The organism is Bombilactobacillus apium (assembly GCF_013385145.1).
Lineage (GTDB): Bacteria > Bacillota > Bacilli > Lactobacillales > Lactobacillaceae > Bombilactobacillus > Bombilactobacillus apium.
Genome location: NZ_JABZEC010000002.1, coordinates 1 through 56,023, shown reverse-complemented (window position 1 = coordinate 56,023; position 56,023 = coordinate 1). Strand labels below are relative to the sequence as shown.

The 56,023-nt window shown below is 40.8% G+C and carries 64 protein-coding genes, 1 other RNA gene, 4 pseudogenes, 1 riboswitch and 1 other annotated feature (1 of these 71 cut by a window edge); of the genes and pseudogenes, 60 read left to right on the top strand and 9 right to left on the bottom strand.

Features of this window, described 5'->3' with window-relative positions; genetic code table 11:
• Both treC and treR read right to left on the bottom strand, forming a co-directional pair.
• A pseudogene (gene treC, locus HU830_RS02205) lies at positions 1 to 768 on the bottom strand (alpha,alpha-phosphotrehalase); it reaches 903 nt to the left of the window's first position.
• A gap of 18 nt (positions 769 to 786) precedes the next feature.
• On the bottom strand, positions 787 to 1,485 hold the full coding sequence (gene treR, locus HU830_RS02200) for a trehalose operon repressor (protein WP_194946708.1): 699 nt from the start codon (positions 1,483 to 1,485) through the stop codon (positions 787 to 789).
• Positions 1,486 to 1,714: 229 nt separating this feature from the next.
• Between treR and HU830_RS02195 the strand changes: the two genes are divergently transcribed.
• The 3 genes from HU830_RS02195 (at position 1,715) to HU830_RS02185 (ending at position 4,406) form a co-directional block, all read left to right on the top strand.
• Positions 1,715 to 3,190, top strand: coding sequence for a PTS transporter subunit EIIC (locus HU830_RS02195; protein WP_176942170.1), 1,476 nt, complete (start codon positions 1,715 to 1,717; stop codon positions 3,188 to 3,190).
• Positions 3,191 to 3,360: 170 nt separating this feature from the next.
• Positions 3,361 to 3,993, top strand: coding sequence for a flavodoxin family protein (locus tag HU830_RS02190; protein WP_176942169.1), 633 nt, complete (start codon positions 3,361 to 3,363; stop codon positions 3,991 to 3,993).
• Positions 3,994 to 4,013: 20 nt separating this feature from the next.
• On the top strand, positions 4,014 to 4,406 hold the full coding sequence (locus tag HU830_RS02185; RefSeq protein ID WP_176942168.1) for a MerR family transcriptional regulator: 393 nt from the start codon (positions 4,014 to 4,016) through the stop codon (positions 4,404 to 4,406).
• Positions 4,407 to 4,665: 259 nt separating this feature from the next.
• Here the strand turns inward: HU830_RS02185 and HU830_RS02180 are convergent, their stop codons facing one another.
• From HU830_RS02180 to HU830_RS02170, 3 genes are all read right to left on the bottom strand, one after another.
• The gene (locus tag HU830_RS02180; protein ID WP_176942167.1) at positions 4,666 to 6,009 is read right to left on the bottom strand and encodes a C1 family peptidase; all 1,344 of its coding nucleotides are present in this window, start codon (positions 6,007 to 6,009) and stop codon (positions 4,666 to 4,668) included.
• A 69-nt stretch (positions 6,010 to 6,078) separates the two neighbouring features.
• Entirely contained in the window at positions 6,079 to 6,765 is a 687-nt protein-coding gene (rpiA, locus tag HU830_RS02175; protein ID WP_176942166.1) for a ribose-5-phosphate isomerase RpiA, read from the bottom strand.
• On the bottom strand, positions 6,752 to 7,057 hold the full coding sequence (locus HU830_RS02170; RefSeq protein WP_176942165.1) for a GNAT family N-acetyltransferase: 306 nt from the start codon (positions 7,055 to 7,057) through the stop codon (positions 6,752 to 6,754). The genes rpiA and HU830_RS02170 overlap by 14 nt, the downstream gene beginning before the upstream one ends.
• A 61-nt stretch (positions 7,058 to 7,118) precedes the next feature.
• Between HU830_RS02170 and HU830_RS02165 the strand changes: the two genes are divergently transcribed.
• The 31 genes and pseudogenes from HU830_RS02165 (at position 7,119) to HU830_RS02025 (ending at position 29,137) form a co-directional block, all read left to right on the top strand.
• Positions 7,119 to 7,658: a dCTP deaminase/dUTPase family protein gene (locus HU830_RS02165; protein ID WP_176942164.1), complete on the top strand. Its 540-nt coding sequence runs from the start codon at positions 7,119 to 7,121 to the stop codon at positions 7,656 to 7,658.
• 10 nt (positions 7,659 to 7,668) lie between these two features.
• Positions 7,669 to 9,039, top strand: coding sequence for a DNA repair protein RadA (gene radA / locus HU830_RS02160; RefSeq protein WP_176942163.1), 1,371 nt, complete (start codon positions 7,669 to 7,671; stop codon positions 9,037 to 9,039).
• Positions 9,040 to 9,110: 71 nt separating this feature from the next.
• Complete coding sequence (gltX, locus tag HU830_RS02155) at positions 9,111 to 10,601, top strand: glutamate--tRNA ligase (protein WP_176942162.1); 1,491 nt, start codon at positions 9,111 to 9,113, stop codon at positions 10,599 to 10,601.
• A 69-nt stretch (positions 10,602 to 10,670) separates the two neighbouring features.
• A complete protein-coding gene (cysS, locus tag HU830_RS02150; RefSeq protein ID WP_176942161.1) occupies positions 10,671 to 12,080 on the top strand; it encodes a cysteine--tRNA ligase in 1,410 nt (469 codons plus the stop codon).
• Positions 12,077 to 12,490: a Mini-ribonuclease 3 gene (locus HU830_RS02145; protein WP_176942160.1), complete on the top strand. Its 414-nt coding sequence runs from the start codon at positions 12,077 to 12,079 to the stop codon at positions 12,488 to 12,490. The genes cysS and HU830_RS02145 overlap by 4 nt, the downstream gene beginning before the upstream one ends.
• Positions 12,471 to 13,244 carry a 23S rRNA (guanosine(2251)-2'-O)-methyltransferase RlmB gene (rlmB, locus tag HU830_RS02140; RefSeq protein WP_176942159.1) on the top strand — a complete coding sequence of 258 codons (774 nt, stop codon included), beginning with the start codon at positions 12,471 to 12,473 and terminating at the stop codon, positions 13,242 to 13,244. Before HU830_RS02145 ends, rlmB begins: the two co-directional genes overlap by 20 nt.
• A gap of 2 nt (positions 13,245 to 13,246) precedes the next feature.
• Positions 13,247 to 13,768, top strand: coding sequence for an NYN domain-containing protein (locus HU830_RS02135; RefSeq protein ID WP_176942158.1), 522 nt, complete (start codon positions 13,247 to 13,249; stop codon positions 13,766 to 13,768).
• A gap of 114 nt (positions 13,769 to 13,882) precedes the next feature.
• Entirely contained in the window at positions 13,883 to 14,482 is a 600-nt protein-coding gene (locus tag HU830_RS02130) for a sigma-70 family RNA polymerase sigma factor (RefSeq protein ID WP_176942157.1), read from the top strand.
• A 38-nt stretch (positions 14,483 to 14,520) separates the two neighbouring features.
• Positions 14,521 to 14,670, top strand: coding sequence for a 50S ribosomal protein L33 (rpmG, locus tag HU830_RS02125; RefSeq protein WP_176942156.1), 150 nt, complete (start codon positions 14,521 to 14,523; stop codon positions 14,668 to 14,670).
• 6 nt (positions 14,671 to 14,676) lie between these two features.
• Entirely contained in the window at positions 14,677 to 14,853 is a 177-nt protein-coding gene (secE, locus tag HU830_RS02120) for a preprotein translocase subunit SecE (RefSeq protein WP_176942155.1), read from the top strand.
• 97 nt (positions 14,854 to 14,950) lie between these two features.
• Positions 14,951 to 15,502 carry a transcription termination/antitermination protein NusG gene (gene nusG, locus HU830_RS02115; RefSeq protein ID WP_176942154.1) on the top strand — a complete coding sequence of 184 codons (552 nt, stop codon included), beginning with the start codon at positions 14,951 to 14,953 and terminating at the stop codon, positions 15,500 to 15,502.
• A gap of 116 nt (positions 15,503 to 15,618) precedes the next feature.
• Positions 15,619 to 16,044 carry a 50S ribosomal protein L11 gene (gene rplK / locus HU830_RS02110; RefSeq protein ID WP_176942153.1) on the top strand — a complete coding sequence of 142 codons (426 nt, stop codon included), beginning with the start codon at positions 15,619 to 15,621 and terminating at the stop codon, positions 16,042 to 16,044.
• Positions 16,045 to 16,134: 90 nt separating this feature from the next.
• Positions 16,135 to 16,818, top strand: coding sequence for a 50S ribosomal protein L1 (rplA, locus tag HU830_RS02105; protein ID WP_176942152.1), 684 nt, complete (start codon positions 16,135 to 16,137; stop codon positions 16,816 to 16,818).
• 20 nt (positions 16,819 to 16,838) lie between these two features.
• Positions 16,839 to 16,957, top strand: a sequence feature (ribosomal protein L10 leader region).
• Positions 16,958 to 16,982: 25 nt separating this feature from the next.
• Positions 16,983 to 17,492 (top strand): 50S ribosomal protein L10, encoded by a 510-nt coding sequence (rplJ, locus tag HU830_RS02100; protein WP_176942151.1) that lies wholly within the window; start codon positions 16,983 to 16,985, stop codon positions 17,490 to 17,492.
• A gap of 40 nt (positions 17,493 to 17,532) precedes the next feature.
• Positions 17,533 to 17,901: a 50S ribosomal protein L7/L12 gene (gene rplL, locus HU830_RS02095; RefSeq protein WP_176942150.1), complete on the top strand. Its 369-nt coding sequence runs from the start codon at positions 17,533 to 17,535 to the stop codon at positions 17,899 to 17,901.
• A 304-nt stretch (positions 17,902 to 18,205) separates the two neighbouring features.
• Positions 18,206 to 18,817 (top strand): class I SAM-dependent methyltransferase, encoded by a 612-nt coding sequence (locus tag HU830_RS02090; RefSeq protein WP_176942149.1) that lies wholly within the window; start codon positions 18,206 to 18,208, stop codon positions 18,815 to 18,817.
• Positions 18,798 to 19,295, top strand: coding sequence for a tRNA adenosine(34) deaminase TadA (gene tadA / locus HU830_RS02085; RefSeq protein ID WP_324196254.1), 498 nt, complete (start codon positions 18,798 to 18,800; stop codon positions 19,293 to 19,295). The genes HU830_RS02090 and tadA overlap by 20 nt, the downstream gene beginning before the upstream one ends.
• A gap of 48 nt (positions 19,296 to 19,343) precedes the next feature.
• Positions 19,344 to 19,430: signal recognition particle sRNA small type (gene ffs / locus HU830_RS02080), an RNA gene on the top strand.
• 80 nt (positions 19,431 to 19,510) lie between these two features.
• Positions 19,511 to 21,268 carry a DNA polymerase III subunit gamma/tau gene (dnaX, locus tag HU830_RS02075; RefSeq protein WP_176942148.1) on the top strand — a complete coding sequence of 586 codons (1,758 nt, stop codon included), beginning with the start codon at positions 19,511 to 19,513 and terminating at the stop codon, positions 21,266 to 21,268.
• An 11-nt stretch (positions 21,269 to 21,279) separates the two neighbouring features.
• The gene (locus HU830_RS02070) at positions 21,280 to 21,588 is read left to right on the top strand and encodes a YbaB/EbfC family nucleoid-associated protein (RefSeq protein WP_176942147.1); all 309 of its coding nucleotides are present in this window, start codon (positions 21,280 to 21,282) and stop codon (positions 21,586 to 21,588) included.
• A gap of 272 nt (positions 21,589 to 21,860) precedes the next feature.
• The gene (locus HU830_RS09260) at positions 21,861 to 22,055 is read left to right on the top strand and encodes a recombinase family protein (protein WP_176942146.1); all 195 of its coding nucleotides are present in this window, start codon (positions 21,861 to 21,863) and stop codon (positions 22,053 to 22,055) included.
• Positions 22,056 to 22,252: 197 nt separating this feature from the next.
• Positions 22,253 to 22,561 (top strand): annotated as a pseudogene (locus HU830_RS09255) (zinc ribbon domain-containing protein); the annotation flags it as partial.
• Between the two features lie 193 nt (positions 22,562 to 22,754).
• On the top strand, positions 22,755 to 23,354 hold the full coding sequence (gene recR, locus HU830_RS02060) for a recombination mediator RecR (RefSeq protein ID WP_176942145.1): 600 nt from the start codon (positions 22,755 to 22,757) through the stop codon (positions 23,352 to 23,354).
• Positions 23,355 to 23,534: 180 nt separating this feature from the next.
• Positions 23,535 to 24,182, top strand: coding sequence for a dTMP kinase (gene tmk, locus HU830_RS02055; protein ID WP_176942144.1), 648 nt, complete (start codon positions 23,535 to 23,537; stop codon positions 24,180 to 24,182).
• Between the two features lie 37 nt (positions 24,183 to 24,219).
• Positions 24,220 to 25,161, top strand: coding sequence for a hypothetical protein (locus HU830_RS02050; protein ID WP_176942143.1), 942 nt, complete (start codon positions 24,220 to 24,222; stop codon positions 25,159 to 25,161).
• Positions 25,158 to 25,487: a DNA replication initiation control protein YabA gene (locus tag HU830_RS02045; protein ID WP_176942142.1), complete on the top strand. Its 330-nt coding sequence runs from the start codon at positions 25,158 to 25,160 to the stop codon at positions 25,485 to 25,487. Before HU830_RS02050 ends, HU830_RS02045 begins: the two co-directional genes overlap by 4 nt.
• On the top strand, positions 25,484 to 26,350 hold the full coding sequence (rsmI, locus tag HU830_RS02040) for a 16S rRNA (cytidine(1402)-2'-O)-methyltransferase (protein ID WP_176942141.1): 867 nt from the start codon (positions 25,484 to 25,486) through the stop codon (positions 26,348 to 26,350). The genes HU830_RS02045 and rsmI overlap by 4 nt, the downstream gene beginning before the upstream one ends.
• A 5-nt stretch (positions 26,351 to 26,355) precedes the next feature.
• The gene (locus HU830_RS02035; protein WP_176942140.1) at positions 26,356 to 27,087 is read left to right on the top strand and encodes an acyl-[acyl-carrier-protein] thioesterase; all 732 of its coding nucleotides are present in this window, start codon (positions 26,356 to 26,358) and stop codon (positions 27,085 to 27,087) included.
• 26 nt (positions 27,088 to 27,113) lie between these two features.
• Positions 27,114 to 27,599, top strand: a complete 486-nt coding sequence (locus tag HU830_RS02030) for a response regulator transcription factor (RefSeq protein WP_228765736.1) — start codon at positions 27,114 to 27,116, stop codon at positions 27,597 to 27,599.
• 12 nt (positions 27,600 to 27,611) lie between these two features.
• Positions 27,612 to 27,782, top strand: coding sequence for a winged helix-turn-helix domain-containing protein (locus HU830_RS08755; protein ID WP_324196284.1), 171 nt, complete (start codon positions 27,612 to 27,614; stop codon positions 27,780 to 27,782).
• Complete coding sequence (locus HU830_RS02025) at positions 27,761 to 29,137, top strand: sensor histidine kinase (RefSeq protein WP_176942139.1); 1,377 nt, start codon at positions 27,761 to 27,763, stop codon at positions 29,135 to 29,137. The genes HU830_RS08755 and HU830_RS02025 overlap by 22 nt, the downstream gene beginning before the upstream one ends.
• Positions 29,138 to 29,278: 141 nt before the next feature.
• Here the strand turns inward: HU830_RS02025 and HU830_RS02020 are convergent, their stop codons facing one another.
• Positions 29,279 to 30,169 carry a hypothetical protein gene (locus HU830_RS02020; protein WP_176942138.1) on the bottom strand — a complete coding sequence of 297 codons (891 nt, stop codon included), beginning with the start codon at positions 30,167 to 30,169 and terminating at the stop codon, positions 29,279 to 29,281.
• A gap of 323 nt (positions 30,170 to 30,492) precedes the next feature.
• Between HU830_RS02020 and HU830_RS02015 the strand changes: the two genes are divergently transcribed.
• The 9 genes from HU830_RS02015 (at position 30,493) to HU830_RS01975 (ending at position 36,768) form a co-directional block, all read left to right on the top strand.
• Positions 30,493 to 30,876 (top strand): choline-binding protein, encoded by a 384-nt coding sequence (locus HU830_RS02015; protein WP_228765734.1) that lies wholly within the window; start codon positions 30,493 to 30,495, stop codon positions 30,874 to 30,876.
• Between the two features lie 143 nt (positions 30,877 to 31,019).
• Positions 31,020 to 31,814 (top strand): hypothetical protein, encoded by a 795-nt coding sequence (locus HU830_RS02010; protein ID WP_228765732.1) that lies wholly within the window; start codon positions 31,020 to 31,022, stop codon positions 31,812 to 31,814.
• Position 31,815: 1 nt separating this feature from the next.
• Complete coding sequence (locus tag HU830_RS02005; protein WP_176942137.1) at positions 31,816 to 32,397, top strand: hypothetical protein; 582 nt, start codon at positions 31,816 to 31,818, stop codon at positions 32,395 to 32,397.
• Between the two features lie 11 nt (positions 32,398 to 32,408).
• A complete protein-coding gene (locus tag HU830_RS02000) occupies positions 32,409 to 33,008 on the top strand; it encodes an ATP-binding cassette domain-containing protein (protein ID WP_176942136.1) in 600 nt (199 codons plus the stop codon).
• An 888-nt stretch (positions 33,009 to 33,896) separates the two neighbouring features.
• Positions 33,897 to 34,301 (top strand): DUF1093 domain-containing protein, encoded by a 405-nt coding sequence (locus HU830_RS01995; RefSeq protein ID WP_176942135.1) that lies wholly within the window; start codon positions 33,897 to 33,899, stop codon positions 34,299 to 34,301.
• Between the two features lie 5 nt (positions 34,302 to 34,306).
• The gene (locus tag HU830_RS01990; RefSeq protein ID WP_176942134.1) at positions 34,307 to 35,014 is read left to right on the top strand and encodes an ABC transporter ATP-binding protein; all 708 of its coding nucleotides are present in this window, start codon (positions 34,307 to 34,309) and stop codon (positions 35,012 to 35,014) included.
• A gap of 48 nt (positions 35,015 to 35,062) precedes the next feature.
• Entirely contained in the window at positions 35,063 to 35,605 is a 543-nt protein-coding gene (locus HU830_RS01985; protein WP_176942133.1) for an FtsX-like permease family protein, read from the top strand.
• Entirely contained in the window at positions 35,599 to 36,060 is a 462-nt protein-coding gene (locus HU830_RS01980; RefSeq protein ID WP_176942132.1) for a hypothetical protein, read from the top strand. Before HU830_RS01985 ends, HU830_RS01980 begins: the two co-directional genes overlap by 7 nt.
• Positions 36,061 to 36,126: 66 nt before the next feature.
• Entirely contained in the window at positions 36,127 to 36,768 is a 642-nt protein-coding gene (locus HU830_RS01975) for a hypothetical protein (RefSeq protein WP_176942131.1), read from the top strand.
• A 61-nt stretch (positions 36,769 to 36,829) separates the two neighbouring features.
• On the opposite strand, the gene HU830_RS01970 is transcribed toward HU830_RS01975, so the two are convergent.
• Entirely contained in the window at positions 36,830 to 37,480 is a 651-nt protein-coding gene (locus HU830_RS01970) for an HD domain-containing protein (protein WP_176942130.1), read from the bottom strand.
• Positions 37,481 to 37,583: 103 nt separating this feature from the next.
• Between HU830_RS01970 and HU830_RS01965 the strand changes: the two genes are divergently transcribed.
• The 8 genes from HU830_RS01965 to HU830_RS01930 all read left to right on the top strand — a co-directional run bounded on the left by HU830_RS01965 (position 37,584) and on the right by HU830_RS01930 (position 44,977).
• A complete protein-coding gene (locus HU830_RS01965; RefSeq protein WP_228765730.1) occupies positions 37,584 to 38,933 on the top strand; it encodes a threonine/serine exporter family protein in 1,350 nt (449 codons plus the stop codon).
• 152 nt (positions 38,934 to 39,085) lie between these two features.
• A riboswitch (THF riboswitch) is annotated at positions 39,086 to 39,184 on the top strand.
• 36 nt (positions 39,185 to 39,220) lie between these two features.
• Positions 39,221 to 39,739 carry a folate family ECF transporter S component gene (locus tag HU830_RS01960; RefSeq protein WP_176942129.1) on the top strand — a complete coding sequence of 173 codons (519 nt, stop codon included), beginning with the start codon at positions 39,221 to 39,223 and terminating at the stop codon, positions 39,737 to 39,739.
• Positions 39,740 to 39,825: 86 nt separating this feature from the next.
• Positions 39,826 to 40,548, top strand: a complete 723-nt coding sequence (gene tsaB / locus HU830_RS01955) for a tRNA (adenosine(37)-N6)-threonylcarbamoyltransferase complex dimerization subunit type 1 TsaB (protein ID WP_176942128.1) — start codon at positions 39,826 to 39,828, stop codon at positions 40,546 to 40,548.
• A gap of 35 nt (positions 40,549 to 40,583) precedes the next feature.
• The gene (tsaD, locus tag HU830_RS01950) at positions 40,584 to 41,594 is read left to right on the top strand and encodes a tRNA (adenosine(37)-N6)-threonylcarbamoyltransferase complex transferase subunit TsaD (RefSeq protein ID WP_176942127.1); all 1,011 of its coding nucleotides are present in this window, start codon (positions 40,584 to 40,586) and stop codon (positions 41,592 to 41,594) included.
• Between the two features lie 124 nt (positions 41,595 to 41,718).
• Complete coding sequence (locus tag HU830_RS01945) at positions 41,719 to 42,696, top strand: mannose/fructose/sorbose PTS transporter subunit IIA (RefSeq protein ID WP_176942126.1); 978 nt, start codon at positions 41,719 to 41,721, stop codon at positions 42,694 to 42,696.
• A gap of 36 nt (positions 42,697 to 42,732) precedes the next feature.
• Positions 42,733 to 43,548 (top strand): PTS mannose/fructose/sorbose transporter subunit IIC, encoded by an 816-nt coding sequence (locus HU830_RS01940; RefSeq protein WP_176942125.1) that lies wholly within the window; start codon positions 42,733 to 42,735, stop codon positions 43,546 to 43,548.
• 17 nt (positions 43,549 to 43,565) lie between these two features.
• Entirely contained in the window at positions 43,566 to 44,477 is a 912-nt protein-coding gene (locus tag HU830_RS01935) for a PTS system mannose/fructose/sorbose family transporter subunit IID (RefSeq protein ID WP_176942124.1), read from the top strand.
• Positions 44,478 to 44,611: 134 nt separating this feature from the next.
• Entirely contained in the window at positions 44,612 to 44,977 is a 366-nt protein-coding gene (locus HU830_RS01930) for a DUF956 family protein (RefSeq protein ID WP_176942123.1), read from the top strand.
• Positions 44,978 to 45,041: 64 nt separating this feature from the next.
• On the opposite strand, the gene HU830_RS01925 is transcribed toward HU830_RS01930, so the two are convergent.
• Positions 45,042 to 45,473, bottom strand: coding sequence for a MerR family transcriptional regulator (locus tag HU830_RS01925; protein WP_176942122.1), 432 nt, complete (start codon positions 45,471 to 45,473; stop codon positions 45,042 to 45,044).
• An 83-nt stretch (positions 45,474 to 45,556) separates the two neighbouring features.
• Between HU830_RS01925 and HU830_RS01920 the strand changes: the two are divergent.
• Together HU830_RS01920 and HU830_RS01915 are read left to right on the top strand one after the other, a co-directional pair.
• Positions 45,557 to 46,308, top strand: a pseudogene (locus HU830_RS01920) (SDR family oxidoreductase).
• Between the two features lie 36 nt (positions 46,309 to 46,344).
• Positions 46,345 to 47,229, top strand: coding sequence for an alpha/beta hydrolase (locus HU830_RS01915; RefSeq protein WP_176942121.1), 885 nt, complete (start codon positions 46,345 to 46,347; stop codon positions 47,227 to 47,229).
• Positions 47,230 to 47,302: 73 nt separating this feature from the next.
• Here HU830_RS01915 and HU830_RS01910 read toward each other — a convergent pair whose 3' ends face one another.
• A complete protein-coding gene (locus HU830_RS01910) occupies positions 47,303 to 49,216 on the bottom strand; it encodes an ABC-F family ATP-binding cassette domain-containing protein (protein ID WP_176942120.1) in 1,914 nt (637 codons plus the stop codon).
• Positions 49,217 to 49,337: 121 nt separating this feature from the next.
• Here HU830_RS01910 and HU830_RS01905 point away from each other — a divergent pair, with 121 nt between their 5' ends.
• From HU830_RS01905 to HU830_RS08750, 7 genes and pseudogenes are all read left to right on the top strand, one after another.
• Complete coding sequence (locus tag HU830_RS01905; RefSeq protein ID WP_176942119.1) at positions 49,338 to 49,964, top strand: redox-sensing transcriptional repressor Rex; 627 nt, start codon at positions 49,338 to 49,340, stop codon at positions 49,962 to 49,964.
• A gap of 22 nt (positions 49,965 to 49,986) precedes the next feature.
• Complete coding sequence (locus HU830_RS01900; RefSeq protein WP_176942118.1) at positions 49,987 to 50,961, top strand: type I phosphomannose isomerase catalytic subunit; 975 nt, start codon at positions 49,987 to 49,989, stop codon at positions 50,959 to 50,961.
• 69 nt (positions 50,962 to 51,030) lie between these two features.
• The gene (locus HU830_RS01895; protein ID WP_176942117.1) at positions 51,031 to 52,923 is read left to right on the top strand and encodes an LTA synthase family protein; all 1,893 of its coding nucleotides are present in this window, start codon (positions 51,031 to 51,033) and stop codon (positions 52,921 to 52,923) included.
• A gap of 161 nt (positions 52,924 to 53,084) precedes the next feature.
• Entirely contained in the window at positions 53,085 to 53,468 is a 384-nt protein-coding gene (locus HU830_RS01890) for a hypothetical protein (RefSeq protein WP_176942116.1), read from the top strand.
• A 302-nt stretch (positions 53,469 to 53,770) separates the two neighbouring features.
• On the top strand, positions 53,771 to 54,055 hold the full coding sequence (gene groES, locus HU830_RS01885) for a co-chaperone GroES (protein ID WP_176942115.1): 285 nt from the start codon (positions 53,771 to 53,773) through the stop codon (positions 54,053 to 54,055).
• A gap of 33 nt (positions 54,056 to 54,088) precedes the next feature.
• Positions 54,089 to 55,729 carry a chaperonin GroEL gene (gene groL / locus HU830_RS01880; RefSeq protein ID WP_176942114.1) on the top strand — a complete coding sequence of 547 codons (1,641 nt, stop codon included), beginning with the start codon at positions 54,089 to 54,091 and terminating at the stop codon, positions 55,727 to 55,729.
• Between the two features lie 226 nt (positions 55,730 to 55,955).
• Positions 55,956 to 56,023 (top strand): annotated as a pseudogene (locus HU830_RS08750) (IS200/IS605 family transposase); the annotation flags it as partial.

Here is a 56,023-nt window from a genome sequence, read left to right as displayed (position 1 = left end):
TAAGCGAGCAGAGGACATTTCCCCAACGGTAATGGTTTGGTCGTCTTGACCAAAACTAGTGCGATTAAGTTCCTGAAGGTATTGGTGCACAATCGGGGTATCAGTGTATAAATATTTTTCTGTGGCTGGATCGGTTGAGTCGCGGAGTTCTTCATCTTTCCCGGTCACATTGATGACGTCAAAACGAAATCCTTGCACTCCTTTTTGGCGCCAAAAATTGACAACCTGACTAGCTTCTTGGCGAACTTGAGGATTATGCCAATCTAAGTCAGCTTGAGTCGGATCGAAGAGGTGGAGATAGTAGAGTCCGGTATCGCCGAAGGGTGCCCAAGCAGAGCCGCCAAATTTAGATTGCCAATTGGTGGGAAGATCGCCGTTCTCTTTGACTGGGCGTAAATAGAAATATTTTTGATACTTAGGATCTCCCGCTAAGGCTTTTTTAAACCAAGGATGAGCGGTTGAACAATGATTTAAAACCATATCCAACATGACGCCAATTTTTCGTTTTTTTAATTGGGTAACTAATTCTTCGAAGTCTGCCATGTTTCCAAAACGAGGATCAATTTGATAGTAATCGGCAATATCGTAACCGTTATCGTTTTGGGGAGAAACGAAGAAGGGATTAAACCAGATTAAATCGATATTTAATTTTTCTAGATAATCCATTTTGGCTAAAATTCCGCGAAGATCACCAAGGCCATCGCCATCACTGTCATAGAAAGATTTGGGATAAATCTGATAAATTACTTTTTGACCTAAATTATTCATAATTTCCTCCTCAAGAAATTAAATCTTTGTCCGCCGAGCAAAATCGACAAACTTGAAGGTTTGGGGACGATGATAAGATTCTGTTAATTGAATCAAGGTCGCGTCGGCTAAATAAGTTAGACTACGAACTACGACAACGGTATCTTGGACCGCCAACTGGAGCAACTCGCGTTGACGATCCGTTGGAGTTTCGACGGTGACTTCCTTAGTCGCGTAGGCAATTTCGTAGCCCAATTGACCTTCTAAGTATTCATAAAGCGAATTTTGCGCTGCCCGTTCGGGAACTTGGGGAACTAAAGAAGTCAGAAGATAGTCCTGATCTAAGACAATTGCTTGTCCATTGATCCGCCGCAGCCGCTGGAGAACGATGACTTCTTCTTGGGGATTGACTCCGTGTTGGGCGAAATAAGTTGGGATTTGACCAGGATGATTTTCTAAAACCCGCGTTTGGGCGTGCATATCTTGAATCTGGTTCAGTTCCTGAAAGCTAGTAATTCCCGAAAGCGGCAAATTATAGCGAGTGTAATCGAGAATTAAAGAACCTTTGCCCTTAATCGGCTGAATAATTCCGAGATTAGCTAATTGTTGGAGGGCCTTGCGAATAGTTTCGCGAGCAACACCATAGAGTTGAGTCAGTTGACTTTCGCTAGGTAAATAAGTCCCGACAGGATATTGCTGAGATTTGATCTTGGCTAAAATATCGTGAGCGATGAGCAATTGCTTGCTAGTGCGAACAGAAATGATAATCTCCTCCTTTAATTTTTATTATATCTAAACGTGTCTAGACAGACAAGAAGAGTTACTGATATTTCGAATTTTTAGATAACTTTAAGTTGTTGACACTTGTCTATACAAGCTATAAAATAATTTTTGTTAACGCTATCTTTACGTTAGAAAGAAATTTAATTTGTTAATTATTTATTAGTGCTTGAAGGGGAGAAATTTAATGGCACAAAAAGATTATTCACAGTTAGCTCAAATAATTGTTCAAAATGTTGGGGGTTCGGCCAATATCAAGAGCTTGATTCACTGTATTTCCCGCTTGCGTTTTACTTTAGTTGATGAAAGTAAGGCTCAAGATGATGTCTTACGACAAACAGCTGGGGTAATTGATGTTTTGCATGCTTCGGGCCAGTATCAGGTAGTGATTGGGTCGGCCGTGACGCAAGTATATGACGCAGTTATGGCAATTATCGGACCAGATTTAATGGCAAAAGATCAGTCTGCAACAATAAAAGAAGAAACCCCAGAAACACCAACCGCGGCTAAGGCTAGCCAGCAATCAGCTTTTAGTCGCGCTTGGGGAAACTTGATTGGTTTTATTACGGGCTCCATGAGCCCAATTGTAGGAGTAATCGCGGCCGCTGGAATTATTAAAGGAATTTTGGCTTTGTTGGCGATGCCGCAGTTAGGGGCGATTTTAAAGCCGACTAGTGTTTTGTATCTAACAGTTAGTGCGATGGCTGACTCAGCTTTTTATTTTCTGCCTGTTCTAGTTGGCTTTGCCGCGGCCAAGAAACTCAATAGTGATCCAATCGTGGCCGCGGTAATTGGGGGCTTCTTAGTTTATCCGCAATTAGTAACTTGGGGGACGAATTTTAAAACTATGTTTGCGGTTGGCGGTTTCCCCTTCCAATTCTTGAATTATACCTATTCAATTTTTCCCATGATTCTGGCAGCTTGGTTAGCGAAGCTTGTTGAAAACTGGCTGGCAGATCACTTACCCAGTTATTTACAAATGATTTTTAAACCACTAATTACGATTTTAGTTGTGGGCACAATTACCTTAATTATTACCGGTCCAATTATTCAAGGCGCGGCAAACGGAATTGCGGACTTGATTAACTGGTTAGTGCAAGCTTCTGGTTGGCTTGGCGGTTTGATTATTGGGGGCTTCTACCAAGTTCTGGTGATTTTTGGATTGCACTGGGGGGTTGTCCCGCTGATTACCCAACAAATTTCAGGAAGTGGCCAAAGTGCTCTAAATGCCATTGTTTCGACAACCATGGTTGGTCAAGGCGCCGCTGTTTTAGCAGTCGCCTGCAAAACAAAGCGAGATGATTTAAAGACTTTGGGTTTTGCAGCCGCTATTTCTGCCTTTTGTGGAGTCACGGAACCGGCTATTTACGGAATTAATTTACGTTACCGGCGGGTCTTTATTTCCGGCTTACTCGGTTCGGCGGTCGGTGGATTAATTACAGGATTATTTCGCGGTTCAATGTTTGGTTTCACCGGTTCTTTGATCGGCTTTTCTTCTTTCTTTAGTCCCAAACATCCCGCTGATTTGACTAGTTTCTATGCTTACTTGCTGGCTAGTGCGACCGCTTTGATTATTTCCTTCTTAGTTACTTGGTTTTGGGGTTACAATGACCAGATGGTGCAAGGTAAGAAGGTTGAAAAGAAGGCCCGTCCTGGCAGCTAATTTTAACCTAGAATTTAACTAATTCAGACTATCCCATAAGGGGTAGTTTTTTATTTTGAAAGCAAGAACCTGTCCGAAAAATTAGCCAAAATTTAGGTAAAAAGGCTTTCCTTAAAGTCGACTTCAAGGTTTAAGATAACGAATAGTTGCAGAGGAGTGGAGGATGACAAATGAAGATATCTTTAAAATTAACTATCGTTATAAGTTTAATAACCTTTGTGATAGCTATCTTACTTGGAGGGATTGGCGAACAGCAATTAGCCAATTCTAAAGTTGCTTCGGCAAATAAGGAGTCTAAAATGAATAAAGCCAAACATAAGCTGATTTTTACTAAAGCTCAACATCCCAATAGTCATGGAAAATATGTTTTTTTGAATGCTAGTCAAAATACAAACGGCAATACGGCCCAAATGGCGCAAAAATTATTGAGGGGGAAACATTACCAACAAATTAACTTAGCTGAATATCATATTCCTCAGATTGGTCAAGGCGAGGGTGATTATCCTAAAGTATTTGCCCGCTTACGAGCTGCTAAAGTGCTTGTGATTGGAACGCCTGTTTATTGGTCCAATATGTCCGGTTATTTGAAAACTTTTATTGATCATTTAGAGATTAATGAAGATTTGAAAGGGGCCGATTTATATCTTATTGTTCAGGGAGCAGATTCTCAACAGGAAGCGGCTATTCAATCAAGCTATGGTAGTTGGCAGCGAATTGCCCGCCGGTTTGGACTTAATTTTGTAGGAATTGCATCTAACGATTCGGAAATTAATTCTTTGCAGCGCCAACTAACTGGAAAATAGAAAGATGGTAGATCTAATTTATGGAGATTGATGAAGTTAGTAAGAAATGTGGAATACCGTCAACTACTTTGCGTTATTGGGAAAAAATTGGTTTATTGCCTCCGATTAAACGTAGTAAGAGCGGTTATCGGGAATATCAGCAGCGTGATTTAAATTGGATTTTATATATTCAAGCCTTACGAAACGCGGGGATGGAAATAAGCAATTTGAAAAAATTCATTGATTCTTATCGAAACTCAGACCAGAATTCCAAACGGAAGCAAATTCTAATTGATCAACAGCAAGAATTAATCCAGAGAATCAATAAAATCCAACAAACTTTGAATTATTTGAACTATAAAATAGATGATTTTGACTCACACATGATTAGCTATGAGGAAGAAAAGTTGGCTTATAGGAAAATTAAGAAGTGAATAAAGTCAAAGTAATTAGCATTATCAGATTTGAGCTGAGGTGAGACTTACAATTACTCAGATAGAAATGACTATAAATGACCAAATTGATCCCAAAAACCGGCAGAGATGAAACTGAAGAACCATTGACTAGCAGCCCATTAAAATCTAGATAAAATTAGGCAGTCAATCACCATTCGAATCCGAACGGCAATTAACTGCCTAATTAAATAACTTGTTCAATTTATTAAAGAGATTGTATCTTAAAAGACGGCATGAGTTAAGCTAAAGCACCCATTGGATCCCAAGGAGCCAAAACTTTTGGTTGATCAACTTCTTGATCGTAAACCTTTTGCAGGTCTTCTGGAAGATACTTCTTGTTGATTACTAGTTGATAAACGAATTGATCAAACCAAGCATCGCTCATCACGAAGTAACCTTTAGTTCCGGGTTGTTCACCCCAAGAGTTTTCAATTTTCCACTTCGTTGGTTGACCATCGGCATCTAAGTTCACACCGGTAATGACCATCGCGTGGTTCATCATACTTTCACCGAAGTCCAAGCGTTGGGCTTTAGTCATCTGGAAGTCTAAGTTGAAGAGGTGATCTAAGTCGTAAAGTTTAGTATCAAGTAAGCCGGCCTTACGATCAGACATAGTGGAAACATCACTTCCGAACCAAATGGCTTCATTATTTTGTAATTGCTTAATAGCCATGGCCTTGAAAGTTTCTAAGTCTAAGTTCAAGTGGCAAACTTGCCGACCGCCAACAACATTTCCTAACATTTCCACAGTGTAAAGGTGGTTGTAAGGCTTATCGGTCGTCGGGGCATTGATTGTGGAAAGATAGTTAGGCAAGTCAAGACCAATATACTTTTGGTAGAATTCTTGTGGAGTAATTCCCTTTTCACTGTGGAAGTTATGTTCGTCATCACGGTAGGACCAATCGAATTTAGTTGGTGGTTCACCAATCGTGTAAACTAAGATTCGATAAACTTCGGCTAACATTTGCTCCTTAGTTTGAGCAATTTCGTCAGCAGTTGCTTGTTGAGCGACTAAATCACGTAACTTGATTGCATCTTTGCGTAATTTAAGATTGAGGACTTGATTCAATTCGGAAGTGTTTGTCCGGCTAAAGGTATCCGGCATGACGCTTTTGGGCACGACGCCGTACTTTTCAAATAAGCCGCAAACCATGTCCCATTGACCACCATCTTGTTGTGGAGTGGCCATTAAAAAGTCAACTTTTCGATCACCTAGAGGTAATTGGGCCGTTTGGAGAACATTTTCATAGAAGTAATTAGATTTTTCCAATTTGTCCCAGAAGCAAATGTAACCTTGGGATAATTCAAAATCTTTAACTTTAAATTGAGCTTGCATGGGATGTCTTAAAGTATTTAAAGCTGCAAAGACCCAGCATAAACCGGATCTTTTCTGATCGGTAACTTTACCCGTTTCTAATTCAATTGAGAAAGTCGGATCTAAAGCAACCTGACTAGCTAAAGTCTTACTGGAAGCGTAGATTCCGTTATTAGCGACGCTTTTGCGCAAAATATCCGCTGCGGGAACTTCTGCTAATCCCGCTTGAAAAGTTTGTAAATCGGTACTTGAAATTGGTTTTACCATGAGAACCTCCAGAAAAAATTAAAATAATTTAAGACCACTTTATATTAAATTACCGAATTAGTCCAGACCTTAGCGAATATCAGAAATGATTTTCGGACCTTGATCGGTACCGATAATAACAGTATTAACGAGGTCCAAAAAGAGTCCTTGTTCAACCACGCCAGCTTGTTCTTCCAGCCATTGAGCTAAGAGATGCGGGTGCTTAATGGTCCCCAGTTCTAAATCAAAAACGTAGTTCTGGGAGTCCGTGTGCACCGGGTCTTGCTGATCATCCAGACGTAACTTAGGTTGAAGGCCTTCGGCTTGAAAACGCTGGAAAAGTTGTTGAGCACCAAATGGCAAAACTTCGACGGGTAAACCGAAGGCTCCCAGTTGGTCGACTAACTTACTTTCATCAACAATCCAGATGTTTTTTCGAGAATTCACAGCAACAATTTTTTCATAAGTATGCGCAGCCCCGCCACCTTTAATCCCCTGAAAATCAGGATCAATTTCGTCAGCGCCATCGATAGTCAAATCAATGGTTGAGACTTCTTGCAGGGGTTTCATCGTAATACCTAAGGCACAAGCTTGATCCCAAGTTCTTTGCGAAGTCGAAACACATTGGACTTGCAGCTGCTTTTCTTGGACGCGTCGACCCAATTCTTCAACCAGATAGTAAACCGTTGATCCTGTGCCTAAACCGACAGTCATGCCCTCTTGAATAAAGTCAACGGCCTTAATGCCCACACTTTGTTTGAGTTCATTTTGCTTCATCTTGGTCCTCCTTCTTGACTGGCTGTAAAAGATCTTGTAATTGACTTTCGCGTTCAAAAACGATCCGCGCATAAGGGCAAACGGGAATAATGTGCCAATATTTTTGCCGGGCGCGTTGGATGACTTCTTCTAATAAAGCTCGGGCAATTCCTTGATTGCGATAGTTAGGATCAACAAAAGTTGAGTCGATACTGATAACTTGGTCTTTAAGATGGGTATAGGTTATTTTACCAATTAAGTGTTTTTGGGCATCTTCTTGGTAAAAACAACCGGCTTGATGCTTGAATTTCATGGGCAGCGTCTCCTTTTAATTCTGTTATAATAATGATACCCTAAATGAGGAGTAATTATAATTGAAAACACGTGGTTTTGAAATTGTTTCCCGCTATCAAGAAGCGGGTTTAACTTTGCCTAAACGGCAAACAAAACAAGCGGCTGGCTATGACTTACAGGCCGCTGTGGATATGGTTGTTCCGACAATTTGGAAACAACCGCTGGCTAAAATGTTATGGGCTTATTGTCAAAAAAGACCCCAGCAAGGACGTTGGGCTCATTGGGCCGAACAAGTTTTAAAGCCAGTTTTGATTCCCACCGGTCTCAAGGCTTATTTACCAGCCGAAGAAGTTTTACTCTTAGTTAATCGTTCTAGTGGTCCCTTAAAACGCGGCTTGGTTCTCCCGAATTCGGTAGGGGTGATTGACGCGGACTACTATGACAACCCCCAAAACGAAGGGGAAATTTTTGTGCAAATGTTGAATTTTTTTCCCACAGATCGATTGATAAAAAAAGGTGACCGGATCTGTCAAGGAATTTTTGTGCCTTATTTAACCGTTGATAACGATCATAATGATGCTCCCCGGCGCCAAGGTGGTTTTGGTTCCTCCGGAGAGTAAGGAGGAAACAATGGCGCGACCTAAATCTCGTTTTGTCTGCCAGAATTGCGGTTATGTTTCTCCGCGGATGTTGGGACGTTGTCCCAATTGTGGAGCTTGGAATCAACTTGTTGAAGAACTAGCTCCCAGCAAAAAAACAGCCAATACGACGGCTCCCCAACTTGATAATCAACCGATTGCCTTGAATCAGGTGACTTTTAATCAAGAAAAACGCCGACAAACTGGTCTAAGCGAACTGGATCGGGTTTTAGGAGGAGGAGTCGTTCCCGGATCTTTAGTCTTGATTGGCGGTGACCCGGGAATTGGCAAGTCGACCTTGTTGTTGCAGGTGTCTGGACAACTGGAAAAAATTGGCGGAAAGGTTTTATACGTCTCCGGCGAGGAAAGTGCGGCTCAGATTAAATTGCGGGCGCAACGTTTACAAGTCGTGGGGCAGCAAATTTTCTTATACGCGGAAACGGACATGGCGGCAATCCGCCAAGTGGTGGCCCAACAAAAGCCAAATTATTTAGTCATCGACTCTGTGCAAACCATGAACGAGCCCGAGTTAGCCTCAGCCGTGGGCAGTGTCTCGCAAATTCGAGCGATTACGACGGAATTGATGGCGATTGCCAAACAAGCCGGAGTGACCGTTTTTGTAGTGGGGCATGTGACTAAAGGTGGGGCCTTAGCGGGACCCAAGATTTTAGAACATATGGTCGACACGGTTTTATATTTTGAAGGTGATTTGCATCATAATTATCGGATTTTGCGCGCCGTCAAGAACCGTTTTGGTTCAACGAATGAGATCGGGATGTTTCGGATGAATGACACCGGACTGCAAGAAGTGAAAAATCCTTCTGAAGTGTTTTTAGAAGAGCGTTTAGCACAGGCAACTGGTTCGGCGGTCGTAGTTTCAATGGAAGGAACTCGACCTATTTTGGTGGAGATTCAATCTTTAATTACCCCCACTCTCTATGGTACTGCCAAACGGACAACGAATGGTTTGGATCATAACCGAGTTGCCGTGATTATGGCGGTCTTAGAGAAAAGAGCTAATATATTATTACAAAATAAAGATGCTTACCTCAAAGCAACCGGTGGAGTTCGTTTGGAAGAGCCCGCAATTGACTTGGCTTTAGCTTTGGCAATTGTTTCCAGTGATAAAAATATCGGTTTAGCAGCCGGCGATTGTTTTGTTGGCGAATTGGGATTAACCGGTGAAATTAGACGGGTTAATTTAATTGAGCAACGGATTAAAGAAGCTGCTAAATTAGGCTTTCAACGAATCTTTATTCCCCAAAATAACGCGGTTTCCGCTGCTGAATACCCCGAGATCGAAATCGTGACAGTGCGCACAATCGGCGAGGCTTTGGGAAAAGTTTTCGCCAAACCGGTCTAGGAGCTTTGACTTTTTGCCAGAAGTCGGTAAGCTGTTAGTAAGCATCTATAAGTAGAAAGAGGCGTTTGACTTTGACTGATTCTAAAATTCGGGTGCGTTATGCCCCTAGCCCAACGGGACATTTGCACATTGGTAATGCGCGGACGGCATTGTTTAATTACTTGTTCGCCCGTCACAATAAAGGAATTTTTGTAATTCGAATTGAAGATACTGATACCAAGAGAAATGTTGCCGGGGGCGAAAAAAGCCAACTGGATAACTTGAAGTGGTTAGGTATTGATTGGGATGAAGGTCCTGATTTAGGTGGCGATTACGGTCCCTACCGGCAATCAGAACGACAAGAGATTTATCAAAAATATATTCAACAATTGCTTGATCAAGGGGTAGCTTACGAGTCTTACTTGACTTCCGAACAATTGGAAGCTCAACGTGAAGTTCAAAAGGCTCGGGGAGAAATGCCTCATTATGAAGATGAATTTGCGGGCTTAACTGCGGCGGAAAAAGAAGCGCAGATTACTAACGCTAAAGCTCAAGGAATTAAACCGGTCATTCGAATTAAGGTTCCCAAGCATCATACTTATGCTTGGGAAGATATCGTTAAGGGAGAAATTCAATTCGACTCCGATACTATCGGCGGTGATTGGGTTATCCAAAAGCAAGATGGCATGCCGACTTATAATTTTGCCGTGGTCGTAGATGACCATTTGATGAAAATTTCTCATGTTTTACGAGGAGATGACCACGTAGCAAATACGCCCAAGCAATTGATGATTTACGATTACTTGGGTTGGACAGCGCCAGTTTTCGGGCATATGAGTTTAATTATTAATACCGAAACGGGTAAGAAGCTCAGTAAACGGGATGAATCTGTTCTACAATTTATTGAACAATATCGGCAACGTGGTTACTTACCGCAAGCGATGTTTAACTTCATTACTTTATTAGGTTGGTCACCGGTAGGAGAATCAGAAATCTTCACCCCCAAGCAATTTGTTAAACAGTTTGATCCGAAGCGTTTGAGTAAATCACCGGCTTCCTTCGATCAAAAGAAGTTGGAATGGGTTAATAATCAATACGTGAAGAAGGCTGATTTGAGTCTAATTACTGATTTGTCTTTGGATAATTTGATTGAAGCCAAGCTAGTTCCCGCTGAGGTGTCTCTAGAACAGATCGAATGGGTTCGGGCTTTAGTAGCTTTATTCAAAGACCAAATGAGTTACACGGGACAAATTGTTGAATTGGCCGAGATTTTCTTCCATGATCCGGAACAATTAGATGAAGCGGCGATGGCAGAACTTCAAAAAGATGAAGCCTTAGTTACTTTGGAGACATTTCAAAAACACTTGAAACAAGTTCCGCGCTTTACTGCTACGAAGATTATGGCTGCAATTCAACAAACTCGCCAAGAAACTGGGGTTAAGGGTCGGAAATTATTTATGCCGATTCGAATTGCCACGACACGTTCAATGCATGGTCCCGGGATTGGGGAAGCGATTGAATTATTGGGACAAGAAAAGGCCCAACACCATTTAGCAGAAACTTTGAAACAATTAGAAAACTAATCCATTAGCACAGCGTGTGATCTAGATTATTAATCATGGGCTGTGCTTTTTATAAGATGAGGTGACTTGATGCTCAAGATTTTTAATACACTAACCAAAAACAAAGAAGAATTTGTTCCCCAAGTCGCGGGACAAGTCAAAATGTATGTTTGTGGACCAACGGTGTATAACTATATTCATTTGGGAAATGCGCGTTCGATAGTCGCTTTCGATACTATTCGCCGCTATCTGGAATACCGGGGTTATCAGGTGGACTATGTGTCTAACTTTACTGATGTCGGTGATAAAATCATTAAAGCTGCCCAAGAACAGCAACTAACCTCCCAACAAATTGCCGATAAGTATATCGCGGCTTACCAAGCTGATACGAAGGCCCTCAATGTTCAATCCGCGACTAAGAGTCCCCGGGCGACGGAAAATATGGTCGAAATTATTGATTTAATTGCGGATTTAATTGCCCGTGGTTTCGCTTACGAAAGTGCGGGGGATGTTTATTACCGGGCCCGCAAGTTTAAAAAATATGGTCAATTGTCCGGGCAAGACTTGGCGGATTTGGAATTGGGTGCCAGCCAACGAGTTGATGTGCAAGATACGGCTAAAAAAGAAGATCCGATTGACTTTGCGCTTTGGAAGAAAGCTCCCGAAAATGAAATTTCCTGGCCTTCTCCTTGGAGTAAGGGACGACCGGGCTGGCATATTGAGTGTTCCGCGATGGCTAATAAGTATTTAGGAGCAACTGTGGATATCCATGCCGGGGGAGAAGACTTAATTTTTCCCCATCACGAAAATGAAATTGCCCAAAGTGAAGTTCATACTGGACAGACTTTCGCCCATTATTGGATGCATAATGGTTTTGTAACCATTGGTGAACACGGGGAAAAGATGAGTAAGTCGTTGCATAACTTTGTGACGGTTCATGAATTACTCCAACAAGTAGATCCCCAAGTCTTGCGCTTTTTCATGGCGGCGACGCAATATCGGCGGCCAGTGCAGTATTCCCAAACTAGTTTGGCTGATGCTCAAACTAAGTTGCAACATTTCCAAACCGCGGCGAAGAATCTTTATTTCCGCCTCCAAGATGAAGCTTTCGGAGATTTTGATGCGCAGTTAGCAGCCGAAGTCACCCAGCTGGAGCAACAATTTCAAGAGCATATGGACGATGATTTTAATGTTCAAAATGGTTTGAGTGATTTATACGAAATGATGCGCTTAGTCAATAACTATGTGGCGCGAGACCAAGTAAATCGGAAAAGTGTTGAACAGTTATTGAATAAATTTACGGAACTTTTGGGGATTTTTGGCTTAGAATTTCAATTTGATAATAATGTTGACCAGGAAGTTGAAGGTTTAATTCAAGAGCGTGATCAAGCGCGGGCGGATAAAGATTTTCAACAGAGTGATCAATTAAGAGATCAATTACGAGCCATGGGGATTATTTTAGAAGATACTCCTCAAGGAACACGGTGGCACAAAGAATGATTGATTATCGACAGTTAAACGGAATTACCTTGGCTTATCTAGGAGATGCAGTTTGGGAAACTTACGTCCGCCAGCATCTTTTGGAACAAGGTTTGACCAAAGTCAATCGCTTACAAAAGCGAGCAACCCACTTTGTTTCGGCTAAAGCCCAGGCGGCCTTGATTGCCTTAATGCAGGCGGAGAATTATTTGACCGACGCAGAGTTAGATGTTTTTCATCGGGGGCGCAACGCCAAGAGTTATACGCACGCTAAAAACACTTCCGTCCAGACGTATAATATTTCCACGGGCTTTGAAGCTATTTTTGGCTATTTACAATTAACTGGACAAGAACAAAGGGTGGCACAATTAGCACAATGGTGTCTAGAACAAGTAGAAATGGGGCGAACTGATGCATACAACTTCCAATAAACCAGAGCGCGAGTTAGTCTTTGGAATTTATGCGGTCCAAGCTCTCTTTCAATTGCCCGATGTGCAACAGCAAGTTAATAAGGTCTTTTTACAGAAGAATTTACCGCATAATGACAAGCTCCAAGCTCTCTTAAAAACTGCTCGGCGCTTACATTTGATCATCCAAGAAGTTCCCAAGCAAAAGCTAGATGACTTGACGCAAAAGGAAAATCATCAAGGAATTGTGGTCACAGTTGCTCCTTTACGTTATTGGGAATTACCGGAATTATTGGACCACCTGACTCAGAGCAAGGAGACGCCTTTCTTTTTGGTTTTGGATAATTTGAATGATCCCCGGAATTTTGGCTCTATTTTGCGGACAGCTGATGCCGTGGGAGTTAATGGCGTGATTATTCCTAAACGTCGAGCAGCTAGCGCAACGGGATTAGTAGCCAAGACTTCTACGGGAGCTCTGGCGCGAATTCCGATTGTCCGAGTTACGAATTTAGTTCGAACCTTGCAGGAATTAAAAGAGGCTGGAATCTGGGTTTTTGGGACCGCAATGCAGGGTAGTGACTATCGGCAGTGGGATGCCCGGGGACCGATTGCTCTAGTAATCGGTAACGAAGAAAAGGGCTTATCGCCGTTAGTGCAAAAACAAATGGATGCTACTTTGACCATCCCGATGGTGGGGGAGGTCCAAAGTTTAAATGCTAGTGTAGCGACCGGAATTCTACTGTATCAGGCCTTTACAAGTCGTGAGGGTGACCACTAATCATGAAAAAACAAATTTTAATCGTTGATGGCTATAATGTAATTGGCACTTGGCCCCAGTTAGATCGATTGAAGCAGCAGGATCGATTGGCAGATTCTCGGGACTTATTATTGGATATTCTGGCTAACTATCGTAAATTCTTTGAGGGTCAGATTATTGTGGTTTTTGATGCCATGTATGTTCCCGGAGTTAAAGAACAGTTTCAGAAATGGGATCTCGATGTGGTTTTTACTCCGGAAGGGGTCACCGCGGACACTTATATTCAAAATTTGAGTGAAGAGTTAAATCAGATTACCAACCAGGTCACGGTTGTGACCTCCGATCAAGCCGTTCAATGGACCGTCTTTTCTCGGGGAGCGATTCGCTTGCCTTCTTATGAATTGTATAAAAGAATTCAAGAGATGAAACGCCAATTGCAGTGGGAAAGCAAACAACACCATGATCGAAAGGTCCAGCGTAATAATCCTTTCACGCCGGAACAGTTGGCTCGCTTAGCGCAATTAAGAGATGATTTATCGCAATAGAGCTTTTTGATTTAAAAAAGATTACTTTTTGTGATAAAAAACATACGTTCTCTTATCCTCTTAGAGGGAGAATGCTATGCTTTAAATGTCGTTTGTTGCTTCGAAAGGAGCAACATGGAAAGCTTAAATTTATTACAAGAAGAACAGCATTGGATTCGAGCTGTTAAGCTGCAACACAGTTCCCAAAGCTTGGAACAATTATTTAAAAAATACCGTCCAATGATTGAAAATCTTTGTAATTTACACCAACTTCGTCTATATGATCGAGAAGATTGGTATCAAGAAGCGCGGATCGTTTGTTTTGAAACCTGCCTGATTTATGATTGCTCCCAAGGGTCCAAGTTTGGCAGTTTTTTTAAACTTCGATTAAAAAATCATCTGGCTAACTTACTGCGCTATCAATTGGCCTTTAAAAGGCGTTCCAACGTAGCAACCGTTTCTTTTGAACAACTTTTACAAGAAGATCCGGAATTAGAAGATTTATTGGCCATCTTTGGCCGGGCCAGTAATGAAAGAATTATTTTTGAGTATCGAACTTTCATCCATCAGTTATCAACGATTGAAATTAAAGGTTTCCAGATTTTATTGGGCTTGAATACACCAGAACAAGTTACTCAATCTGGTACTTATACCAAAGTTCAAGTTCAACGGGCCATGAGCCGGAGTCGAGTAAAATTTCGCTCTTTTTGTCAAGCTCATGGGCTTGACACATAAGGCAAGCTTTTGTATAGTTGCTTGGTGTAGGTGATTAGATGAAAACAGAAACAGTTGTTTTAGAATGCAGTCAGTGTGGGGCTCATAATTATCACACTTTGGTTAATCGGGCTCGACAAGAACGGTTTATGATTAAGAAATATTGTCCCCAGTGTGATCAACACACGCTCCATCAAGAAACGAGGTAGAAGGTCATGCGTTTTTTAAGAAGTGTCAAAGATGAAATGAAATTAGTCCAATGGCCAACTTGGAAAGAAAATCGTCACGATACGATGACGGTCATTATGACTTCGATTGTTTGTGCCCTCTTTTTAGGAGCCTGTGATTGGATTTTCCAAAAGTTATTAACAATGTTTGTAACCCATCGTTAGGAATCGTTTGTACTTTGAATCATGATTTGTTACAATATTAATTAAGCAAAAACTTCGTGGAAGCGGAGTTTTTTTTAGTGGAATTGAGGAGATTAGGATGCCAGAACAAAGTCAAAAAAAATGGTACGTACTACACACGTACTCTGGTTACGAAAATCGGGTTAAAGAAAATTTACAATCTCGGGCCCAATCGATGGGAATGGAAGACTATATTTTCCAAGCGGTGGTTCCTGAAGAAGAAGAAACTGAAACTAAGAATGGTCATACTAAGACCGAAATGAAGAAGACTTTCCCCGGCTACGTACTTGTCGAAATGGTGATGTCCGATCAATCTTGGTTTGTGGTTCGAAACACGCCGGGAGTAACCGGATTTGTCGGAAGTCATGGTGCCGGAAGCAAGCCTGCTCCCTTACTACCAGAAGAAGTTGAACATATTTTGCATGGCATGCAAGAGCAAGCTGACCAAAATGATCTCGACTTAGAACTAGGCGAAGTTATCAAAATTACTGACGGAGCTTTTGCTGGTTTAGAAGGAAAAATTACCGAAATTGATTCCGAACACGGTAAAGTTAAGGTTGAAGTGGATATGTTTGGCCGTTTGACAGAAACGGAACTGGATTATACAAATTTAGAAAAAGCTAGTTACTAATTGCTAAATGGCTTTAAGAATGCTAAAATCACTTAGTATGTCGTTTGACATGTCTGTGGGAGGGAAAATATTAATCCCATCTTTAACCACATCACGGACTTAAGGAGGTATGTACCGTGGCTAAAAAAGTTGCAAATGTTGTTAAGTTGCAAATTCCTGCTGGAGCAGCAACTCCAGCTCCTCCAGTTGGTCCTGCATTAGGACAAGCTGGTATTAATATCGTTGAATTCACTAAAGAATTTAACGCTCGGACAGCTGATCAAAAGGGGATGGCTTTGCCAACCGTGATCACTGTTTATGAAGATCGTTCGTTTGATTTTGTTGCCAAGACTCCTCTAGCAGCTGCTTTATTGATGAAGGCTGCTGGTGTCCAAAAGGGTTCTGGGAACCCGCGGGATGAGAAGGTTGCTTCTGTGACCAAAGCTCAAGTCAAGGAAATTGCCGAGACTAAGTTAAAAGACTTGAATGCCAATGATATTGAAGCGGCAATGAGCATGATTGCTGGAACCGCTCGAAGCATGGGCTTTACAGTCGAAGATTAATTTAAAAATCCGGTAACAACAAGCAGAGCTTGTTACAAGTGGGAGGAGTTTGAACTCCACTAGACCACAATCGCAAGGAGGAACTCAAACGTGGCTAAACATGGAAAGAAATATTTGGAAGCAGCCAAGCAAGTAGATAAGACCAAGTCTTACCCAGCTGCTGAAGCAATTGCTTTATTAAAGAAGATTGACTACGCAAACTTTGATGCAACTATCGAAGTAGCTTATAACTTAAACTTGGATACTAAACAAGCTGATCAACAAATCCGGGGAGCAATGGTTTTGCCTAACGGAACTGGTAAGACTCAACGAGTTGTAGTTTTTGCTGACGGGGAACAAGCTAAGCAGGCTGAAGCTGCTGGCGCAGACTTCGTTGGTGATGACGACTTAGTTGAAAAGATTACTGATGGCTGGTTAGACTTTGATGTTGTTGTTGCGACACCAAAGATGATGGCTAAGGTTGGTCGTTTGGGTCGGATCTTAGGACCAAAAGGTTTAATGCCGAATCCGAAGACCGGAACTGTGACCATGGATGTTGAAAAAGCTGTGCAAGATGTTAAGGCTGGACAAGTGGCTTATCGTGCCGATGCTCAAGGCTTGATTCATGCACCGTTAGGAAAAGTTTCTTTTGCTGATGACAAATTGGTAGAAAACTTTGATGCTTTCAATGCCGTAATTTTGAAAGCTCGTCCAGCAACGGTTAAAGGTCAATTTGTGAAGAGCGTGAACTTGACGACAACCTTTGGCCCAAGTGTCAAAGTGGTATTTGACTAATTCTAGAATTCATGCTAACTTATTAATATTATGAACTACCTAAGACTCAGGTGGCCGTTGGCCTTAATATCCTGCCGAGGCTAGATGCTGGTTAAATTGGGCATTGTTGCTGCGGTGACAATGCCTTTTAATTTTAGGTAGAAAGATTACGGAGGTGAAACTAGATGAAAGATACAGTATTAAAGGCTAAACAAGATTTAGTTGATGTTGTTGCTGATAAGATGAGTCGTTCTGAATCAGTGATTGTCGTTGACTATTTAGGCTTAAGCGTTGCCCAAGTAACTGACTTACGACGGCAATTGTTTGATGCGGGGGTAGAATTTCAAGTTGTTAAAAACTCAATTTTACGTCGCGCAGCTGAAAAAGCCGGCTTAGCTGATTTAAACGATACTTTTGCTGGTCCAACAGCCGTCGCTTTCTCTTATGATGATGCGATTGTAGCTGCGAAGACTATTTCCAAATTTGCCGAAACAACCGACGTTTTGGAAATTAAAGGTGGAATGATTGAAGGCCAAGTTCAAAGCTTGGAAAAGATCAACGAATATGCGAATATGCCAAGCCGCGAAGAACTATTGGCTACCTTGGCTTCCATGTTACAATCACCTGTCCGCAAAGTTGCTTATGCAGTTCAAGCAATTATTGATAAGAATGAAGAAGACGGTTCTGCCGCTTAGTTATTCTTAAATTATTTATATAACCATTGGAGGAATAAAAATGGCTTTCGATAAAGATAAGATTATTGATTCATTAAAAGAAGCAAGCATTTCTGACTTAAACGACTTGGTAAAGGCAATCGAAGAAGAATTTGATGTTTCCGCTGCTGCTCCAGTTGCTGTTGCTGGTGGTGCTGGTGGTGCCGGCGCCGAAGAAAAGAGTGAATTCGACGTTGAATTGACCGAAGTAGGTCAAGAAAAAGTTAAGGTTATCAAGGCTGTTCGGGAAATCACTGGCTTAGGCTTGAAAGATTCCAAGGGCTTAGTTGACAACGCTCCTTCCGTAATTAAGGAAGGCTTACCTTCTGCTGAAGCTGAAGAAATGAAAGCTAAGCTTGAAGAAGTTGGCGCAACTGTAACTTTGAAATAGTTAATTTCTAGTTCGAAGCTGTAATTCTCATTTTATGAGGATTGCGGCTTTTTTAATACCTAAGGAGAAGTAAATACAGGTCCAGTTAAGATCACTGCCAAAGGCTGAATTGGCGGCGTTTTGGCAGTTAGCTTACGGTGCTCCTCAAGTTGAGTGAACCTAGGGGAATGGATCTTATTTTGATGATCAATTGCCTCTCAAGGTTGATTTTTTGAATCCACGTTTAGCCTTTGTGAAATGCGGCGAAATCTAAGTTCATGTTATAATTAACTTTTCGAATAGAGAAAGTAAGTGAGGTTAAATTTTGGCAGAACAATATTTTACAGCCCAACCGAACGCTCAGCATCAGCTACGAGAATTTCAATTTCAATTGTTACAACAGGATTTACATTTTACGACCGATAATGGAGTTTTTTCTAAACAAACAATTGATTTTGGAACGCGAGTTCTTTTGGAAGCAATTGGCTTAGAGCCCGCGCCAACGGGCCCTTTATTGGACCTCGGTTGTGGTTACGGGCCGATTGGCTTAACTTTAGCTAGTCTTTGGCCGCAGCGGCAAGTTGAGCTGGTTGACGTTAACCAGCGAGCCTTAGCTTTGGCCCAACAAAATGCTCAGGCTAATCAAATTGAAAATGTGAGGATTTATCCTTCAGATGCTTATCAGTCCGTGCAGCGCCAAGATTATGGCGCAATTTATACTAACCCGCCTTTACGTGCCGGAAAAAAGGTCGTGACGGCCATCTTGACGCAGGCTCTCCAGTACTTGAGAACAGACGGCCAATTATGGTGTGTTATTCAAAAGAAGCAGGGCGCTCCTTCATATAAAAAGATGATGCAAGTTGCCTTTGGGAACGCCCAAATTATAAAAAGAAGTAAAGGATATTACGTTATTAAAAGTGTTAAGACCCCAGACTAAAGATTTATATACCCCGCAACAACTAGAACAATACATGCAACAGGCTCTCCAGGCGGCTCAGCAAGCTGAAATTGAAGGGGAAGTTCCGATTGGCGCGGTAATTGTTGATAATTTAACGAATCAAGTTATTGCTCAAGGCTATAATCAACGAGAAACTCGGCAAGATCCTTTGGCGCATGCCGAAATTGAAGCAATTACCGCGGCTTGCCAAAAAGTAGGTAGTTGGCGTTTGGAACATCATAGTTTATTTGTAACTCTAGAACCTTGTGCGATGTGTGCGGGGGCCATTATTAATAGTCGGATCACCAACGTGATTTTTGGAGCTTGCGATCCCAAGGCAGGCTCAGTGGAATCGTTGATCCATTTATTTGATTTTCCCTATAATAGTCGTCCCGATTATCAAAGCGGCGTTTTGGCTCCTGAGTGTAGCCAAACTTTGACTACTTTCTTTCGAAAAATTCGGCAGCAAAACTCGTAAAAGATTGAAAATTAGACTGCAATAGTTTATTATTATTAGTGGTCGTAAGACCGGAGGCAATGATGGACTTACGAATTGTGTCAGGTTCGGAAGAAAGCAGCACTAAGTATGTTTCGTCATGTGCCTTTTTTATATGACATAGACACTCTTAGCCTTGGGGCTAGGAGTTTTTTAATACTTATAATTTGTAATTTAAAAAAAACAGGAGGATTCTGATGGCCTATCAAGCTTTGTATCGAGTTTGGCGTCCACAATGTTTTGCGGATATTGTGGGACAAGAAATGATTGCGCAGACCTTGATTAATGCGGTGGCAACTGATCAGGTTAGTCATGCCTATCTATTCACCGGACCTCGGGGAACGGGGAAAACCTCTTGTTCCAAGATTTTAGCTAAGGCTGTGAATTGTCTCCATCCCCAGGCAGGAGAACCTTGTAATGAGTGTGAATTATGTCAAGCTATTACAGCTGGGAGCCTGAATGATGTTTTGGAAATTGATGCGGCGTCCAATAACGGGGTCGAACAGATTCGCGATATTCGGGATAAAGTTAAATATGCCCCGACTCGGGCGGCGTATAAAGTTTATATTATTGATGAAGTGCATATGTTATCCACCGGAGCCTTTAATGCCCTGCTCAAGACTTTGGAAGATCCACCGGCGCAAGTGATTTTTATCTTGGCGACGACGGAGCCACAAAAAATTCCCGCGACAATCATTTCTCGAACCCAGCGCTTTGATTTCCGGCGAATTAGTGCGGAAGCGATCGTTGAGCGGATGGAATATATTTTAGAAGAGCAAAAAATCCAAGCAGACCCGCAAGGTTTAGCTGTGATTGCCCGGGCGGCTGAAGGAGGAATGCGGGATGCTCTAAGTATCCTCGATCAAACTTTAGCTTTGACGCCGGGGCAATTAACTTTAGACAATGCCTTGCAGGTAACCGGTAGTTTGGACCAAAGGCAACTAATGGCTTATCTCCAGTCGGTGACCCAGGCTGAAGCAGCGCCGGCCTTAGATCAATTACATGAGTTGCTCGATAGTGGACGGTCAGCCGCCCGCTTAACCGATGCCGTAATTGGGGCTTGTCGCGATCTTCTTTTAGCTAAAACTGACCCCCAGCTTTTGCAATCGACGACGCTGGAATCACCGGAGTCAGAAGCGCCCCTTCTCGATCTCCAAAATAAATTTAGTAATGAACAGTTGTATCAAATGATTGAAGCGACCTCTAAGACGCAACAAGATTTACGGCAAACTAATCAGACGACCATCTATTTGGAAGTTTTGACGGTGCAATTAATTGAAATTCAGCAGAGGACTTCTGCAAATTCTGTTGGAACTCCGGCTCCCAGTGAAGTTACTAATTTAGAGGCGCAAGTTGCGCAATTACAAGAACAAGTTAAGACTTTATTGGGCCAGAAAAAACAGCCACAAGTACCAACTAAATCCCCAGCGCAAGCTGCAGCTCGACCTCGGCGACAAACACCTGCGAAAGTGGATTCGATTCTCCAAGGACAAACTGCCAAAGGAAGTTCGCCCGCCAAAGTTGATCAAACTAAGATTAATCAAATTTTAGAAAAAGCAACCCGGCAAGATTTGCAAGAAGTTCAAAATGTCTGGGCTGACTTGATGAGCATGTTAAGTGTCACTCAACGGGCTGTAATGAAAGTCTCCAAACCGGTCGCGGCTAGTGCTCAAGGAGTTGTGGTGGCTTTTGATTATGCTGTTTGGTTTGAAAGAGTCACCAGTAACCAAGAAATGCTGACCATGTTAAAGACTAATCTGGACCGACTTTTAAAAAGCGATGCTGATGTGGTGATTGTTGCGGCAGAAAACTGGCCGCAAATCCGGCAAGATTTTTTGCAACATCATCAATTAAAGCCGGCGGCAAAAGCAGAAACTAAAAAATCAGCTCCAGATTTAGTTGGTCAAGCCCAAGAAATGTTTGGTAAAGAATTGGTCGAAGTTAAACCCGATTAAAGGAGAAAATTATGAAACCACAAATGCCTGGTAATATGCAACAAATGTTAAAGCAAGCTCAAAAGTTACAAAAAGAAATGGGTCAAGCTCAAGAGCAGCTCAAAGCCACCGAATTTATTGGCCAAGCAGCTGATGATACAATAACGGTAACTTTTACCGGAGACTATCAGTTACAAGATATCAAAATTCAGCCAACGGTGATCGATCCGGAAGATCCAGACCTTTTACAAGATATGATTGTGATGGCCGTAAATGACGCCATGGCTAAGATTGAGCAAACAACACAGCAGACTTTAGGGAAGTATAATCCAGGATTTTAGGGAGGAATAATCATTGATTAAAATGTAGAATGATATAGACAAGTATAGAATAAATAATATGTTGTTCACAGAGAGTTAATATGGAGGTGAATAACATGACCATGATTAAGTCTAATGATATGACTGCACTTTTGGGAGTTACCGTTTGAACTCTATAGGAATGGGATCGCAAAGGTAAGTTCATCGCCCACCGCTCCCCGACAAATCAACGTTATTATACGGAAGATCAGTATCAGACCTATCTTGATGATCAGCCTACGGCTAAGAAAGTTGTGGCGTATGCTCGTGTTTCAACGAGTGGACAGCAAGATAATCTGAGAGATCAAATTAAGTTCATTCAAACTTACGCTAATGCCAAGGAAATTATCCTTGATCAGGCGCAGCCCGATTGGGGCAAACCGGATTTCAAATCGAAGAAGGCTCCACGTCAAAGAAAAATTGCGTTTGGACAAAGCGCAGGGTGCTAAAAACTGGGCTGATATCAAGTTAAGTAAATACGTTGATTTATCAGGTGTGCTTAAGGTTATCAGTGCATACCGTGAGAAAGGTAAATATTGGGCCAGTCTTCCCTTTGAAATTGAGCTTAATCCTAAGCCTGAGACGGGAAACAAGTAACTAAGAGTAATCAATGCAAGGCAACGAGAGACACGTTGCAACCTGCTCGAGGGTTGCTAATCTTCAGTACGATATTATGCAAAAATTCACAACGAAACTAGTGACGAATTACGACAAAATCGTGATCGAAGAACTTAGCAGTTAAGGACATGCAAATGAGCTACGTTGCTTCAAAAGGACTCCAGCGGTCAATGTTTGGTTATTTAATATGTTATAAATGTGCATGTACGGCAAAGAACTGATTCTTGCGGATAGATATACACACCAGACGAAGCATAAGGAATACGTTTGTTAGGCCTGTGGAACATTCCTCGATCGGGACGAGAACGCCGCGGCTAACTTGTTAGCCTTAATCTAAAAAACTCAAGGAGGCTGGCTAAGCCCTGATGCTGTCATAGTTGGTCAATGAGATTACTCCTTGATGGAATATCGGAATACTGGCGTCATAACGGCAGTAAGTAAAATAAAGAAAGGAAATATGCAACCTTTTTAAATATAGAAATCATTCGTGATTTACTATATTTCTCCATATTTTGCATAGCAGGCAGTCAATGTTATACCCACAACCAGTAGCTAAATTAATTGATTCCTATATGAAGTTACCGGGAATTGGCGCTAAGACGGCAACACGGCTGGCTTTTTTTACAATCGATATGGATGATGGCGATGTCCAAGAATTTCAAGATAGTTTAAAAGCAATTAAAACTGATTTAGGTCATTGTTCACAATGTGGCAATATTACCGATGTTGATCCTTGTCTGATTTGCCAAGATGTCAATCGTGATCATAGCCAGATTTTGGTGGTCGAACAACCGCAAGATATTATGGCCTTAGAAAACATGCACAGCTATCGCGGCTTATATCATGTTTTGGGAGGCGTTTTGTCTCCGGTGAAGGGGATAGGACCAGATGAATTACGGATCAAGAGTCTTTTGCAGCGTCTGCAAACTAATTCGCAAGTCGAAGAAGTAATTATTGCGACGAATGCCACTCCTGATGGAGAAGCAACGGCCATGTATTTATCTAAATTGATTAAACCCGCTCAAATTAAGGTGACCCGTTTAGCCCACGGTTTGGCCGTGGGAGCAGATATTGAATATGCTGATGAAATGACTTTACAACGAGCGGTTGAAGGTCGCCGGCAACTATAAAAAAGAAACTATTAACGACACTAGCTGGAGTTAATAGTTTTTTTATAAGTCAGACCTTGGAAAATTTAGTTTCGCAAATTCAAGGGCGTGTTATGATATAACAGATATTATATATAATTTGAAGAGCAGAAGTCTGGATAGTGGACTTCTATAAAAAGCTCAATGAAGGTAGGATAAAGTGTGGCTAAGATTTTTATTTCGTTAGAAGGACCAGATGGAGCTGGAAAATCAACGGTAGCAGCGCAACTCCAGAAAAAACTCCAAGAACAAAGCACGCAACCGGTATTATTAACACGGGAACCCGGGGGAAGTAAAATTTCCGAACAGATTCGCCAAGTAATTTTAGATGTTGCTAACCAAGAGATGGATGCGCGCACGGAAGCTTTATTGTACGCTGCTTCTAGACGGCAACATGCCGTTGAAGTAGTGGCTCCCGCTTTAGCCAAGGAACAAATTGTCTTAAGTGATCGCTATTTAGATAGTTCAATTGCCTATCAAGGTGCGGGAAGAGAAATTGGAATCGCGGCTGTTCGTCAATTAAATTTATTTGCGGTTGAAGAAATTTTACCAAGTTTAACTTTATACTTGGACCTTCCTCCGGCTCTAGGTTTAAAAAGAATTCAAGAACAAAGAAGTCAAGCTCCCGATCGCTTAGAACAAGAACAACTGGCTTTTCATGAGCGAGTCTATCAGGCTTATAATCAGTTAGTAGCAGAAGAACCGCAGCGTTTTGTCCGAATTGATGCAACGCAAGAGTTACCGCAAGTAGTGGCTGCTTGTTGGCAAGCAATCGCCCAACGTTTCTTTACCGCAACCAGCAACGACTAATCGGCAATTAAGACTTGTTTGAAGGAGGGCTAAGGAGATGGATTCAATTGTTCAGTTGCAGCCGCAATTAACTCAACAAATTGCCCAAGCTGTGGTCGAGCAGCGGGTATCGCACGCCTATTTATTATTAGGAGAAAATCAGTTACAAACCCAACAGTTGGGTTTATGGTTTGCGCAAGCTTTATTTTGTCAACAGCCGGCTGCCGGTTTTCCTTGTGGTCAATGTGATCATTGTCGGCGAATTACCCAACGGGACTTTCCCGATATCGTTTGTCTCAAGACAGATAAAGCCAGCTTGGGAGTTGATGAGGTTCGCCAAGCTAAATTAAGTCTAGAACAAACTGGAGTTGAAGCCGATCACCGCTTACTTTTGATTAATTCGGGGGCTAAATTAACGCCGGCTGCGGCCAATAGTTTATTGAAATTTCTTGAGGAGCCCGCCGGAGCGGTAACGACGATTTTGGAAGCCCCCAGCACAACGACAATTTTGCCAACTATTTTATCCCGGGTCCAGATTTTAACGTTAACGGCCGCGGTTGATAGCAACTGGCAGCAGCAATTACAAGCTCAAGGTTATACCGCCCCAGATTTAAAGATCATTGCCCAAGCTCACCTAGAAAACGAACTGGGGCAGGACTTAACTGCGGTTGATTTTCAAAAAATTCGTGACTTAGTCCAAAACTGGTTTCAATTATTAGAAGAACATCCCTGGACAGCCTTTTTAGAAGTCGGGGCTAAAGTTAAAGGTAGTTTGGAAAATCGCCAACAACAGACCATCTTTCTGGGACTTTTAGAAGCCAACTTTTCGCGTCAGATCCGGCAAGTAGCCGATGATGGGGCTAATTTATTAGTAGTTCGTCGACTGACTGAAAGTTTCCTAGAGGCCCGAAAGTATTGGCAAGCTAATGTTAGTTTGGAAAATAGTTTAGAGCAGTTAGCCTTACAGGCCGTGGAGATTGTTAAAGGAAGTTCATTATGACAGAAAAAGACTATTATGCTAAGTTTGAAGTATTACAGCAGCTGTCACAAGATTTGACCCGAGAATTAGCCTTAATGAAAGAAAGTATTTCCCAGGTTCTTGAAGAAAATGCCGAACTAAAAATTGAAAATGAACATTTGAGAACGCGCTTGAGTACTGTGGATAATAAAAAAGAAGATGAACTTTCAGAATCTCGGCGGACTTTGGAAAAACTTTATGATCAAGGTTTCCATGTTTGCACGGTGATGTATGGAGCCCATCGTGAGCAGCAGGAAGAATGCGCTTTTTGTCTCGATGTTATTTATGGAGAACGGAAAACGAAATGATTACAGAAGTAGCAAGTTTCAAGGCTTCAACATCGGGACGGCTGTATCTAGTCCCCACACCAATCGGCAATTTGGGAGATTTGAGTCCTCGAGCGGTTGAAGTTTTGCAAACAGTGGACCTAATTGCCGCTGAAGATACCCGCAATACCCAAAAATTATTGAACCATTTTCAAATAAAAACTAAGCAGATTAGTTTTCATGAGCATAATACGCAACAACGTTTACCAGAATTAGTGGCGAAGCTAAAACAGGGACTACAAATTGCGCAAGTAAGTGATGCCGGGATGCCCTCGATTAGCGATCCCGGGCAAGAGTTGGTGCAAGCCTGTATTCAAGTGCAGATTCCGGTAGTTCCCTTGACCGGACCCAATGCGGCCCTGACCGCCTTGATTGCCAGCGGATTAGTGCCCCAACCATTTTACTTTTATGGTTTTTTGCCCCGGAAGCAGCAGGAATGGCAAGCGGCTTTGGCCCAGTTAAAAAATCTCACAGCTACTTTTATTTTGTATGAGTCACCTTATCGGATTCAAAAAACGGTGGAACACTTGGGCCAAGTTTTAGGAACTGGCCGGCAATTGGTTTTAGCTCGCGAATTGACCAAAGTCCATGAGGCTTTTTTACGGGGGACAATTGGTGAAGTTCAAGAATATTTTGCGCAAAATCAACCGCGGGGAGAATATGTAGTTTTGGTTCAAGGACAGTTACAGACGGTGGAAAAGACCTGGTCTGAACTAGAGGTTCAACAGGAAGTTCAAAGCCAAATCCAAGCGGGCCAAAAGCCCAATGTCGCAATTAAAACAGTCGCTAAACAAGCTCATTGGGAACGACAGGCAGTTTATAATTTGTATCACGGATTGGAGTAAGCAAGATGAAAGCTAGTTATTCAGAATCATTCGTCGTCCCGTTTTATTTTATTGATTCGAGCCGGAAAATGAAGTTATCAGCTTTATTTGATGCTTTGTTGTTGGCTTCCGAGCATCAATTGCATGCGGCTGGAATTGATTCCCAGCAGCTGGTGCACGAGCACCAATTGGGTTGGGTGGTCACTAAATATCATCTAGAAGTTCAACGCTGGCCGGTTTTAGATGAGAAAATCACCTTAACCACGGAAGCAACTAGTTATAATAAGTTTTTCTGTTACCGGACTTTTACCGCTCATGATGCCCAGGGAAAGCAATTGTTACAATTGACTAGTAATTGGGTTATGTTGGATATTCAAAAAAGAAAAATGGTTCCGACTGATCCCCAAATTATGGAACTCCTTGATTGTCCCTATACCGCTAAGGTGGAAAGTTTTCCTCGGATCGACCGGGTTGAATATCAGCAGCCGCCAATTTTATATCGGACCCGCTTCTTTGATATTGATGTTAATGGTCATGTTAATAATTCCATTTATTTTGATTGGATGCTTGATTCCTTAGGCCAAGATTTCTTAGTCAATCACAATATTCAAACTTTTGACATCAAGTATGAACATGAAGTACCTTATCAAGAAACGATCCAAAGTTTCGTCCGGGTGGATGATCTAACAACCCATCACTTAATTAGGTCAACGGCTGGAGTTAGCGCCCAAGCGCAAATTACTTGGCGCGAGAACTAAGAAAGTAGTAAGAAAAGTGGAGAAAAATGACCCATATTTTGGTGATTGATGATGACCCCGATATTCTAGCGATTATTAAGATTGGCTTAACTAAAGATGGTCATCAAGTAGTAACCTGCGCTCAACCGCAAGAATTGCAACTTGATCAGATCGATTTTTTTGATTTAATTTTACTGGATATCATGATGCCCCAATTGAATGGCTATGATTTAATTCAAGAGTTACGTCAGCGAACCGAAATTCCGATTATTTTTTTAACCGCTAAGACTAGGGAAAACGATATTTTGTATGGCTTAAGTTTAGGCGCGGATGATTATTTAACCAAACCCTTTCGAATCGCTGAATTGCGGGCGCGGATTAAGGCCCATCTGCGCCGTGAAACTCGCGAACATTACACCAGTTTAAATCTGGAACCTTATCGTTTTAATTTGTTACAAAAACAACTCTATTATCAAGATCAATTAGTCCCCCTAACTAAAGGGGAATATGCGATTTGTGAATTCTTAGCGTGAAATCGGGGACAGATTTATACGCGTGAACAAATCTATGAGCATGTCTTTGGCTTTGATGCTCCCGGAGACAATCGTTCAATTGCCACCCATATTAAGAATATTCGCGCCAAATTAGGGATCGACAACTGTCCGATCCTCACACATTGGGGAGTGGGTTACGGATGGATCACGAAAGAAAATTAAGCTCCTTGCGGCGCCTTTTGGTTCAGTTTTTGGGGAGTCTAATTGGACTACTGACTTTGGCAATTTTATTGCCCAGCCTGCTGCTCTTTGTTGCTCAAGGGTCAGGGGGGCTAACTGCCGCCAATCAAGGAGAAAAGGATGCCCGATATTTATTGGAGCGGGTAAAAAAGCAGCAGGCTTTTTCGCTGCAAGAGGTCTCCTCTTTAAATCAATATGCTTTATTAGATTCTCAGCTCAAAGTTAAAGCTACTAATATGGACCAAGGAACCTTAAAACAGGCCCAAAAGTTTGTCCAAGGGCAGGACGCTCGGGGGCATTATTTCATCCAGACTAAATTTCAAAAACAAAGATTATTGCTCGCCTATCAGCTACGAACCAGTTATCGAAAGGCGAGTTGGAATCATTATCTCCCGACACCCTTTCAAGTTTGGGTAATTTCGATGATTATTGGCTTGTTAGGGGCCTGTCTTTTTTGTGTTCAAAAATTTGCTCGCAAAATTGGGCGAGAGCTCGAGCCTTTAAACCAAGCAGTCGAAAAAATCCAAGCGGCGGATTTGAACTTTGCGGTTGGTCAATCGTCAATTAAGGAATTTCAGGAAGTTTTGACGAGTTTAGCAGCCATTAAGGAAAATTTACAAGCCGATTTGAATTTACGTTATCGAGCGGAGCAAAAATATCGGCAACAATTAGCCGCGCTAGTTCATGATCTCAAAACACCCTTAACTGGGGCCTTGGGTTGGACCGATCTCTTGCAGGAAACTGAGTTAGATGAAGAACAGAAAAGCTATTTACGCCATTTACAACAAAATAAATTGACTATTTCCCAGTTGATTAATTCCTTGTTGCAAGTAACCTTGACCACGAAAGCAGAAACTGTTCATTTAAAGGAATGTAATTTACATGATTTGGGCAATGAGTTACTCGCGCAAATGCAGGAATTAGCCACTCCCCAAAAAATTCAAATTAACTATCAAGAAGACTGGGAGAATCCCCAGCTAGTCACCGATCCGAGCCTATTAAAGCAGGCTTTATTGAATGTAATAACTAATGCGATTGAATTCACACCCCAGGGAGGAAAAATCACTTGGCAAATGCAGCGGAAAGAAAATTTGCGGATTGTGATTACGGACTCTGGACCGGGATTTTCTCCCGCAGCTTTAAAACAGGCAGGGGAGGAATTATATCGAGGTGACTTGAGCCGGAGTGGAACCGGTCACTTTGGTTTGGGTCTGGCAATCGCTCGTTTAAATTTGGAATTACTAGGAGGAAAATTAACTTGGGAGAATACTTCTGCCCAAGGATCGGCTCGGGTCACTTTAACTTTGCCGCCAACGACCAAAACTTATAATAATTAGAATAAGAGAAAAAATTTTAAAGGATTTGAGGCTAATATGAATATATCTTTTAGCTAATTTGATCATAAGTTAAACTATTTTTGAAAGTCTCACCAAACTAATAAGACTAGGATATTTAGTTGTGTATATAGAAATAAGCTTTTAGTAAGTGCCTATATTATTGATCTGATAATTAAACCAGTTAGGCAAAAGTGAAGGAATGACAATTCCCTGATTACCAATAAGAGATGGTTTTAAGACAGGTAAATTATCACTGCCGTAGTAGTAGGCCTGATAAACTAATTTTGAGCAGTAGTTAGGATCAAGAATTCTTAATTGGGTATTAATTAGATATCTTATGTGTCTGTCCTTAATCCAACCATGGTTTGAACTATAAAAACGCCAATCTCCCCAATCAGCAGCTTTGCGAGCTACTTGTTGGTCACTAAGTCGATAAATTCGTAGCCAATTATTAATATGACGAGTCGAACCATTATTTCCTCGTAGCCAATCAACGATTTTAAATTGATGGTTATTGTCTGGAATTCCTTTAAAACAATCGTTGCCTCCCGTCATTTCTAGAACAATATTATTAGTAGTTGCAATAGCGGTATGACCAATAAAGGGGCCCGAAGTGTTAGTACCACCCTCAATAATTATGTCTCCTTTACGCAAAGTTTTTTCAAACTGCAATGCATTATCCTCTTGAGAGCGGAATAGATATTTGGGTTGCGCGTAGTCGTATGCGGCACCATCTGAAAAAGCGCCATAATTATTTTGGTTTAACCATTGCTCAAGGCTGATTTGTTCAGGATCAAGTTGCTTATCTTTAACCAAGGTTTGATACTGATTTTCAAAGCGACCAATATTATCTTTAAAAGCTTGATAAGTATACTTATAGGACACAATTTTTTTATCTCGAATAGCTTGTTGATACAAAGACTGAACTTTCTCTTCACTTAGTGTTACGGCGCTAGATGAAGAATACATAAATGTGAAGCTAAAGATTAAACCGAAAACTCCCAATATGATACTGTGACGCAAATTACTCATTTAATAGGTCCCCCTAAGGATTAAAAATATTATTTAAAATGAAAAGGATTACATAAAAATAATAAAAAATAGACTGTATAGTAATATATCTAAATGCTTTTTTAATTATCCGCCAATATAAAAATATAAAAGAATATTGCTAGTTAATGATACAACATTTAAAAAAATAGTAAATATTATTTTTAGATAGTAAAATTAAATTATACCTGATTTTTTTTAAAATACCGTTTAATAAATTTTATATTGACATACAAAGAATCAGCCGCTATCCTCAAATAGGAGTTGATTGAGCTCCAACACTTAAATTTTTGGTGGGAAAGAAGATGAAATTTTTAGGTTTTAAAAGCGTCTGGTTTAAAGCATTAATTGGTGCAGTTGCATTCTTTTCGCTAACTGGAACTACGGTGGCCTCGGCTGCTTACTGGACCATAACACCGGTGTGGGTATCAGCCCATGGTGTATGGAGTACTTTTGGATATGCAAATTGTAAACAAAGCTATTCAACTGCAGCTTCTTTTAATGGTGATGTCCAGCCAAATTGGTATGGATATAATGTTAGACTAATTAATAGTGCTGGCGCGGGCCGTTCATCATGGACAGGTTTGTATGTTAATCAAACTTCCCATGGATGGAATAACAGTGGGCTGCCTGTTTATTGGTACTATTCCGATGTTCGTTCTAAGTCTTATGAACCCAATCAATGGTAGTAATGTTAGGCTTCATTTTAGTGCAGATTGGCATTAATTAGTTGTTGATCCTATATTTATATGCGCTTTAGTTAAAGCGTAATAAGGGAGTGCAGATATATAGTCTGAACTCTTTTTATTTAATAAAGAAAGGAAATTGATCAATGTTTTTTCGCAGAAAAAATATCTCTTTGATTTGCTTATTAGCCTATTTTATCGAAGTAACATGGGTCATCGTTCAAGGAACTTTTCAAAACTGGGGATCGAGAGTTGATGGGACATCTTTACTTACTAATTTTTGGTATCTACAGTTCACGGGTATCAGCGATACTCTGATTTCTTCAACTATTGCATTAAGCTTTCTGACCAGTTATGGCTCTTTTAAATCAATTTATATTAAAAATAATAATTATTTCAATAATGTAAATCAAAGAATTGGATATGTATCTTTTTTAAAGAAAGCTAGTTTGAGAACATTTTTTGTAGCATTTTTCATTTCACTTTTAACTAAAATATATCAATTAATATTAAGCTTTATTATTTTAAAAAAGTTACCATCTAATGTTGTTATCCCTGCGGAACTAAGTCCTTTTGCAGATAATAGATTTTCTAGTTGTGTTATTTTTATTATTTTAGCTTCGCTTGGATGGGGTATCTATGCAGTATTTATCTTCTCTTTAGGATTATTTATTAAAAAGAATAGTATTTATCTAGTTTTAGGAGCAATAGTAGGGACTTTATTAATTTTAATTCCGGGAATGTTTTCGCGTATTTTGACTTATGGTATGTATATTTTATTATTACCAACCCTTATTGCCCCCGGTCAAATGACTTTTGGCATTCTTGGTGGAAAACATCCGAATGTTTATATTGGTTTTTTATTATCTGCCTCCATTTATTTAATCTTCTCTTTATTTTTAATGTATTGGTGGATGGTATACAAGCAAAAGAAGGGATAGAATGAATTTTCAAGCAATTAATAAAAAAATAAGAGTGCAATATTTGTCAATCTTAGGGTTAGCAATATTTATTAGTGTTTGGTGTATTTTTAGTAGTCCTAATAATTACGATATTGTAAAAATGCTAATTAGATCTAATTTTCCAGTGCTATTTTCGCAAATCATACTTTTAAGTTTAATGAGTTGGCAAATTTTGACTTTTAAATCTGTGGCTATAATGGTTGGAGTCCGTCAAAAGACGGAATATGTTCAAAAGCAGTTATTATTTATTGTTCTTTTAGAAACATCCATATATTTTGGAGTTTACTATGTATCGTTTTTTTTGACTGGCAGGAAGGCTTTCATCGATGGTTCTTTTGTTATAGGTATTTTAATTCTTTTATTACGTTTTTCTTTTATGATTATTTTAGCAATTATAATCGCGGGAATATATCAATTTTCATATCCTGGCGTATTAATTATCTTTTCAATATTAGCAAATTTAGGCTATCATTATATTTTTGAGATGCAATATCTATTAATTCAATATAGTAAAATTTATGATCCAGTTTATAGGGCATTACATCATATTCATATGAGTTAGGGGAGAAGACAATGCTGATAATCAAAAATATTACAAAATCCTTTCAGCAACAGCCAGTTTTAACTAATGTTTCATTAACGGCTACCGGAGGAGAATTAATTCATATCTCTGGCCCTAATGGTTGTGGAAAATCAACACTCTTTAAAATCGTATCTGGATTATTATTGCCAGATGAAGGAAAAGTAGAGTTAGAGAAGGGGGATGTTTTGGGAGCATTAATTGAGAATCCTCAATTTTTAGAATACGAGACTGCAATGACTAATTTGCGTTTTTTAGGGAACTTAAACCATCGTTTTGATATGTCTAAGACGGAAACTTTGCTTCAACAATTTGGTCTTGATATTCATAATCACCAACCTGTATCTAAATACTCGGTTGGAATGCGTCAAAAATTAGGAATTATTCAGGCGGTTATGGAAAACCAAAATATAATTTTATTGGACGAACCAACTAGAGGGTTGGATCCTGACAGTATCAAACAGTTCATTAAATTATTAACTCATTTGAAGCAAGAAAAAAAATTAGTGATCGTGGCAAGCCATGATCAGATAGCAGGATTAGCGTATGATCGTTCCTTAATTTTACAAGCAGGACAATTAGATGATGCTTAGAAAGCTAACTTTTAGTATTTACGCTTTGTTGATGTTGATCTTGCTTTATTTTGTGCCGCATTCATTTCCACAAATTTCAGATCATGATTACGCTAGTTTAGTATTTGGTTATCAAGGAAGTCCCTTTATTGTGGCTATGGTAGGTGTTTTCAGTTTTTTATTTGATTATATTTCTTTGGTATTACCACAAAGCGAATTACTATCAATTCGTACCTTCTTATTGATTCGGAAGCCAATATCCAAGCGTTTATACATGAGTTATTTTCACTTTCTGTGGCCATATTTAATTGCTTTCTTATTTATTAAGTGTATAGCCTGGATCATTTGGCCTCATACAGTTACCATCTTTTGGATTGGACTATATCTAAGTGAATGGATGTTGTGGATAGCATTTAATTTAAATCGAAAGGTAACATTGTCAAATAATTTGATTCTTATTCTCTTCGGTTTCACAAGAGTGATCGCATATTACTTCTTTTAGATCATAGTGTATTTCAAGCTCAAAAAGGCAGAATATAAAAGTGCTGATGTCTGCCCAGATTGAATAGATATATTAATTAATTATTGCGGCATGATTCTAACATTCTATTGGAATCATGCCGTTTAATTTTTTAAGTGGATTTCATTATTATGGGTGTTTTGATATTCTTTATCGTCGTCTTAATTTGTGATAACAAATATTTACTAAGTATCATAGGCTTCCTCTAAATTGATTTGCGCTTACTTATTATAAAAGAACTTTTCTTCCTAAATATGACTAGACCATTTTGTTGCATACAAGAAGGAATCCATTTACTGGCTTCTTGTAGGATATGATTATAATTTTTACCTTCTTTATCAATTCTTTAAAATTGGCTCGTATTCTGAAAGCAGAAAGGGAGCGATGATTTGAAAAAATTAATGAAATATTTACTGGGGATAGTTATTTTCTTTCTCCTGATTTTCAGTATCATGCCATTTTTTACGAAAAACAAGACGGGAATGGGCGCGGTTGTGGCCGATATGATTAATCCTTTGGTGCGTAGTGAAGTTGTCTACGGTAAGGTTCCCGCGCAAGCTTCAACATCTTGGGAAGATCAAGGAACGAAAAAGATGCGCGACTACGGCTATAATGTACATTCTTATTTCCTAAAAGGTCATCAGCGAATTATTCAGATTCCTTCTTTTGGTCGTAAATTACCAGCTCAACCGCGCTTTGTCAAAGTGACTATTAAAGGACAGCGGATGCAAAGATATCAATTGATTTCTCGCGAACAAATTCCCGCGAAATTACGAGCAAAGATCGGAGAGTGAGCACCTTGACAGTAATTGTGGAAGTTCAAAAATTAGGGAAAACTTATGATGTAAATAGTGCCAGTCCAACTGTTGCTTTGAAAGAGCTGTCATTTGCGGTGCAAGCGGGTGAATTCGTGGGAATCATGGGGGCTTCCGGATCGGGGAAGTCGACGCTCCTCAACATCTTAACCAGTATCGATACTCCGACGAGCGGCCGGGTTTTGATTGATCAGCAGGATCTTTCGGAATTTAGTGAACGCCAGTTGGCCAGTTTTCGTAGTCAACGGATGGGTTTTATTTTTCAAGATTTTAGTCTTTTAGATAATATGACCGCCCTAGAAAATATCGCTTTGCCGCTCTCACTGCAAGGGGTGAAAACCGAACAAATTAGACCGCGAGTTGAAGATTTGGGCCAGAAGTTGGGGATTGCTAAGGTGTTAGATCATTGCCCTAATGCTCTTTCCGGAGGGCAAAAGCAACGGGTGGCTGCGGCGCGAGCCTTAGTCAATCAGCCGGCCCTCTTATTGGGCGATGAACCAACTGGAGCCTTAGATTCCAAGAGTGCCACGGATTTTTTGGATATGCTGCAAACAATTAATACCAAGCAGCAAGTGGCAATTATTTTGGTGACCCACGATCCTTACGCGGCCAGTTATTGTCAACGAATTTTATTTACTAAAGATGGCCAAATTCAACAGCAATTACCGCGCGCTCAGCAGGAAAAAGAGTAATTTTATCAGGCTATTTTGAGTGAAGTAGGGAGATTGAGGTGAGCCAAAATGTTGTTCAAATTATTGCGTTGGAATCTCAAGGGACGAATTAAAGATTATCTGATTCTCTTTTCAGGATTGTTAATTTCAAGCAGTGTTTTCTATATGTTTCAGACTTTGGCCCGCAATCGAAAGCTAATTGCGACCGTGACCAGCGGCTCCAATTTTCAAATTATTTTTCAAATTGGGAGCGTTTTACTCGGAGTTATCACCCTGATCTATCTATTATTTGCGAATACCTTTTTACTCCAGTTGAATACCAAAAATTACGGCCTGTTTATGTTACTCGGGGCTCGCAAAGGAAAAATTAGGGAATTAGTGGCTGGAGAAACTTTAGCGATTGGCGTCTTAGCCACCGGGAGTGGAATTTTGTTGGGGATTGTCTTAACCAATTTTGTCCAAAAACTACTCCTGCATGCTTTAGAAATCAAAGGTAAGTTAGGTTTGATTTTTGATCTGCAATCCTTGGGAATCACGGCTCTCTTTTTTCTAGTCAGTTTTGCTTTAATCGTACTTTTTAATGTCCATACGGTTACTAAAAAAGTTTGTTAGAACTTTGCCACGGTTCCACGACTTTAGAAAAAGGAATTCAGTCGACATTCGTTAAAATTATCCAGTCGCTGGCCGGAATTGTTTTATTAATTGTGGGCTATTATTTCATGAGTAAGTTACTTAAATATAAAATAACAGCTCTGATTGGGGCTTTGGTAACGATTATTTTGGGAACTTATTTGACGATCAATTCCTTATTTAGTCTCTTATTTGGCTTTTTACGGCAACAGGATTGGTATAAATTCCACGGACTGCGGTCCTTCACCTTGGCACAAATTACCACACGCTTACGTTCTTATACGCAAATTCTTTCCATTGTCACCCTTCTCTTTGCTTTAGGCTTGGGAGCTTTGACAGTCGGGATGGAATTTACCCAAGAATCAAGCAAAATTGCAGATCGAAGTACGGCTTACGATCTAGTTTTAGTGGGGAGTCCTTGCCAGACTAAACAATAATTAGCGACTTTAAGTTTTAAGTTTCGCGGGATTTTAAATGCGCAAGGTAAAAGCAGGGAACAGAAGTTGCTGGGAGCAAAAATTGCCCAAGATCCTGAAGTTCAAGTTGAATTTGCCAGTTTTTTGCCGCCAAGTTTACAGAAAAAGGCCCTGGGAGTCTTACCCGCAGCTGATTTTCAACGCTTAGCCGAAAAATCGAAAAATTTGATTTTAGTAGAGACCAAAAACTTCGCCCAATCCAAAAATAAAATCAAACAAATCTTACAGAGTTCGAATTTAAAGGAAGATCCCAGTGGTCAATCAGGTCAAAAGTACTATCGCTACCGCTTTTATCAAACCGGTTTAGTCGGTTTTGAGTATTTAGGCTTCTTCTTGGAAATTGCCTTTCTCGTGATGTTGGTTAGTTGTTTAATGTTTAAAGTCTTAACGGACTGCAATTTGAATCAACCAGGTTATCAAATTTTAGCTAAAATTGGAACTTCGAAAAAGCTGTTAGCGCGGACTTTACGGCAAGAATTGTTGCTCGTCTTTGCGATTCCCGCGGGATTAGGAATGATGCATATATTGCTTGGGTTACAAATATTCCGCGGTTTTTTACTCAATCCTTATAGTCAAATTGTTTGGCCGATTGTAATTTTTCTATCCCTGTATGGAATTTATTGTCTTTTAACCTATTGGCTCTATCGGAAAACGTTGCTTAAAAATTAAGTCGCGCTTCCGCAGACTTTTAAAGATTTGAATTAAAAATTTTTTTTTTAGACTTGAATGCTTATTTTTCTCCCCGCCACTCGGCTTGAAATTCCGCTAAAAAATCGGTCAGAATTTTTGTCCGTTGCTGGGCAATTTTTTGGCCCGCAGAAGTGTTCATCGTTTCTTGAAGTGAAAGTAATTTTTCATAAAAATGATTAATAGTTGAAGTTTGATGCTGACGGTATTCGGTCTTGGAGTGGAGTTTAATAGGCGGAATATGGGGATCATAGATGGGTTGTTGGTGACTAGCACCGTAAGCAAAAGCGCGCGCAATTCCAATAGCTCCCAAAGCATCGAGGCGATCCGCATCTTGGACGTATTGGGCAAAAAGCGGTAGGGGATAGGGACCTTCTAAATTAGCAGCGTAAGACAGATGTTGAATAGCAGTCGTTACTAATTCAACTTGTTCTTCTTGCAGTCCGGCTTGGCGGAGAATTTCGCGCCCCTTTAAAAGCGCTTGTTGAACGTCAGGAACTAATTTTTCATCGATTGTATCGTGTAAGTAGCTGCTGGCTAAGAGGAGGTCGTTTTGTTGCGGCGACAATTGTTGTTCTTGGCGCGCCAGATTTTGGGCCAGGTGGGCAACGCGCTGGAGGTGCCAATAGTCGTGTCCACTGACATCGCTTGCCAAAATTTGCTGAGCATAGTTTTGAATTAAAGAAAGATTCATCAAGGCTTGTCCTTTCGAAGAAATTTTTTTCAGCTAACAAAAACGTGCTATAGTTAACAGTGTTCATTATAAATCAATTTTGTTAAAGGTCGGGAAATAATTAATGGGGACAAGTGTGGATGAGAAACCGGAAAAAAGGTTATCTTTAAATCATCATATGACAATTCATTGGCAAGACTTTGTCAGCTCGCAAACACAACCAATTTTACAAACCAGTTTAAAACAACGCGCGGCAATTGTTGGGCGCGTGGGGATTATTATGTTGGGTTGTGGTACGGGAGCTTGGCGAGTGCGGGCGGCAATGAATAAAGTAGCCCGAGTTTTGGGAATTACTTGTTCAGCGGATATTGGTTTAATTACGCTAGAATATACCTGTTTTGATCAAGAACACAGTTACTCTCAAGTTCTTACTTTACCCGGTAGTGGAGTTGACACCGATAAATTGATGCAAATGGAAAATTTTGTGGCTGATTTTCCGAAGATTGCTCCACAAAAGACGGCCCAAGAGTTGCACCACCAATTAGATCAAATCAAGGCCGGAGATAGTAACTATACTGCTTTCCAGGCTGGATTAGCTGCTGCCTTGGCTTGTAGTGCCTTCGTTTTTTTGCTTGGTGGCGGTTGGATTGAGATGATTTGCTGCTTTGTTGGCGCTGGTTTAGGCAACTGGGTTCGGCGGCAACTGGGCAGTCGTCATTTAACCTTACTAGCCGGAGTTTCCTTGAGTGTGGCAGTTGCTTGTTTAGCCTATTTAGGCTGTTTTAAGTTGTTAGAAATGAGTTTTGGAGTTGATATGCAACATGAGGCTGGATACATTGGAGCAATGTTGTTCGTTATTCCCGGTTTTCCCTTCATTACCAGTATGTTAGATATGGCGAAGCAAGATATGCGTTCCGGTTTAGAGCGCTTAATGTATGCTCTGATGATTATTGTGACCGCAACTTTAGTTGGCTTTATGATGGCTTTAATTAGTCATTTACGTCCAGAGAATTTCCTGCCTTTGCAGTTATCGCCTTGGGTTTTGATGTGCTTGCGTGTCCCCGCCAGTTTTTGTGGCGTCTACGGATTCTCGGTAATGTTTAATAGTCCGAATAAGATGGCTATTTATGCCGGTTTGATTGGGTCTGTAGCCAATACTTTACGTCTGGAGTTAGTTGATAGCCATTTGGTCTCGGCCGGAATTGCGGCTTTTGTCGGCGCTTTAGTGGCGGGACTCTTGGCTTCGGCGATTAACGGGAGCAAGGGTTATCCGCGGATTTCTTTGACCGTTCCCGCAATTGTGATCATGATTCCGGGATTATATATTTATCGGGGAATGTACAATTTAGGAGTGAATAATATTGGGACAGGCGCCTTGTGGTTATCCCGGGCTAGTTTAATTATTATGTTTTTGCCGCTGGGTTTGTTTGTCGCTCGGGTCCTCCTAGATAAAAGATGGCGACACTGTAATTAGCTAATCAAAAATAGAAATGATCTCTAGGGCGGCGGAAGCCGCCTTTTTTACTTGTCAAAAGAATTTAGCTAGCCGCAATTTAGAAAGCTAATTATTAAAGATTTTCTTTTAGAAAGTTAAAGTTGTGGTAAAGTAAGAAAGGTTTTAAAAAATCTGGAGTAGAGAATAAAGCGTTAAGTGCCGATGGAACGGAATGTGAACATTGGACGAAAAGTAATTTTGCTTGCGGTTTTATTCTCGCATTCGCCACGATTCTTGGTGGCAACTCCTTTGAGGAGATGCTTGAAGTGAATAGATTTACGCGCCTTAGTTCCACCGGTCAATTGACTTGGCTGGCGGTATTGTTAGCTTTACAGTTGATTTTTAACCGGATTAAGATTGGTCCGACCAATGTTTTTCAAGTGGGTCTAGGATTCATCGTAACGGCAATTATCGGCTATTACTATGGTCCAGCCAAATCCATGCTCACGGGCTTGGCGAGCGATGTTTTAGGCCATATTTTATTTCCCGCTCCCGGAGGATTTTTCTGGGGTTTCACGCTTTCAGCGATCCTTGCGGGCTTGATCTATGGTAGTTTGCTTTATCGGCAGACAATTACTTGGTGGCGTTTATTATTAGCTACTAGTTTAGTGGTAATTTTGATTCAGCTGGGGTTAAATACCACCTGGGTCAGCATCCTAAGTCATCTAGATTGGTGGCCCTTGTTTTGGGTCCGGAGTGTCAAGGAATTAATTTCGATTCCGATTCAAACCGGAGTTTTGATTTTGATTTTCCACTGGCTCAAGTTGCATAACTATAGTAATTAAATCAAGCTAGAGAAAGTTGTAGTAGACAGCTTTCTCTTTTTTGTTTTTTGTTATACTAGACGAGAAATTGCGTGAAGGAGATTGCAATGAAAATATTAGCTTTTGATAGTTCTAATCAACCGCTAGTGGTCGCTGTCGCTGAAAATGACCAGGTATTAGCGACTGCTGCGGATCTAGATTTAAGATCTCATAGTGTAAAATTATTGCCGTTAATCGATCAATTGATGCAAAAAGTCGGCTGGCAACCGCAAGATTTAGACCGGATAGTGGTGGCCCAAGGTCCGGGATCCTTTACTGGGGTCCGCCTGGCGGTGACGACCGCCAAGGTGCTGGCTTGGACTTTAGGAATTGAATTGGTGGGGGTTTCTAGCTTAGCTGTTTGTGCCCAGAGCCAAAGTGATTTTTCGGGTTTGATCATCCCTTGGTTTAATGCTCGAAATCAAAATATTTTTACCGGAATTTATCGATTCCAGACTTCAAGCTTGCAAACTATTAGTCCAGATCAACATTTAAGTTGGACAACTTTGTTGAGCCGATTAGCCAAGGTTAGTCAGCCGCTTTGTTTAGTGGGTGCAGATTTAACTTTGCCCAAGCAAGCCTTAGCTGACTTTCCGCAAGTTCAAGCGCAATTGGTGGAAGAAAAACTTCCGCAAGCACAAGCTTTAGTGCAATTGGGATATTTGGGGCAGCCAGTAACTGACTTGGATCATTTCAGTCCTCGCTACTTAAGAAAAACGCAAGCCGAATTGACTTGGCAAGAAAAAAATCCCCAATTAAAAGAAAATACGGATTACGTTGAGGATGTCTAAAATCAAACAGAGCAATTTAAAGGAGCAGAGCGAAATTGGAAGCAGAAACTTTAATTTTGGCTTTTGAAACTAGTTGTGATGAAACTAGTGTGGCAGTTATCAAAAATGGTCGAGAAATTTTGGCCAATATCATTGCTACTCAAATCAAGAGTCACCAACGTTTTGGTGGGGTCGTCCCGGAAGTCGCTAGTCGTCATCACGTGGAACAAATTGTTCATTGTACTCGTCTAGCTTTAGCAGAGGCCCAAGTAACTTATCAAGATTTATCCGCGGTCGCCGTAACTTATGGTCCCGGCTTGGTGGGATCCTTACTGATTGGTATTATGGCGGCCAAGAGCATCAGTTGGGCGCAGAATTTGCCTTTGATCGGGGTTAATCATTTAGCGGGCCATATTTATGCCGCTAATCTGGTAAAACCAATTAGCTATCCCGCTTTAGCTTTAGTAGTTTCTGGGGGACACACAGAATTGGTACGTTTGAGCGCTCCCGGTGAGTTTCAGATTTTAGGTGATACCCGTGATGATGCTGTCGGCGAAGCTTTTGACAAGGTGGGACGGATGTTAGGCGTTAATTATCCAGCGGGAAAGACGATTGACCAATGGGCTCATGAAGGTCAAGATAACTTTGATTTTCCGCGGGCCATGTTACAAGAAGATAATCTAGATTTTAGCTTTAGCGGAATTAAAAGTGCTGTTATTAATACCATTCATCATGCTGAACAAGTGGGGCAGACGCTCAATAAAAAAGATATTGCCACTAGTTTTCAAAAAGACGTCGTGGAGATTTTAGTCACTAAAACTCAAAGAGCCTGGGATCAGGGCGATTATCAGCAATTGATTGTTGCTGGCGGAGTAGCTGCTAATCAAGGCCTCAGAGAAAGTATGCAGCAATTAATGGCTAGTCGCGGGGAATTAATTTTTCCTCCGCTGCGTTTATGTGGTGATAATGCGGCGATGATCGGCGCTTTTGCGCACGTTAAATATCAACGCGGAGAATTTGCTGACTGGACTTTAAACGCCGATCCTAGTCTTGATTTCAGCTATTAGCCGATTTTTTACTGAATCTTTAATAAATTTATTTGGATTCGCTTTCCTAGTTGCGGTATTATATCAAAGTACACATTATTACTATAAAAATTACTGTAAAAAAAATACTAGGGGGGAATTAGAAATGGTTGGAATTGTGTTGACCAGTCATGGTCAGTTCGCGCAAGGAATCTTGCAGTCTGGATCAATGATCTTTGGTGAACAAGAAAATGTTCAGGCGGTAACCTTTTTGCCCGGGGATAGTCCCAGTGATCTGCAGCAACATTTACAAGCAGCGGTCGCGGCGATGCCGGAAGCTGAGTCAATTTTATTTTTAGTCGATTTATGGGGAGGAACACCCTTTAATCAGGTAAGTACCTTAATGGACGGTCATGAAGACCAGTGGGCAGTGGTTACCGGCTTAAACTTGCCGATGTTAATTGAAGCTTATGCCTCGCGTTTGTCGATGCAAAAGGCTGCGGAAATTGCAGTCCATTTAATTGGCGAATCTCAAGGGGGGATTCGTTTATATCCAGAGAACTTAGCACCGGAAAAGGAAAATACAAGTGAACCGACAACTCCGGCGATCAATGCCAATATTGGGGCTCCGGGAAAGTTTACTTATGTTTTAGCCCGAATTGATTCGCGTCTGCTCCATGGACAGGTGGCGACGGCTTGGACGAAGACAACCAAGCCCACCCGGATTATTGTGGTTTCTGATGCTGTGGCTCAAGATAAATTACGAAAAAACTTAATTGCTCAAGCAGCACCAGTAGGGGTCAAAGCTCATGTAGTACCAATCAAACAGATGATTAAATTGGCCCAAGATGAAGAACATTTTGGCGGACAGCGGGCTTTGTTGCTGTTTGAAACTCCCCAAGATGCCTTACGCGCCATTCAAGGTGGGGTTCCGATTCAGACCTTGAATGTGGGCTCAATGGCTCATTCAGCCGGGAAAGTTCAGCCAAATAAGGTTTTAGCTTTTGATCAAAATGATTTGGATACTTTTCAAGAATTAGCTGATTTAGGAGTCAAATTTGATGTTCGCAAGGTTCCCAATGATTCACCTGATAATATGGATGCCATTTTGAAAAAAGCTCAGGCAGCGATCGACCAACGGTAAGTTGGAGCTGATAAAAATTGAGGAGGAAACAAAATAATGCAATTGAATCTGATTCAAATTATTTTGGTATTAATTATTGCATTTTTGGCGGGGATGGAAGGAATTTTAGATCAATTTCATTTCCATCAACCAGTAATTGCTTGTACTTTGATTGGCTTAGTAACGGGAAACTTAGTTCCTTGTTTGATTCTTGGAGGTTCCCTGCAGATGATTGCTCTCGGCTGGGCCAATATTGGGGCTGCGGTGGCGCCCGATGCGGCCTTAGCTTCCATTGCTTCAGCAATTATCTTAGTCTTGGGCGGTCAAGGTAAGGCGGGAGTGACGACGGCGATTGCGATTGCTGTTCCCCTAGCCGTGGCTGGCTTATTACTGACAATTTTGGTGCGGACATTGTCAACTGGGATTGTCCATTTTATGGATGCGGCAGCCAAAGAAGGGGATTTCCGCAAGATCGATTTTTGGCAAATTGTTGGAATTTGTTTACAAGGACTCCGAATTGCGATTCCTGCTGGCTTAATTTTGGCCATTGGTGCTGGTCCAGTTCGGAGCTTACTATCTTTGATGCCCGCTTGGTTGACCGATGGTTTAGCAATCGGGGGTGGCTTAGTTGTCGCTGTTGGTTACGCTATGGTTATTAATATGATGGCTAGTCGAGAAGTTTGGCCATTTTTCGCAATTGGCTTTGTCTTGGCCACGATCAAAGATCTCACCCTTTTGGGATTGGGAGCGATTGGTCTAGCCGTAGCTTTAATTTACTTAGCCTTGTCAAATCAGGGCGGATCGAACAATTCTAGCGGTGGTTCAACGGCCAACGTGGGTGATCCGGTCGGCGATTTGATTGATAAGTATTGAGAGGGGCGAAGATAGTTATGACCGAAAATTATAAATTAACTAAAAAAGATCGTCTCGCAGTTTGGTGGCGGTCCAATTTCTTACAAGGTTCTTGGAACTATGAACGGATGCAAAATGGGGGTTTTGCTTTTTCATTGATCCCGGCTTTGCGCAAACTTTATCATACTAAAGAGGACCGTTCCGCAGCTTTAACGCGTCATTTGGAATTTTTTAATACCCATCCTTACTTGGCTTCACCGGTTTTGGGAGTGACCTTGGCTTTTGAAGAAGAAAGAGCCAATGGGGCCCCAATCGACGATGTAACCATTCAAGGAGTGAAAGTCGGCATGATGGGTCCCTTTGCGGGAATTGGGGATCCAGTCTTTTGGTTCACGGTGAAGCCAATCATCGGTTCTTTAGCGGCTTCTCTAGCAATCAGCGGTAATATTTTAGGACCAATCTTGTACTTTGTCTTGTGGAATTTAATTCGGATGACCTTCATGTGGTATACCCAAGAATTAGGTTATCGGGCTGGATCAAAGATTACGGATGATTTATCCGGCAATTTACTGCAAAATATTACTAAAGGGGCCTCTATTATGGGGATGTTTATCCTTGGGGCCTTAGTCAATCGTTGGGTTGCTGTGAAATTTACGCCGGTGGTTTCCAATGTTAAGTTAGACAGCAAAGCTTACATTCACTGGGACCAATTGAGTCATGGGGCCTTAGGAATTAAAGAAGCTTTGATTCAACAAGGACAAGGTCTCTCCTTAACGGCGCACAAACTGACAACTTTACAAGATAACTTAGATCAGTTGATCCCCGGTTTGGCCGGACTGCTATTAACTTTTCTTTGTATGTGGCTTTTGAAAAAGAAAGTTTCACCAATTGTCATTATTTTGGGTCTCTTTGTGGCGGGAGTTGTCTTCCACGTCTTGCATATTATGTAGTTGATTGGATTTTGGCAGTTTTTCCAGTTAAGCAAATTTGATTAATAGTTAAAGAGACGAGTGAAAAGTTTTGGGCTTTCAAACGTCTCTTTGTTATTTTAAGGTGGATTTTTTAGATATCGGGAGGCTAGTGAGTGGTTCAATCTTTAAATACCAAAGTTACTTTGACTTGTGCCGGAACTTCTCATCTTGGTTTGAGTAGTTACGGTCAATTGATGATTGGAGATCGGGCATTTGAATTTTATGCGGAAGCTAATCCGCAGAATTTTATTCAAATTCCTTGGGCGGAAGTAGACTATGTTGTGGTTTCTGCCTTGTTAAAAGGAAAATGGATTCCCCGTTTTGGTTTAAAAATAAAATCAGGCAGTGTCCTGACTTTTTCGGCGCGAGATCCTAAATTAGTTTTGCGAACCATTCGCGAATACATTCCTGCCGAACGGATCGTTCATTCCTTAAGTTTTTTCCAAGTTTTATGGCGGAGATTTCACCGTAGAAAATAGTTTAAATAAAAATCGTCGCCCTGAAATTAATGATCTTCTTTCAGCTTTCAGCGCGACGATTTTATTATTTTGCTCTAGCTTGGAGAGTGTGGACCGAAACAGCTCGTTGACAAACTTGGGCTTCCGTACCATCGTTAACGACCTCTTGATAATAAGCACATTTATAATTGACGACCGCTAGCGTTTGTTGGAGTTGGGCTAGTTGTTGGCTAATACTTTGCTGGAGATCTTGAAACATTTGTAGGCGCAGTTTGAGAGTCGAGTCCCCTTCTTGACACCAATCCATGAATTGGCGAATGGCTTTAATTTTCATCCCCGAATTTTTCAGACAAGAAATCATGGCAATTGCCTCGAGGTTGGTGGCGGTAAATAAACGCTGGCCACTCGCATCTCTTTGTAAGTTGGGAATTAAGCCTAATTGATCATAGTAGCGTAAAGTAGAAATTGTTAGTTGGCTAAATTGGGCCGCTTGCCCGATAGAATAAGTTTTAGTCATTTTTAAGTAAACCTCCCTTGACCTCAAGTTAACTTGAGGGTCTATGCTAAGTAGAACAAAATTAAGGAAAAAGGAAATTAAAGATGACAATCGCCAATAAAGTAGTTTTGATTACCGAAGCTTCTTCAGGGATCGAGGCCGCCACAGCCAAGATCTTAGCTAGTCAAGGAGCAAAAGTTGTCTTGGGCGCTCGCCGGGAATCCAAGTTGCAACAATTAACTGTCGAAATTAAAGCCGCTGGTGGACAAGCAACTTATCAAGTAACCGATGTTACTAATCCCCAAGCGAGTCAGGATTTAGTTCAGTTGGCTCAAGCAGAGTTTGGTCAATTAGATGTCGCCTTTTTTAATGCTCGTTTGATGCCTAATTCACCCTCATCGCAGTTACATGTGGCCGAGTGGGAACAAATGGTTGATGTTAATTTGAAGGGGATTCTTTACGGAATCGACGCTGTTTTGCCAGTTTTCACTGCTCAAAAACACGGTCAGATTATTACAACGTCTTCAGTTGCTGGTCTCAAAGCTTACCCCGGTGGGGGGGGGCGGTTTATGGAGCTACTAAATGGGCCGTGCGCGACTTAATGGAAGTTCTACGGATGGAGTCAGGACTGGAAAAGAGGCATATTCGAACTTCCACGATTTATCCGGCAGCAATTAGCTCGGAATTGTTGGGAACGATCACGGATCATGCTTCAGCTGCCGAGATGCAACAAACCTATGATCAATTTGAAATTGGGCCAGAAAGAGTCGCTCAAGTAGTGGCTTTGGCAATTGATCAGCCAGAGGATACCACAATCAGTGAATTTACAGTTGGTCCCGCCGATCAACCATGGTAATTTAGAGTCAGAAATAGAAAATAGGGGGAGGAATTTATGACGTCAAAGAAAGCTAAAATTGGGATTATTAGTTTGCTAGTAATTTTGCTTATTCTTGTGGGCGGTTTTTACTGGCTACAGCAGATGAAAAGTTCTAGCTCCACGACGAGTCGTTTTGAACAAAAAAATACCCCCACGCTTTTTTTCCACGGTTGGGGGAGTAGTGCTCATGCTGAAGAACAAATGACCCATTATATTCGCAGACAGGAAGTGACCAAAACGATTGTCCGGGCGAATGTTAGCCGATCGGGACAAGTAACTTGGCGGGGGAAGATTCCCCGAGGAGCTAAAAATCCGCTGGTTGAAGTTAATCTAGAAAATAATAAAAGTGTCCCTGCGAAAACTAGTGATGTTGTTGATAATTATCGTGAAAGCAGCAACTATGTTTACGTAGTTGTCCGCGCGCTGCAGAAAAAATACCACTACTCGACGATGAATTTAGTGGGCCATTCAATGGGAAATTTACAAATTGCCTACTATTTACGTGATCATGCTATGGATAAAAAGTTACCTCAATTACGAAAGCAGGTTTCAATTGCCGGTCATTATAACGGATATCTGGGTGAGTCGACTGTTGCTCAGGATTATCACTTAGAGGCTAACGGACGTCCCAGTCAATTAGCGACTGGCTACCGCGGGCTGTTAGGTTTACGGCAAGTTTATCCGTCTAAAGCCCAAGTGTTAAATCTCTACGGGGATACGGGTCAAGGAAGTGATGGATCTGTGGCTGTGAAATCGGCTCGTTCCTATCGCTATTTAGTTAGTTCCCGGGCTAAATCTTACCAAGAACACCGTTTCACGGGTCCTAAAGCCCAACACAGTCAGCTTCATGAAAGTCAGGCGGTTGATCGAAAATTGGTGCAATTCTTGTGGGGAAAATAAGTTAAATTGATTTTTCGATTATCAAAAAGGGCTGCCAGTTAGGCGCCTTTGGAGTTTAAAAAAGATTTCCCAATTATTCCAGCAAATCAGTCCATTTTTCTTCGGCGGCTTCTTGTTGAGTGGTTAGAGTATCGACTTGAGTTTGCAGATCCTGCAATTTTGCATAATTGGTTAGGTTTTCTGGATCAACCATCTCTTCTTGAAGAGCTTGAATTTGACTACTATAAGCATCAATTTTTTCTTCTAAAGCAGCGATTTGACGCTGCTTTTTGCGTTCTTGGCGTTGTTGGACTTTGGCTTCTTGGTAATCACTGGGGGCTGGAGTTGAATTAGCCGCAGTTTTCTGAGAGTTACTTTCGACGGCTAAAGCTTGAGTTTCCGCCTTTTTAGCTAAATAGTAGTCGTAATTACCGAGATAAAGAGTGCTACTGTGAGCCTGTAATTCTAGAATCTTGGTGGAAATTTGATTTAATAGATAACGATCATGAGAAACGAAGAAAACTGTTCCCGCAAAAGTATGGAGAGCCTGTTCCAAAATCTCTTTACTTTGGAGATCTAAATGGTTGGTTGGTTCGTCCATCAAGAGTAAATTGTCGTGTTCCAAGGCTAGTTTACAAAGAGTGAGCCGCGCCTTTTCACCCCCGGAAAGATCTTGGACACTGGTAAAAACATCATCAGCCCGAAAGAGAAAGGCAGCTAGGAGATTACGAATTTCTTTTTCATTAATTGTCGGATGGGCGTCCCAAATTTCGTGAAGCACATCCTTATGCGGATCCAATTGTTGTAAACTCTGATCGTAATAGCCAACGTCGACATTGGTCCCCCAAGTGAAGGAACCAGCGCGCGGAGGAATTTTATCAATTAAGGTTTTGATGAGGGTTGATTTACCGACACCATTTGGTCCAATGATCCCAATCCGATCCTGCCTTTTAACGGTTAGGGTAATATCTTGCTTTAAATCTTTATCATCATAACCCGTTTGGAGATTGTTGATTTTCAAAACTTCGTTGCCGCTTTGGCGTTCGGGCGCGAATTTGAATTTTATTTGCGCTTCAAGAGCTTGGGGGCGTTGGAGAGGAGTGATCTTGGCCAACTGCTTCCGCCGGCTTTGGGCCCGCTTAGTCGTGGTTGCCCGCGCAATATTTTTTTGAATAAAAGTCTCGGTAGTCTTGATTTCAGCTTGCTGTTTATTATAAGCTTTCCAAGCTAATTCAAGATTCTTGCTGCGTTGCTCGAGATAAGCAGTATAGTTGCCATGGTAGTGGTTGAGAGTCTGATTTTCCAAAGCATAAATTTCTTGGACCGTATGATCTAGGAAGTATTGGTCGTGAGAAACAATTAAAAGGGCGCCAGAATAATTTTGTAGATATTTTTCCAGCCAATCTAAGGTATCAATATCTAAGTGATTGGTTGGTTCATCAAGGATTAAAAGATCGTGATGTTCCAAAAGTAATTTAGCAAAAGCTAGCCGCGATTGCTCTCCCCCAGAGAGATTATGGGCGACTTCATCAAAGCGTTGTGCCGGGAAGTTAAAGCCGGTCAGCACGGAACGAATTTCCGATTGATAACCGTAACCGTTCTCATCTTTGAATTTCACTTGTAATTGATCGTACTGTTTTAATAATTGTTGATAACTGGCAGTTGTTGAATCCTCAGTTTGGGCAATCTCTTGTTCTAGTTCATGCAATTTTTGTTCGTCTTGTTTTAAATAGTCAAAGACACTTTCCATTTCTTGATAAATAGTCTTCGAGGAATCGAAGTTGGGATTTTGTGCCAAATAACCTAATCGAAGTTGGTTTTGGTAACTGATCCGCCCTTGACTTGGCTCTTGTTCTTGATTAATAATTTTAAGTAGCGTTGATTTGCCGGCCCCATTAGGACCAACTAAACCAAGATGCGCTCCAGCAGCAATTTGAAAGTTTAGATTTTGAAAGAGAACATCACTTCCAAAAGTGCGAGCAATATTTTGACCTTGAACGATTAGCAACGTTAAACTCCTTATAGTGATAAAGTTTTCTTTAAAGTAATTTTAGCATATTGACTTTGTGATATTAAATGGGTAATACTTATTAGTTAGACCCTGAAAATCAAAAGAGGTAGGAACACTTATGACACAATATAAAATTCCGAATGCAACTGTTAAACGGTTACCATTGTATCACCGTTACTTTCAGTTTTTACATGATTCGAATAAACAAAAAATTTCTTCAACTGAATTGGCGGATGCTGTGCAGGTTGACAGTGCCACAATTCGCCGCGATTTCTCTTATTTCGGTTCGCTAGGCAAACGCGGCTATGGCTATGAAGTTGAGCCCATGCTGGAGTTCTTCCAAAAATTATTGAATCAAGACCAAACTTCTAATGTTGGTTTAGTGGGTGTCGGTAATTTAGGAAATGCACTCTTAAATTACAATTTTTCACAGACGAATAATATTCGCATTGTGGCAGCTTTTGATAACAATCCTGCCATAATTGGCAATGAAGTCAACGGTGTCTTGGTGTATAGTATAGACGAAGTTAGAGATCAACTCATTAAACAAAAGATCGATGTTGTGATTTTATCAGTTCCGGTCCGAAGTGCGCAGCCAGTGGCTGATAAACTAGTTGAAGCTGGAGTGAAAGGAATTTTAAACTTCACTCCATTACGAATTTCTACGCCGACAAAAGTCAGAGTGCATAATGTTGATTTAGCTAACGAGTTACAAACCTTAATTTATTTTTTGGATAATTGTTAAAAGTTATTGGGGGGAATAAAAAATGGAACCACTATTTTTGCGACCCACATTTCAGGCCAAAATTTGGGGTGGACGTCGTTTAGTCACTGATTTTGGCTATCAATTACCGGCAGGAAAAGCCATTGGGGAGGCTTGGATTATTTCGGGGCATCCCCATGGACCTTCTCCGATCGCCAATGGTCCCTATCAGGGGAAGTTACTGTCAGACTTATGGCAGGAGCAACCAGACTTATTTGGACAACCGGCAGGAAAAGTTTTTCCGATTTTAACTAAGATTTTGGATGCGGAAGCTAGCCTCTCGGTTCAAGTTCATCCAGATAATGCTTATGCTTGGTGTCATGAACACGAATTGGGAAAGACAGAATGTTGGTACATTATTAGTGCTGATCCCGGTTCGTATTTAATTTATGGACATCATGCCCAAACGCAGGCTCAATTAGAGACAATGATTGACCAGGGTGATTGGGACCACCTGTTACGGAAATTGCCGGTTAAAACTGGTGACTTTGTTTATGTACCTAGTGGAACGGTTCATGCTTTGAATAAGGGAATTGTGGCTTTAGAAACCCAACAAAGTAGCGATACCACTTATCGTTTATATGATTATGATCGTGTTAACCAGCAATCTGGTCAAAAAAGAGCGTTGCATCTTCAACAATCCAAAGATACAATTACGGTCCCTTTTGTAGCTCCGAAATTAACAACTCGAGTCCAAAAGCTAGGAAAGAGTCAAATTATTAGTTATGTACAGCCCCCGCAAGCACCCTTTTTTGCGGTCTGGCGCTTAGATATTAATCACGATAGTTTAACTTTGAGACATCAACTAGGAGCTTATACTTTATATTCTGTGATTGCAGGTCAAGGTGAATTGCAGATTGCCTCTAGCCACTATCCTTTGAATTTGGGGACGAGTTTCATTATTCCAGCACCAATTAAGGAATGGCAAATTCAAGGAGAGGGACTCCAATTAATTGCTTCTGAATCCACAGAAAAGTAGGTGTAAGTTGTATTTGATGATCTCAATTTGATTTCTGCTATTACTTAACCTAAGGAGTTAATTAGTTTTATGCATAGAAACTTAGTTAAGCAAGTCCTCTATTTTGTTCTGAGGATTGGGATCATCGCCGTTTTAGCTTATTTATTTTATTTTCTACTCCAGTTAACTCTCACAGGAGATTTAGTGAAAAATGTGGGAGATCTCTGGGGTCATTTTTTAGATTTAAAGAATCCAGTCTTTTGGGTCAACTATGGAATTACATTAAGTATCATAATATTTTTAATTGCCTTAATTGGTGATTTTTATTTTGGCTTAGCGGTTTCAAGTAGTTTATTTTTAATTATATCGTTTATTAACATTAATAAGGTGGTTTCTCGCTCAGAACCTTTATTGCCGAGTGACTTTTCGATGGTTAGTCAAGCTAATAGTTTAATTCGGATGGTTAAATGGCAGGCAATTCTAGCTTTAATTATCTTAATGGTAGTTTTGTTTGGACTGGCCTTTTGTTTACGCCGTTGGACTGCTGCGTATTGGTGGCAAAATCATCTCTGGGTTTGGCCTTTGCGCCTGCTAGTAGTGCTCGCCTTGGGCGGTAATTTCTGGCTATTAACCCAGGCTGGTAATGAGCATTCTTGGGTCGCTAAGAAATTGGCAGCTTACGAAATGGTAAATACGGACCATGAACAGATGGCTAATTATCAAAATCGGGGCTTTTGGGTTGGGTTCGCTTTTAATGTCGAGTCAACTCCGATGACGAAGCCCGATAATTATAGTCCAGCAACGGTCCGGAAAATAGTTCACCGTTATCAGCGGCGATTAGCTACAGAAAATAAAGATAAATCCTTTGATAAAGTTAATATTATTTATATTTTAAATGAATCTTTATCTAATCCTCAACGGACGAAAGATCGTTATCCGATTGTTAACAATCAAAACCCGATGCCTTTTATTTCCCAAATTTTGGATCATCCAACTGAAAACCAAGCTTCCGGTTATATGGTAAGTCCCTTCTTTGGTGGGGGAACTGCTAATATTGAATTTGAAGCTAATACAGGATTTTCTAATTATTTCTTGCAAAGTACGCCTTATCAAGATATTGTTTCGCGGCGGGATTACTTTCCCAGTGTCATGAATTACTTGCAAGTCGAAGGATATCAAGCTCAAGCTTACCATCCTTTTTCTGGGACGATGTATCGACGCCGCCAGGCTTATCCGGCACTAGGAATCGAGAAATTCCAGGATCAAAAACAATTGAAGGGCTTAAAACAATCACCAGATAGTTATTATACTTCGGATTTTTCCACCTATCCGAATATTTATGCTCAACAAAACCGCGCTCGGCAATTTAGTCTCGTGATTACGATGCTCAAACATATGCCTTATAGTGCGGCTGTGGGTGAGAAGAGTCAATTTAAATTACAACATTTGATTGATAATGATGCCGATAAAACGAAACGGATGCAAGCTTATTTCCAAGAGGTTAATTCTACGGATCAAGCTTTCAAACAATTGGTTGAACACTATCAAAACTCCAAACGAAAGACTATTATTGCAATGTATGGCGATCATTATCCGGGTGACGGAATTTATGATACTTTGTTGCAGCAAGACCCCCTCAAATCACATACCACTCCCTTTGTGATGGCGGCCAACTTTAAGTTGGATCAACAAAATTATGACTATTTTTCACCGAATTATATGTCGTTAATGTTATTGAAGCAGTTAAACTATCCCCTTAGTCCCTTCTATAATTTGTTGCAGCAAGTGCAAGAAGAAGTTCCAGTCTTAACGCAGCCGGTGCAAATTGATAGTGACGGTAAGCAAACTAATGGAAGTGACGGCGAAAAAGGAAGTTGGACGACCAGTCAAGCTTACAAAGATTATCAGTTAATTGAGTATGATTTGACTTATGGACAAGCCTACGCTCAAAAGTATGGGATGTTTAAAGCTCCCAAAGATTAAGATTAGAAATGGCTGAAGCCGACCACTAAATGTGGTGGCTTTTTTTATTTAGAAAGGTAATTTTTAAAGATTCACTAAGTAGAATGAAAGTTGGTACTATTAAAAATGTGTACTTTTTATCACAAAAACAGTTCAGTTAATAAAATTAAGATGCTATCGTAATGATGATTAACTTGAAACTAATAAAAGAATTGGTAGATAGTAAGGCACAAAGTCAAGGCCGATCTTTTACCGGTTGGAATCTGGACTTTCAAGATAGCAATAATACCCAAACTTTGTTGCCTAATGAAGAAAAGACTCTCTTGACCAATACGCAAACCGTAACGGGAGCTAGTGCAACTGATTACACTAAACACTACGCCCGTATTAAACTGCAATTACTACTACAAAATTTATATCGTCTGGGTGTGGGGCAATATCAGGCCATAATTTACCTATTCTTTAGTCCAAGGACCATAAAAATTAGAGAATTGAAATTAGCGGATATCCGACAATCATCATCTTTTAATCCCTCGATAGTGGCGGTTAAAACTAGAGTCCATTGAGGATTTTGGCTAAATTAGGAATCTGGATTTAATTACTTTTAACAAAATAATTTTCTAGGATTTCATTAATTGAATTCCTGTTCTTCCCTCTAGATCAGCTAGAAGTGGAGGTGATCGAGTCTGGCTCGTTGAAGGTCGAGCTCTGGATGAGACCGTCTCCACTTTTTGGTTACTCGTAAAAAAAATTGCTGAAAGGTCTTGCATCTGACGCGGAACATGCTATTATAGAAATTGTTAGTTAGCACTAATTAAAAGAGAGTGCTAACAGTGCTAATCAGAAATAATAATTTGGAGGGATTACTTTGTTAAAGCCATTAGGTGATCGCATTTTAGTTCAAGTAGATGAAGAAAAAGAACAAACCATAGGCGGCATTGTTTTAGCTAACAACGCTAAGGAAAAACCACAAACAGGTTCTGTTGTGGCTGTCGGTGCTGGAAGCCAAACCCCTGAAGGTAAGACCATTGCCCTGACTCTTAAAGTTGGTGACAAAGTGATCTATGATAAGTATGCAGGTTCTGAAGTTAAATACGAAGGTACAAAATATCTCGTCATGCATGAAAAAGATGTTATGGCAATTGTTGAATAATTAAATTAAAATTTTTTTCGAGGTGGAGTAGTTATGGCAAAACAAATTAAGTTTTCAGAAGATGCTCGCGCTAAAATGTTGCAAGGTGTCGATAAGTTAGCTGATACTGTTAAGACGACGATGGGTCCTAAAGGTCGCAACGTAGTTTTAGAAAAGTCTTACGGTTCACCAGATATTACTAATGATGGGGTAACCATTGCTAAAGATATCGAATTAGAAGATCATTTCGAGAACATGGGCGCTAAATTGGTTTCTGAAGTTGCTTCTAAGACCAATGATATTGCTGGTGACGGAACCACAACGGCAACGGTTTTAGCTCAAGCAATCATTCGTGAAGGAATGAAGAACGTTACTGCCGGTGCTAATCCAGTTGGAATCCGGACCGGAATTGAAAAAGCTACTCAAGTTTCTGTTGATGAATTGCGGAAGATTTCTCACCGAGTTGAAGGCCGCGATCAAATCGCGCAAGTTGCTTCAGTTTCTTCTTCCAATGAAAAAGTTGGCGAATTAATTGCCGATGCAATGGAAAAAGTTGGTAACGACGGAGTTATCACAATTGAAGAATCAAAGGGAATTGAAACCACTTCTGATGTTGTTGAAGGAATGCAATTTGATCGTGGTTACTTATCTCAGTATATGGTAACCGACAATGACAAGATGGAAGCTGATTTAGAGAATCCTTACATCTTAATCACCGATAAGAAAGTTTCCAATATTCAAGATATCTTGCCACTTTTGCAATCAATTGTTCAACAAGGCAAAGCTCTTTTGATTATTGCTGATGACGTTGACGGTGAAGCTTTACCAACCTTAGTCTTGAACAAGATTCGGGGAACCTTCAATGTAGTTGCTGTTAAGGCTCCAGGCTTTGGTGACCGGCGTAAGGAACAATTAGAAGATATCGCCATCTTAACTGGTGGAACAGTGATTACATCTGACCTTGGTTTAGAATTGAAAGACACGACAATTGATCAATTAGGTCAAGCTGGTCGAGTAACCATTACCAAGGATAACACAACTATCGTTCAAGGCTCTGGTTCTAAAGATGCCATCAACGAACGGATTGATTTAATTAAGAAACAAGTTGCTGAAACAACTTCTGACTTTGACAAAGAAAAATTACAAGAACGCTTAGCTAAATTAGCTGGTGGCGTTGGCGTTATCAAAGTTGGTGCGGCTACCGAAACTGAATTGAAAGAACGTAAGTATCGGATTGAAGATGCCTTGAACGCTACTCGCGCTGCGGTTGAAGAAGGTTACGTTGCTGGTGGTGGAACAGCTTTGATGAATGTTATTCCAGCTGTGGAAAAGTTGTCTGCCTCTGAAACAGGCGATGTGCAAACTGGGATTAACATTGTTAAGAGCGCTTTAGAAGCTCCAGTTCGTCAAATTGCAACTAATGCTGGTCAAGAAGGTTCAGTTGTCGTTGAACACTTAAAGGATCAAGAAGTAGAAGTTGGTTACAATGCTGCTACTGATAAGTGGGAAAACATGGTTGATGCCGGAATCATCGACCCAACGAAGGTTACTCGTTCCGCTTTACAAAATGCAGCTAGTGTTTCCGCTTTGATCTTAACTACTGAAGCCGTAGTTGCTGATAAGCCAGAACCAAAAGCAGCTGTTGCTCCAGCTGACCCAGCTGCCGGTGCTGCTGGCATGGGCGGTATGATGTAAGCTCTGCTTTAAACTTTAGTAAAATGTGAATTAAGAAGGGTCTCTTAGTGGTTGCTGTGACAATCATTAAGGGGCCCTTTTTATTTTATTGTCTTTAGACCTAGTTGAGCACGGAGTCCGTGCGAAACAAAAAACGATAGTCCAATGGTTAAACCAAAACAGCTCTTCTGGGATTTACAATGGAGCTGTCAAAGCCAAGTATTATAAATTTAGAGGAGCTGTGAAAATGGCGAATAAATTAAACAGTTTCGCACACACTAAATGGCTGTGCAAGTACCACATTGTATTCACTCG

What these genes read in the sequence shown, in the direction of transcription:
- HU830_RS02195 (WP_176942170.1), top strand. Translation starts at nt 1,715, where the DNA reads ATGGCACAAAAAGATTATTCACAGTTAGCTCAAATAATTGTTCAAAAT.
- HU830_RS02190 (WP_176942169.1), top strand. Translation starts at nt 3,361, where the DNA reads ATGAAGATATCTTTAAAATTAACTATCGTTATAAGTTTAATAACCTTT.
- HU830_RS02185 (WP_176942168.1), top strand. Translation starts at nt 4,014, where the DNA reads ATGGAGATTGATGAAGTTAGTAAGAAATGTGGAATACCGTCAACTACT.
- HU830_RS02180 (WP_176942167.1), bottom strand. Translation starts at nt 6,009, where the DNA reads ATGGTAAAACCAATTTCAAGTACCGATTTACAAACTTTTCAAGCGGGA.
- rpiA (WP_176942166.1), bottom strand. Translation starts at nt 6,765, where the DNA reads ATGAAGCAAAATGAACTCAAACAAAGTGTGGGCATTAAGGCCGTTGAC.
- HU830_RS02170 (WP_176942165.1), bottom strand. Translation starts at nt 7,057, where the DNA reads ATGAAATTCAAGCATCAAGCCGGTTGTTTTTACCAAGAAGATGCCCAA.
- radA (WP_176942163.1), top strand. Translation starts at nt 7,669, where the DNA reads ATGGCGCGACCTAAATCTCGTTTTGTCTGCCAGAATTGCGGTTATGTT.
- cysS (WP_176942161.1), top strand. Translation starts at nt 10,671, where the DNA reads ATGCTCAAGATTTTTAATACACTAACCAAAAACAAAGAAGAATTTGTT.
- HU830_RS02145 (WP_176942160.1), top strand. Translation starts at nt 12,077, where the DNA reads ATGATTGATTATCGACAGTTAAACGGAATTACCTTGGCTTATCTAGGA.
- rlmB (WP_176942159.1), top strand. Translation starts at nt 12,471, where the DNA reads ATGCATACAACTTCCAATAAACCAGAGCGCGAGTTAGTCTTTGGAATT.
- HU830_RS02135 (WP_176942158.1), top strand. Translation starts at nt 13,247, where the DNA reads ATGAAAAAACAAATTTTAATCGTTGATGGCTATAATGTAATTGGCACT.
- HU830_RS02130 (WP_176942157.1), top strand. Translation starts at nt 13,883, where the DNA reads ATGGAAAGCTTAAATTTATTACAAGAAGAACAGCATTGGATTCGAGCT.
- rpmG (WP_176942156.1), top strand. Translation starts at nt 14,521, where the DNA reads ATGAAAACAGAAACAGTTGTTTTAGAATGCAGTCAGTGTGGGGCTCAT.
- secE (WP_176942155.1), top strand. Translation starts at nt 14,677, where the DNA reads ATGCGTTTTTTAAGAAGTGTCAAAGATGAAATGAAATTAGTCCAATGG.
- nusG (WP_176942154.1), top strand. Translation starts at nt 14,951, where the DNA reads ATGCCAGAACAAAGTCAAAAAAAATGGTACGTACTACACACGTACTCT.
- rplJ (WP_176942151.1), top strand. Translation starts at nt 16,983, where the DNA reads ATGAAAGATACAGTATTAAAGGCTAAACAAGATTTAGTTGATGTTGTT.
- rplL (WP_176942150.1), top strand. Translation starts at nt 17,533, where the DNA reads ATGGCTTTCGATAAAGATAAGATTATTGATTCATTAAAAGAAGCAAGC.
- dnaX (WP_176942148.1), top strand. Translation starts at nt 19,511, where the DNA reads ATGGCCTATCAAGCTTTGTATCGAGTTTGGCGTCCACAATGTTTTGCG.
- HU830_RS02070 (WP_176942147.1), top strand. Translation starts at nt 21,280, where the DNA reads ATGAAACCACAAATGCCTGGTAATATGCAACAAATGTTAAAGCAAGCT.
- recR (WP_176942145.1), top strand. Translation starts at nt 22,755, where the DNA reads ATGTTATACCCACAACCAGTAGCTAAATTAATTGATTCCTATATGAAG.
- HU830_RS02050 (WP_176942143.1), top strand. Translation starts at nt 24,220, where the DNA reads ATGGATTCAATTGTTCAGTTGCAGCCGCAATTAACTCAACAAATTGCC.
- HU830_RS02045 (WP_176942142.1), top strand. Translation starts at nt 25,158, where the DNA reads ATGACAGAAAAAGACTATTATGCTAAGTTTGAAGTATTACAGCAGCTG.
- rsmI (WP_176942141.1), top strand. Translation starts at nt 25,484, where the DNA reads ATGATTACAGAAGTAGCAAGTTTCAAGGCTTCAACATCGGGACGGCTG.
- HU830_RS02035 (WP_176942140.1), top strand. Translation starts at nt 26,356, where the DNA reads ATGAAAGCTAGTTATTCAGAATCATTCGTCGTCCCGTTTTATTTTATT.
- HU830_RS02030 (WP_228765736.1), top strand. Translation starts at nt 27,114, where the DNA reads ATGACCCATATTTTGGTGATTGATGATGACCCCGATATTCTAGCGATT.
- HU830_RS02025 (WP_176942139.1), top strand. Translation starts at nt 27,761, where the DNA reads ATGGATCACGAAAGAAAATTAAGCTCCTTGCGGCGCCTTTTGGTTCAG.
- HU830_RS02020 (WP_176942138.1), bottom strand. Translation starts at nt 30,169, where the DNA reads ATGAGTAATTTGCGTCACAGTATCATATTGGGAGTTTTCGGTTTAATC.
- HU830_RS02015 (WP_228765734.1), top strand. Translation starts at nt 30,493, where the DNA reads ATGAAATTTTTAGGTTTTAAAAGCGTCTGGTTTAAAGCATTAATTGGT.
- HU830_RS02010 (WP_228765732.1), top strand. Translation starts at nt 31,020, where the DNA reads ATGTTTTTTCGCAGAAAAAATATCTCTTTGATTTGCTTATTAGCCTAT.
- HU830_RS02005 (WP_176942137.1), top strand. Translation starts at nt 31,816, where the DNA reads ATGAATTTTCAAGCAATTAATAAAAAAATAAGAGTGCAATATTTGTCA.
- HU830_RS02000 (WP_176942136.1), top strand. Translation starts at nt 32,409, where the DNA reads ATGCTGATAATCAAAAATATTACAAAATCCTTTCAGCAACAGCCAGTT.
- HU830_RS01985 (WP_176942133.1), top strand. Translation starts at nt 35,063, where the DNA reads ATGTTGTTCAAATTATTGCGTTGGAATCTCAAGGGACGAATTAAAGAT.
- HU830_RS01970 (WP_176942130.1), bottom strand. Translation starts at nt 37,480, where the DNA reads ATGAATCTTTCTTTAATTCAAAACTATGCTCAGCAAATTTTGGCAAGC.
- HU830_RS01965 (WP_228765730.1), top strand. Translation starts at nt 37,584, where the DNA reads ATGGGGACAAGTGTGGATGAGAAACCGGAAAAAAGGTTATCTTTAAAT.
- tsaB (WP_176942128.1), top strand. Translation starts at nt 39,826, where the DNA reads ATGAAAATATTAGCTTTTGATAGTTCTAATCAACCGCTAGTGGTCGCT.
- HU830_RS01945 (WP_176942126.1), top strand. Translation starts at nt 41,719, where the DNA reads ATGGTTGGAATTGTGTTGACCAGTCATGGTCAGTTCGCGCAAGGAATC.
- HU830_RS01940 (WP_176942125.1), top strand. Translation starts at nt 42,733, where the DNA reads ATGCAATTGAATCTGATTCAAATTATTTTGGTATTAATTATTGCATTT.
- HU830_RS01935 (WP_176942124.1), top strand. Translation starts at nt 43,566, where the DNA reads ATGACCGAAAATTATAAATTAACTAAAAAAGATCGTCTCGCAGTTTGG.
- HU830_RS01925 (WP_176942122.1), bottom strand. Translation starts at nt 45,473, where the DNA reads ATGACTAAAACTTATTCTATCGGGCAAGCGGCCCAATTTAGCCAACTA.
- HU830_RS01915 (WP_176942121.1), top strand. Translation starts at nt 46,345, where the DNA reads ATGACGTCAAAGAAAGCTAAAATTGGGATTATTAGTTTGCTAGTAATT.
- HU830_RS01905 (WP_176942119.1), top strand. Translation starts at nt 49,338, where the DNA reads ATGACACAATATAAAATTCCGAATGCAACTGTTAAACGGTTACCATTG.
- HU830_RS01900 (WP_176942118.1), top strand. Translation starts at nt 49,987, where the DNA reads ATGGAACCACTATTTTTGCGACCCACATTTCAGGCCAAAATTTGGGGT.
- HU830_RS01895 (WP_176942117.1), top strand. Translation starts at nt 51,031, where the DNA reads ATGCATAGAAACTTAGTTAAGCAAGTCCTCTATTTTGTTCTGAGGATT.
- HU830_RS01890 (WP_176942116.1), top strand. Translation starts at nt 53,085, where the DNA reads ATGATGATTAACTTGAAACTAATAAAAGAATTGGTAGATAGTAAGGCA.
- groL (WP_176942114.1), top strand. Translation starts at nt 54,089, where the DNA reads ATGGCAAAACAAATTAAGTTTTCAGAAGATGCTCGCGCTAAAATGTTG.